This is a genomic window from Kineococcus sp. TRM81007 (assembly GCF_022669155.1).
Taxonomy (GTDB): Bacteria; Actinomycetota; Actinomycetes; order Actinomycetales; family Kineococcaceae; genus Kineococcus.
In genome coordinates, this window is record NZ_JALBVB010000056.1 from 335,128 (window position 1) to 378,919 (window position 43,792).

The window sequence follows — 43,792 nt, forward strand, 5'->3', positions numbered from 1 at the left end:
GGGCGGCCAGCGAGGCCTCCACGGGCTCCCACGCCGAGGCGGACAGGTCCATCGGGCGCGCACGCCGGCCGCGCGTCTCGATCGCCGTCAGGCACACGTTCGTGGCGATGCGGTACAGCCACGAGCGCAACGAGGAGCGGCCCTGGAAGCCGCCGGCGCCCTTCCAGGCGCGCAGCAGCGTCTCCTGCACCGCGTCCTCGGCGTCGAAGGCGGAGCCGAGCATCCGGTAGCAGTAGCCGGTCAGCTCGCGGCGGTGCTGCGCGAGGAGCGGTTCGAGGTCGGCGGCCGCGACCCCGGGAGCGTCGGTGCGGAGGGCGGCGACGGTGCGATCGGACGGAGCGGGGGCGGGGATCGTCACGCCGCACAGACAAGCACGGGGCACCGACACGTCGGGGGTGCGCTGTGAAGTCGATCACGAAACCCCCTCCCCGCCGGTGCTCGCACAGGATCGAGGTCTACGGTCTGCGAGCCGACCGAGCGCTCGGTCGGTCGGGTGACGCAGCCGTCGCCCGTGAGCTCGAGGAGGCGCTGTGGCCCTGTCGAACGAACCCCGCGTCCCGGTCGCACCGGGCACGCCGGCCGTCCCCGCCGCACCACCCGGAGGTGCGCGCGGCGCGCGCGGCCTCGTGGTCCGGCTGACCCTGGCCCAGTTCGGGCTCTTCGTGGCGCTCATGGCGCCCGTCATGGTGAGCCTGGCGCTCAAGGCCCAGCAGGTGCGTCCGGACGACCCCGCCTCCGTGGTCGGCACCGTCAGCGCCTGGGCGGCGTTCGGCGCGTTCATCGCCAACCCGCTGTTCGGGATGCTCAGCGACCGCACCCGCAGCCGCTTCGGCCGCCGCCGGCCGTGGATCCTCGGCGGGCTGGTCGTCTTCACCCTCGCGCTGGTGTGGGTGGCCTTCACCGACAGCGTGCTGCAGCTGGGCGTCGCCTGGGTGCTCGCCCAGATGGGCGCCAACGCCGTGCTCGCGTGCCTCGTCGCCGTCATCGCCGACCAGGTGCCCGCCGAGCAGCGCGCCGGCGTCTCCTCCTGGGTGGGCATCGCCCAGAACGTCGCCATCCTGCTCGCCACCCTGTGCGGCGCGCTGTTCCCCACGAGCATGCTGCCGCTGTTCCTGGTCCCGGCGGGCATCAGCTTCGTGCTCGTCGCCGCCTTCGCCCTCACCATGCGCGACGAGCCGCACCCCGAAGCCCGTGAGCCGCTCGACCTGAAGGCGTTCGCCCGCACCTTCTACACGAACCCGGTGGCGCACCCCGACTTCGCGCTCGCCTGGTGGTCGCGGTTCTTCATCGTCTTCGGCACCTTCATGTTCACCACCTACCGGCTGCTCTACCTGCAGCACCGCTTCGGCCTGGACGCCGCGGCGGCCGCCCGCGCCGTCCTGCTGGGCGTGCTCGTCTACACCGCGGCCCTCGTCGTCGCCGCGCGCGCGGCCGGGTGGGCCTCGGACCGCACCGGCCGGCGCAAGCCCTTCGTCTTCGCGTCCACCGCCCTGTTCGCCGCCGGGCTCGTCGTGCTCGCCCACGCCGGGTCGGTCGGTGCCTTCTACGTCGCCGAGGTCGTCCTCGGCGTCGCCTACGGCGTGTACGTCGCCGTGGACACCGCCCTCGTCATCGACGTCCTGCCGTCGGAGGCGCAGGCCGGCAAGGACCTCGGCGTCTTCAACATGGCCAACGCCCTGCCGCAGAGCCTGGCGCCTGCCGCGGCCCTCGTCCTGCTCGGCGTGGGCAGCGCGGCGAACCAGAACTACCAGCTCATGCTCTGGGGCGCGGGTGCGGTGACCGTGCTCGGCGCCGTCGCGATCCTCTTCGTCCGCAAGGTCCGGTGAGGGCCGTGGCGGTGCAGACTGCCCCCGTGAGCACCGCCGCGACCGCCCCGAGCACCGCAGCCGTCCCCGCCGCCCGCGAGCGCGCCCTCGACGTCGCGCTGGAGCTGTTCGGCGCGCGCGGCTACCGCGGCACCTCCATCGCCCTGGTGGCGCAGCGGGCCGGGCTGAGCCAGTCCGGCCTGCTGCACCACTTCCCGACCAAGGCGGCCCTGCTGACCGCCGCCCTCGCGCACCGCGACGCCCGCACCACCCCGGTGATCGTCGGACGGGAGGAGCCGGTCGGCTGGGCGGCGTTCGAGGGGCTGGAGCGCCTCGTGGTCGCCAACGCCCGCGACCGCGAGTGGGTGGAGCTGTTCGTGACGATCTCCGCGGAGGCCGTGGACCCCGCGCACCCCGCGCACGAGTGGGCCCGCGAGCACTACGCGGGCATCACCTCGTGGATCGCCGCGGCCCTGCGCGCCGGCGTGGACGCCGGGGAGGTCTCGCCCGAGGCCGACGTGGACGCGATCACGGCCGCCACCGTCGCCGTCCTGGACGGCCTGCAGGTGCAGTGGCTGCACTCCGGTGAGCCGGAGGGCACCGCGATGGTCGCCGGGTTCCGGGCGTTCAGCGAGTCGCTGCGGGCCCGCTGGGGCACCGCGGGCTGAACCGCCCCGCGCACGGCCCGCCCCTCGCCGGGGCGGGCCGTGCGCGCGTCAGCCCCCGGCGGCCGGCGCCACCGAGCCCATCGACGCGGGCAGGTCCTCGGCGTGCAGCACCAGCAGCCGCTGCGTCGCCCGGGTCAGCGCCACGTACAGGTCGTTCGCGCCCCGCGGGCGGCGCAGCACCGCCGCCGGCTCCACCAGCACCACCACGTCGAACTCCAGGCCCTTGGCCCGGTGCACGTCCAGGACGCTGACCTCGGCGTCCAGGTCGTCGGGGGAGGCGGCCACCGCCCCCGGCTCCAGCACCCGCGCCACCGCGGCGCGCAGCGCGTCCGAACCCAGCGGACCGCCCTCGTGCGCGGTCAGCACCGCCACCCGGCCCTCGTCCAGCTCACCCAGCACCCGCCGCACCTGCGCCACCACGCCCGCGGCGTCCTCCGGGCCGGCCAGGCGCACCGCCGCCGGGTCCACCTCCCCCTCGCGCACCGGCGTCGGCGGCTTCGCGTCGATCCCCGCGGCCAGCAGGACGTCCGCCGCCACCCGCGCGATCCTCGCGGGCGTGCGGTAGTTCACCGTCAGCTCCTCCAGCCGCCAGCGGTCGTCCACCACCGGCTTCAGGGCCTCCGCCCAGCTGCGCGCGCCCGCCGGGTTCGACGTCTGCGCCACGTCGCCCACCAGCGTCATCGAGCGCGCCGGGCAGCGCCGCTCCACCAACCGCCACGCCATCGCCGACAGCTCCTGCGCCTCGTCGACCACCACGTGCCCGTACGCCCACGTGCGGTCCGCGGCGGCCCGCTCGGCGACCGTGCCGCTCGGGCCGTCACTGGCGAACCGGTCGGCCAGCAGCTCCGGCGTCACCAGCGTGTCGCCCACCCCGGAGGCCTCGAAGGCCTCCAGCACCTCGCGGGCGTGCGCCAGCTGCTCCTCGCGCTCGGCCTCGCGCGCCCCCGCGGCGCGGTTCTCCTCCAGCGGGCCCAGCAGCTCGGCCAGCTCGTCCAGCAGCGGCACGTCCGCCTCGCTCCACGCCTGCGCGTCCTCGCGGTGCAGCGCCTCGCGGTCCGCGCGCGAGAGCTGCGGCGCCGCCCGGCGCAGCTGCTCCGGGTAGCGGTACAGCCCTGCCAGCACCTTCTGCGGCGTCAGCGGCATCCAGCACAGGTTCACCTCGCGGCGCACGTCCACCGACTCGCGCAGCTCGGCCAGCAGGTCGTCGCGCTCCTCGCCCAGGTCCACCCCGCGCGCCCGCGCCAGCTGCTGCACCAGCGTGTTCAGCACCTCGCGGACGAAGGTCACGCGCGCGGCGTTGTGCGGCTTGCGGCTGCGCCGGGCCCGGGTGCGCGCCGAGACGACCGCCTCGGGGCGCAGCAGCAGCGCGGTGCCGTCCAGGTCGAAGCGGACCGCCCGCTCCGGCACCCGCTGGCGCGCCGCGACCGCCGCGGCCAGCACGTCCACCATGACGGCCGAGCCCTTCACCCGCGCCGCGCGCGGGGAGTCCGCCCCGCGCGCCACGACGCCCGGGAACAGCTCACCCAGCGTCATCGTCACCACGCCCGTCTCGCCCAGCGCCGGCAGCACCTGCTCGACGTAGCGCAGGAACACCGGGCTGGGGCCCAGCAGCAGCACACCGCTGCGCGCCAGCCGGTCGCGGTGCGTGTAGAGCAGGTAGGCGGTGCGGTGCAGCGCCACGGCCGTCTTGCCGGTGCCCGGGCCGCCCTGCACGACGAGCACGCCGCGCTCGGAGGCGCGGATCACGCGGTCCTGCTCGGCCTGGATGGTGGCGACGATGTCGCCCATGCGCCCCGTGCGCGGCGCGGTCACCGCGGCCAGCAGCGCCGCGTCGCCGGTGGTCCGCTCGCCGTCCGCGGCCACCAGGACCTCGTCGTCGACGGCCGTGACGTGCCGGCCCTTCGTGAGCAGGTGCCGGCGGCGCACCACGTCGCGCGGGGCGGCCGCGGTGGCCTGGTAGAAGTCCTGCGCCGCGGGGGCGCGCCAGTCCACCAGCAGCTGCTCGCCGCGCTCGTCGGCCAGGCCCAGGCGGCCCACGTAGCGCCGCGGGTCCTCCGTGCCCTCCCGCAGGTCGAGGCGCCCGAAGCACAACCGGTTCTCCACCGACCACAGCTGCGAGAGGCGGTCCTCGTACAGGGTGGCGAACGCGTCGCGCTCGAAGCGGTTCTGGTGGGTGCCGGTGGCGCGGGTGCGGCGCACCTCGGCCAGCTGGACGGCCGTCTGCTCGCGCAGCTCGTCCAGGCGCGCGTACAGCCGCCCGACGTGGGCGTCCTCGCGCGCGACCTCCTCGGCCGCGCGCTCCTCGGCGCCGCTGCCGTTCGCTGCGCTGGTCCCGTGCCCGTCGGGGCGCTCGGTGGACTGGCTCACTCGGCGGTCTCTCCTGACGCGCGTGCCTCGTTCACGGACCCGGAGAGCCTAGGCCCGAGCCCGCCGCGACGGACACGCCGGTCACCCGCCCGCGCACCGCCCCCGCCGGGGTCAGCGGCGGCCGAGCACCCCGGCCACGAACGCCGCCTGCGCCGCGTGCTCCAGGTCGTCGTCCAGCACGCTCACCAGGCGGACCCCCAGCGTCACCGGCGGGTCGTGGGAGTCGTCGACCACGCGGTCGAGGTCCGCGTCCGTGAGGGTGCGCAGGTAGCGCTCGGTGCGCTCGTGCACCGCGTCGACGTACCCGCCGAGCAGCTCGGCGCTCGCCCGCACCCGCCCGACCTGCTCGGCGCTGAAGCCGTAGCCGGTCTCCTCGTCGCCGAAGGGCAGGTCGAAGCGCCGCGCCCACCCGTCCGCGGTCCACACCTGCTCGTGGCCGGCGACCTCGCTGACGTGGTCGTCCTGCACGCGCGCCAGGTGCCACAGCAGCCAGGCGATCGTGTTCGCGCCCCGGTCCAGCCGGGCCGTCAGGGCCGTGTGGTCGCAGCCGCCGAGGACGGCGTGCACGGCGGGCGGGATGCGGCCGAAGCCGTCGAGGAGGAGGTCCTTGGCGTCCACGCCCCCTGCCTAGCGCCCCGGCCGCCCGCCCGCACCCCGGCCGTCAGCGCAGCCAGCGCCGCAGCTTGCGCGAGGACGCGGCCTCCCAGGCGGCGTCCACGGCCTCACGGCTGGCGGCGGCGTGCCCGACCTCGGCGGCGAACAACCGCCCGCAGGTGAACGCCAGCGCCTGCGGGTCGCGGCCGGCGAGGCGGTGCAGCACCTCGCGCACCACGACGGAGTCCTGGTGCTCGCCCAGCACCTCCTGCAGGCCCTCCACCGCCTTCGCGTACGCCTTGGCCTCCTCGCCCCACAGCGGCACCAGCGACTCCCCGGCGTAGCGGGCCTCCTTGGCGCGCTTGCGGGCGTCGTGGAACAGCTCGTCGGCGTCGGCGGCGGGCACCGACGGGTCGGCGTCGGCGGCGTACGCGCTGCGCACGCGCTTGCGCAGCTTGCGGTCGGTGGCGCGCACCATCGCCGGCAGCACGTCCTTCGCCCGCTCCAGCGCCACCGGCGACCAGGGCCCGTCGTCCAGGGGCGCCTCGACCAGCTCGTCCAGCTGCTTCAGCAGCGCCGCGTACCGCTCGCCGTCCAGCGCGCGCAGCAGCTCCTCGTGCGCGGCCCGGTAGTCGGCCTCCATCACCTCGCGCAGCGCTGTCGCGGCCGCGGCCGGGTCCTCGCCCTCCACGGGCTCCAGCTCGCCCACGGCGGCCACCAGGCGGTCGCGCATGACCTCCGCGTCGCGGGCGCCGCCCAGCTCGTCGGCCAGCCAGGACAGCTCCTCGCGCAGCCGCTCGGGCACCCCCTCGGCGAACAGCGGCCGGTACGTCTTCAGCGCGCTGCGCAGCCGGCGCGTGGCCACGCGCGCCTTGTGGACGCTGTCGGGCACGTCCAGGCGCACCAGCGGGTCGTTCGAGGTGATCTGGTGCACCTGCGCGGCCAGGTGCGCGCGCACCACCTCACCGGCCGGCGAACTGCGCTTCAGCGCCGCCGGAGCCGGCGCCTCCGCACCGGTGCCCAGGGCGCGGGCCAGCTTCGAGCCGTGCGGGGCCTCGCTCAGGCCGTGCGCGCGCAGCTGCGCGTCCAGGGACCGCAGCAGGCCCGCACCGCCCTCGACCAGCTCCACCTCCAGCTCGCGCCAGGTGTCCGGCTCCGCGGCCGGGCCCTCGGCGAGCAGGCGGCGCGCCTGGACGCGGTCGTCGGCGACCTCCGCCATCACCCGCCCGCCGTCGTCCACGACGTGCCGCACCGTGCGCTCGGTGGTCAGCTGCGCCACCGGCACCAGCGGCTCACCGCGGGTGAGCGCCCGCACCGTGCCGGCCAGCTGGGCGGGCACCTTGCGGGTGGCGCGCCCCAGGGGCAAGCGGACCTCGCGGCGCGCACCCGCCACCGGCAGCTTCAGGTGCCAGCCGGCGTCGTCACCACCGGTGCGCCGGCGCAGCGTGACGCGGGCCGCCGCCAGGCGCTGCCCGGGGGTGTCGAAGTAGAGGGCCTCCAGCCGTGCCGTGCGGGCCTCGGCGTCGAGACCGTCCAGCTCGGGCAGCACGAAGTCCTCGTCGACCGCGTACTTCAGCTCGACCTCGTCGTGGGTGGTGGCGTCCCGGTGCTGTGCAGACATCCCGCTGATCCAACCGGACGCGGCGCCCGGACGCACCTCGAGGCCCCGCCCCGCCGCCCGCCCGCCCCCGTCCCGTTGGGCCGGTCGGGGGACACCGCGTTTCACCGCGGGCCCCTGCCGCGATGAGCAGCACGTGAACCCGACCGCAGCCCTCGAGCAGTGGTGGGCGTCCCTCGACGAGGGTCAGCGCCACCAGGCCCTCGCCATCGCCCCCGGCGACCCCCTCCCCGAGGTGGTCGCCCTGGAACTCATGCTGAACGGCGTGCACGTGCCGGACGTCACCGTCGTGCTGGACGTGGACGGCCTGCTCACGCGCACCACGGTGCACGTGCAGCCCGCCGCGCTGACCGAGTTCCTCGCTGGGGTGCGCGCCGTCCTCTGAGCGCCGGGCGGGGCACGGGGCTCACCCCGCCACGACGTCTCACCCCGCTACGACGTCTCACCCCGCCACGACGTACAGCAGCCGGTCCCCGGCCCGCAGCGTCGCCACGTCCGGGTCGCCGTACCGGTACGGGCGCCCGTCGCGCACGACGGCCAGCACCGGCACGTCGAAGGACTCCGGGGAGCGGCCCACCTCGCCGGCGTGCACCTCCCGCTCGGCCAGGTCCAGGCCGGTGCCGAAGGAGACCAGGTCCTCCACCACGTCCACCGCGGCGGGGCTGTCGGTGGCCATGCCGAGCAGGCGCCCGGCCGTCTCGGAGGAGACCACCACCGAGCTCGCCCCGCTCTCGCGCAGCAGCTCGGCGTGCTCGGCCTCGCGGGCGGCGGCCACCACCGTCACGCGCGGGTTCAGGCGGCGCACCGCCAGGGTGGCGAGGATCGCGGCGTCGTCGCGGTCCAGGGCCACCACGACCCGCGCCGCCCGGTCGATGAGCGCGGCGCGGAAGGTGGCCGAGCGGGTGGCGTCGCCGGTGACGGAGACGTACCCCTCCTGGGCGGCGTCCGCGGTCGCCCGGGGGTCGCTGTCGACCACCACCACCCGGCCCTTCGGGTGGCCGTGCATGCACAGCTGCCGCACCGCGCTGCGGCCCTTCGTGCCGTAGCCGAGGACGATGACGTGCTCACGCATGCGGGACCTCCAGCGGGCGAGGCGGATCTCGGTGCGGGAGCGCTCGGTGAGCGCCTGGATGGTGGTGCCGACGAGCACGATGACGAAGAGGATCCGCATCGGCGTCACCACGAAGGTGTTCAGCAGCCGGGCGCTCGTCGTGACCGGGACGATGTCGCCGTAGCCGGTCGTCGTCAGCGTGACGGTCGTGTAGTAGAGCGCGTCGAGGACGGAGACCTCGCCGTCGAGGCTGTCGGAGTAGTCGCCGCGCTCGAACACCACCATGCCCCACGCCACGAGCACGAGGGCCAGCGCGATGCCCAGGCGGCGGGCGATGGCGCGCAGCGGCGACGTCGACCGCCCCCGCGGCAGGCGCGTCCTCACATCGGGTTGGTGCACGACCCCTGCCTACCGCGCGGCGACCCCGACCGCCCCCTCGGCTCGCCGGTGCACCCCGGTGAGCGGCGCGGCGGGGCCCGGTGACGGGCGGTACCCGGGAGCGCGGGGGCCGCCTCAGGGCTGGCGGCGCTCGAGGCGCCAGGCCGCCGGGTCGTCCAGGGCCGCGGGGGCGCCGTCGCGGCTGAGCAGGACGAGGCGGTCGTGCAGGCGCGAGGTGCGGCCCTGCCAGAACTCCACCTCGTGCGCCCGCACGAGGTAGCCGCCCCAGTGCGGCGGCGCCGGCACGTCGTCCGGCGAGCCGGTGTCGGGGAAGCGCCGGCGCAGCTCCTCCTCGCGCGCGCGCAGCTCGGCGGAGGAGGCGATCGGCCGGGACTGCTCGCTGGCCCACGCCCCGATGCGTGAGCCGTGGGGGCGCGAGGCGAAGTACGCCTCCGTCTCGGTGCGCGGGACGGCCTCCGCCCTCCCGCGCACGGCGACCTGCCGGTGGGGCCCGTGCCAGGTGAACAGCAGGGCCACGCGCGGGTCGTGGGCGATCGCCAGCGCCTTGCGGGAGCGCTGGTTGGTGTAGAAGACGAAGCCGCGCCCGTCGACGCCCTTGAGCAGCACGGTGCGGGCGGAGGGACCGTCCGGTCCGGCGGTGGCCAGCGTCACGGCGTTCGGCTCGGGGACCGCGGCCTCGACGGCCTCGGAGTACCACCGCTGGAACTGCGCCAGCGGGTGCCCGGCCAGGTCGTCCGGCTCGAACGAGCGCGCGCCGTAGTCGACGCGCCGCTGCGCGGGGTCCTCCACCCCGCCCACCCTAGGGCCGGCCCCGCCCCACCCCCCCCGGTGATCAAGGAAGTCGCAACTCGCATGATCACCGGGGAGGGAGAGGGTGCCGAGGTGCCGCCCGGGGGTGGTCGCCGTAGCGTGACGGCCGGTGCAGCAACGACCGCAACAGGCGCCCGCCGCACGGCGGGCAGGACGGAGCGGAACGTGGACGTGACGCAGAAGGCGCGGGAGGTCGTCTCCTCCGCCGTGGGGGCCGCCTCCCGGGTGCTGCCCGGGAACCGGGGCGGCGCGGGTGCGGCCCGGCAGACCCTGACGATCTCCCGGTCCGCCGAGGACGTGCTGGCCGCCTGGCGCGACCCGCTGGTGGTCTCCCGGCTGCTCGGCGACCTCGGTCGCGCCGAGGCCGACGGCGAGCGGTGGACCTTCACCCTCACCGCGGGGCAGGGAGCCACCGTCGAGGCGGAACCCGTCAGCACCACCGCGGGCGTGGAGTTCCGCCGCCCGGGCCCGGGTGCCGGGCAGGGGCAGGCGCGCGACGCCGAGGACGACACCGAGGGCGGGCGCACCGGGCCCGAGGGCTCCGGTGGGGCGGTCCTGCTGCGGGTGGGCACGCGTCCCGCCCCCCGCGACCTGGGCACCGAGGTGACCTGCGAGGTGGCGCCCGAGTTCAGCGCCGGCGTGGGCGCGGTGCCGTTCACGCTGCTGTACCGGCTGCGCGCCCTGCTGCTCACGGGGGAGATCCCCACCCTGCGACCCAACCCCTCGGCCCGGGAGGAGGAGCGCTGATGCGCGCGCTGGTGTGGAACGGCGTCAACGACCTGGCGGTCGAGACCGTCCGCGACCCCTCGATCGTCAACCCGCACGACGTGGTCCTGGACGTGACGCTCACCGTCACGTGCGGTTCGGACCTGCACTTCATCGACGGGTACCTGCCCGGGATGCGTCGCGGCGACGTGTTCGGCCACGAGTTCATGGGTGTCGTGGTGGAGGCCGGCCCCGAGGTGCGGAACGTCCGCGTGGGCGACCGCGTCGTGGTGCCCTCGTTCATCGGGTGCGGCGAGTGCTTCTACTGCCGCAACGACATGTGGTCGCTGTGCGACACGACCAACCCGAACGCGCCGCTGCAGCAGCCGGTGCTGGGTTTCCCCAGCGGCGGCATCTACGGGTACACCCACCCCTTCGGCGGCTACGCGGGGTCGCACGCGGAGTTCATCCGGGTCCCGTTCGCCGACGTGAACTGCTTCCCGGTCCCCGAGGGGATCTCGGACGCGCAGGCCCTCTTCACCTCGGACGCCGCCCCGACGGGATTCATGGGTGCGGACTTCTGCGACATCACCCCCGGTGACACGGTCGCGGTGTTCGGTGCCGGCGCCGTCGGGCTGATGGCGGCCGCCGGGGCGAAGCTCATGGGTGCCGAGCGCGTGATCGTGGTGGACCGCCTGGACGAGCGGCTCGAGCTGGCGCGCACGCACCTGGGCGCGGAGACGATCGACTACTCCGACACCGACAGCGTCCAGGAGGCGCTGCGCGAGTCCACCGGAGGGCGCGGCCCGGACGCGGTCGTCGAGGCCGTCGGCATGGAGGGGCACGGCACCGGCGTGCAGGAGGTGTACGACCGGGCCAAGCAGGCCCTGCGGATGGAGACCGACCGGGCCACGCCCCTGCGTGAGGCGATCCTGGCCTGCCGCAAGGGCGGTGTCGTGTCGGTGCTCGGCGTCTACGGCCTCACCGACAAGTTCCCCACGGGGGTCGTCCTGAACAAGGGCCTGACGATCCGCTCGGCGCAGCAGCACGGTCAGCGGTACGTGCCGAAGCTGCTGCAGCACATCGCCGACGGCGAGCTCGACACCGGTTTCCTCGCCACGCACGAGATGCCGCTGGAGGACGCCGTGCGCGGGTACGAGATGTTCAAGGAGAAGCAGGACGGTTGCCTGCGGGCGGTCTTCCGCCCCTGAGCCCCGCCCCGAGGACCCGACCCCCGAGGAGAGGAACACCATGAGCACCCAGCCCAGCCAGGAACCCGGCAGCGCCGAGGCGGCCGAGGCGCCCACCGAGCCCGGCTACGGCAACGACACCGGGTTCGCGCAGGAGGCCGAGGAGGCCGACGAGGGCACCGGCGACGACGCGGGTGGCGAGCAGCGCTCCGGCGAGCACGGCGGCTGACCCGTCCGGCGACCGCCGCGCCCCGGTCCGCCGCGCCCTGCGCGCGGCGGGCCGGGGCGTTCGTCGTCGAGGGGGCGTTGACCGGTGGTCGGGGGTGTGGCACGCTGCCGGGAAAGCGTATTCCAGCCCGCGAAGGAGCGAGCCCGTGGACCCCCGGCGCCTCAGCCTCAACCAGATCACCGTCAACTCCTGGTCCCTGGAGCAGGCCGTCGCCGGGTGCGAGCGGCACGAGATCGGCGCCATCGCCCTCTGGCGCGACAAGATCGCCGACGCGGGCCTGCCGCGCGCCGCGAAGCTGGTGCGCGACGCCGGTCTGCACGTCAGCTCGGTGTGCCGCGGCGGCATGTTCACCGACCCGTCCGCTGACCCGGGCGCCGTCCTCGACGACAACCGCCGCGCCGTGGAGGAGGCGGCCGAGCTCGGCGCGGACGCCCTCGTCCTCGTCTGCGGTCCGCTGGTGGACGGGGACCTGCCCGCCGCCCGCGCCCGCGTGCGCGACGGCATCGCCGCCCTGCTGCCGCACGCCGCCGCCGCCGGCGTCACGCTCGGCATCGAACCGCTGCACCCCATGATGATCAGCGCCCGCTCCGTGGTCGTCTCCCTCGCCCAGGCCCTCGACCTCGTCGAGGAGCTGGAACCGGCGCACCCCGGCCACCTCGGTGTGGTCGTCGACGCCTACCACGTGTGGTGGGACCCGGCCCTGGAGCAGCAGCTGGCGCGGGCCACCGGCAAGGTCCTCGGCTACCACGTCTCCGACTGGCTGCCCCGGACCTCCGACCTGCTGCTGGACCGCGGGATGATGGGCGACGGGTTGATGGACCTGCCCCGCTTGTCCGCCCAGGTCGCCGCCACCGGCTTCGACGGGCCCGTCGAGGTGGAGATCCTCTCCTCCCACTGGTGGGCACAGGACCCCGACGACGTGCTGCGCCTGGTGCGCAAGCGGTTCGAGGAGTCCGTCTGAGCGGTGCGCGCACCCGCCGCCGCCCCGCCGGGACCCGGACGTCGCGCACGGCCCGCGACCTTCGGGTGACCGCCCGCCGGCCCGCGAACGACCTCCGGCGGTAGCCGTGCGCGGGCCGTGCGCGGGAGGTTCGTGCCCTCAGCCGGTCCACAGGAGGGCACGACGATGACCCAGACCCCGTCCCGCACCGCCCGCACCAGCCACCGCCGTCGCGCCGCCGCGGTGCTGACGTGCGCGGCGCTGCTCACCGCTCCCGCGCTCAGCGCGGCCGCGGCCCCGCCGGTCACGGCTCACGCCCGCGTCGTCGACCGCGGCGTCGACCGCGCGGTCGCCCAGCGGGCGCTGGACGAGCTGGCCGCCACCGGCGCGCAGGGCGCGCAGGCCCGGATCACCGACGGCCGCCACCGGGCAGTCCTGACCAGCGGCAGCGCCCACCACGAGCGCAGCACGCCCGTGCCGCGGAACGGCCGGTTCCGCGCCGGCAGCATCACCAAGACGTTCGTCGCCACGGTGGTGCTCCAGCTCGTCGCCGAGGGGGGCGTCGGGCTCGACGAACCCGTGTCCCGGTACCTCCCCGGTCTGCTGCCCGACGGGGACCGGATCACCGTGCGGATGCTGCTGCAGCACACCAGCGGCCTGGCGAACTACACCGAGCTGATCCCCACGGACCCGCAGGCGGTGCCCACGCCCGCCGCCTACGAGCAGGTGCGCTACCAGCACCACGAGGCCCGGGACCTCATCGCCCTCGCGACCGACCGCCCGCTGGACTTCGAACCCGGCACGAGCTGGAGCTACTCCAACACGGGGTACCTGGTGCTGGGCCTGCTCGTCGAGGAGGTCACCGGCGAGCCGTACGCCCGCGCCGTCGAACGGCGCGTCCTCGACCCCCTCGGCCTGCGCCGGACGTCCCTGCCCGGCGACCGGGTGGCCCTGCCCCCGCCGCACGCCCACGGGTACGCGCGCATCGGCGGGCAGGTCGTCAACGTCACCCGCCTGAACCCCTCGGTCGCCGGGGCCGCGGGGGAGCTGGTGTCCACCACGGCCGACCTGGACCGGTTCCTCGACGCGCTGCTGGACGGCCGGCTGCTGCCCCCGGAGCTGCTGGCGGAGATGAAGCGGACCACGGAGGTCTCCCCGGCGTACGGGCTGGGTCTCACCGTGGCACCGCTGGCGTGCGGTGACACCGTCACGACCGTGTACGGCCACGACGGCGGCATCCCCGGCTACCTCAGCACCGCGCTGAGCACGGAGGACACCGGGCGGCGCCTCGTGGTCTCCCTCACCACCGCCCCGGACCCGGGGGAGTTCCGCGGTCAGGCGGAACTGCTGGCCGAGGCGTTCTGCGGCTGATCCGCTGGACCCGGGGCGGCGGGTGCGCCGCCGCCCCGGCGGCTCACCCGCCGGTGGGCGCCACGATCTCCCGCACGCTGGCGTCCCGGTAGACCAGGCCCCCCTCGTGCACCCCGTCGCTGCGGAAGTACACGCTCAGGTTGGGCTTGCCCGACTCCGAGCCGGGCCGGTCCGGTGAAGCGGTCAGGGGCATCGCAGGGTCGATGCCCTCCGCGCAGGCCTCGTCGCCGAAGACCTCACCGTCGTCCACCAGTTCGTTCACCAGGCGCCAGTCGCCCCCGTCCTCCCCGCCGGACGTGTCGAGCCACAGCTCCAGCTTGACGTTCCCGTCCGGGAGGTCGTGCACGACGAACTTGTAGCCGAACCAGACGTCCGTGGGCATGCCGTCGGGCCACAGGACCTCGCTGGCCGCCGCTTCGTTGGCGGGGTGGGCCGTCTCCTTCTCGAAGTCCACCAGCCCGTCGTAGCGCATGCGAGCCCCGTAGCCCCGGCTGTCGCAGAGGTCCTCCTCCACGGGACCGGTCACCCCGTGGTTCGAGCGGGCGACCGCGGTCATGCCCGCGTAGGGGACCCCCTCGTCCGAACGGCGCATGAAGTACGTGGTGATCTCCACGTCCCGCCACTGCTCCTGCAGGGACGGGTCGCGCACGTACATGCGGGGGGCCCTGCCGCTGACGGCGAGCTCACCACCGGAGGCCGCGTAGGACCCCGAGCCGTCCGTGGCGAACCAGGGGTCCTGCGGGTCCTCGCTGCCGAAGCTGCGCGGCTCGTCCCACGCGGACTCCCAGTGCATGCCGCCGGGACGAGTGGGGTGGATCTCCCGGACGCCGCTGTCGGGAGCCCACGCCACCGCGCCGCCGGCCACCAGGAGCGCAGCGGCCCCGGCGACCAGGACCGCCCGGAGACCACGCACGCCCCACCGTACCGCGGGCGTGGTCCCCCGGGCGGCGGGGAACTACTGCTTCGGGACGGCCAGGGTGGCGCCGACCTTCGCGTTCGCCTCCAGCCACCGGCGGGCCTCGCCGTGACCGCTGAGCACGATCGAACCCGACGGCACCCGGATCCCCGGCTTGCTCCTCGAGACGCTCACCACGCGGCCGCTGCGGACGACGACCTCGGTCCCGTACTGGTTGGTCCCCGTGCTGGAGCCCGCCTTCGTGTACGCCACCAGCGCGTCAGCCGTCCGCGAGACGTTGAAGCCCTTCAGCGGGAACGTGGAGCCGGTGCCGGAGCGGACGACCCGGGCACCGCTCGTCGACGAGGTCGCCGGACCTACGGGCGCCACCGGGGCGACGGGAGCCACCGAGGTGGAACCGGACTCCGGCAGGTTGCGCGCGTCGTAGATCCTCTTCAGCTCGGCCTGCGTCAGCTTCCGGTCGAAGAACGCCACGCGCCGCAGGCGGCCCACCAGGAAACCGGTGGACATGTCGCGGGTGCCCAGGCGCACCGGTGCACCGCCGTTGCCCGGCTTGATGCTGTACCCGGACATCGGGTCGGAGTCGCGCTGCTGGCCGTTCTTCCACATGGAGATGGTGCTCATGTCGGCCATGCCGGTGACCATGCGCTCGGTGCCGGCGGCGTCCGCGTCCTGGAAGTAGGAGCCGGCGCCGAGGCCGCCGGAGGTGTTGAAGTGGTAGAAGCTGGTCCGGTACTGGCGGCTGCTCGCCTCACCGGTGCCGCCCTTGACGTAGTGGCGGAAGACCCACTCGTGCGAGCCCGCCGCCCCCTTGCCCATCCAGTGCACGTACTCGGAGGCGCCGGCGCCCCTCCAGTCGTCGATCGTGTTGAAGGCGACGATCGTCAGGGCGCCCCTGGTGACCACGGAGAAGTCGCTGTGGTCGGGGATCTCGATGTAGCTCTTGCCGTCGAAGCGCGCGTGGGTGTCGAAGGCGACGTTCCCGTGCGCGGTGCCGTGGGTCCCGCCGACCACGTCGCGCGCCTGGCTGGCGCGGTCCAGCGGGTAGTAGTGCTTCAGACCGGGGATGTTCGTGATGACGTCGCGGAAGGTCACGGTGGCTGCGTTCGCGGAGGGCGTGCAGGTCAGCGACGCGGTCGCCGCCGCACCGAGCCCCAGGAAGGTCAGGAAGCCGCGGCGCGACACGCTGGAGGAAGTCGAGGAAACATGGCCCGAAGTAGTCATGGACTACGTGTCGGGGCGCCCGTACCCCACCTTGAGCGGTGTCGCGGGCGTCACGCCGGACTGCCGGTGATCGCCCGGTGCGATCGGTCAGGGCCCTGCGCGGCCCCCGTCCGGCGGGATCACGGGGCCGGGGTGCCCGTGGCCGGGGCGGCCACGGCGGCCGGGACGGCCTCCGCGGCGGGCAGGATCACCTCGCGGGTGTGCCAGCTCGTGGAGCGGAGCTTGGTGAGCGCGGCGTAGGCGGCCGGCCGGAGGATCACCAGCCCGAAGACGGGGTAGACGGGGGAGAGCGCCCACTGCTGCAGGCGCTCGGCGAGGGTGAAGCCGGGCCGGTAGACGGCGTAGACGGCCGTCTGCGTGATCGCGCACACCACCCAGTAGAGGATCCCGTACCCCAGCGCGAGACTGCCGTAGCGGACGGAGAGCGTGATCAGCACGGCGACCGCGAGGGGCCACAGCAGGGCGAAGACCAGCGGGAACGTGTAGAAGACCACCACGAGCCAGCGCAGGTTCGTCCACACGAAGCCCGTGCCGAGCCACGCCGACTTCGACCACCGCATGCGCTGCCGGAAGGCCCCGTCCCAGGTGGTCGGCAGCTGCGTCGCCACGACCGCCTCGCTGACGCCCACGACCTGGCCGCGCAGCAGCGCGTAGAACGACAGGCGCCTGTCGTCGCCCGCCGTGCCCGAGGTGACGTAGTCCTCCAGGTTGTCGTAGATCACCGCGGAGCGGTACAGGGCCAGGGCCCCGCTCGTCGGCGACACGATCCCGAGCCACGAGCGGACCATGCGGAAGAGGAGGCAGCTGGTGACCACGTTGATGTCGGTGAGCCGGGTCAGGAGGTTCACGTTCCAGTTCCGCATGAGGATCATCCCGGTGCACGCCTGCACCCGGTCGTCGCTCATCGCCTCCAGCATGCGTTCCAGCGCGTCGTCGTCGAGTACGGAGTCCGAGTCCACCGTCAGCACGAAGTCGAACTCGCGGGCGGAGAACATCCGCAGCACGTGCGCCTGCGCGTGGCGCTTGCCGGAGTTGGCGATCCGGTGCCAGCGCACGAGCGGGTCGTCGAAGGTCCCCACGGGGACGACCGACCCGTCGTCGACCACGTGGATCTCGTCCGGCAGGATCGTCTGCCGCAGCAGGGCGCGCACGGCGGCGTGCACGAGGTGGTCCTCCTCGTTGTACACGGGGACGATGCACAGGACCCTGCCGTGCGCGGGGTTCAGGTGCGAGAAGGAGCGCCAGAACGTCCCGGACACCAGGAAGCAGGTCACCAGGACCGCGTTGACCCCGAAGAAGGTGATGAGGAAGGCCACGTCCGTCGACGCCCAGCCGAAGTAGCTCCACAGCACGTACCCCAGGAACAGCGCGGGGGCGAGGAGGGCGAGCGCCCGGCGGCGACCCCGCAGCGGCCGGCTCCTGCCGACGTCCCGGGCGCCGGGCACACGGCTGCTCCGCACGACGTCGCGAGCGGTGTGCCTGGCGGCCGGGTCACCGGACCGGCGGGGAGAGGCCCCCGGTGGTCTGCCCGGGCCTGCGGTGCGGGTGCGGACGTGCTTACCCCGTGCGGCGCGCATAGCGCTTGCTCCTCGTCCCGTAGCGGTACGCGACCATCGCGGCGACGGCCACCAGCAGCCCCGACGCGATCACGTTCGACTGGCTGATCCCGATCCCGGCCACCGTGAACGCCACCGTGCGGTTCCGCGCGTCGTCGGCCGCCGGGACGAGCCGTTCCAGCGGTGTGCCGACCACGGGCCGCGGCGAACCCCCGGCGACCTCGGACACCGTCGCGACGCGCGTGGCGGGCCCCCTGGCCGCCAGCCACTCCACGAACGCCGCGAAGTCGTGCGGGGAGATCGCCGCGCTGCCCTCCTCCGGGCAGGTGCAGACGTGGTGGAAGACCAGGGGTACCCAGCCGCCGCCCGAGCGCTCCGCCTGCAGGACCCGCTCGCGCAGCAGTTCCGGTGCCACGTCCGTCCCGCTGGTGCGGATCCGCCAGCTGTCCGTGGCCGCCGGGTCCTCGGCGGGCGGGCAGGAGTCGCACTCCGTCGGTGAGGCGTAGAGGCCGGACGAGGCCCGGGCGCTGCTGTAGCCGCACTCCTGCACCACGCGCCGCACCTCGGGGCTCGTGGCGCCGTAGGGGTACGCGAAGCTGCGCGGGTCGAAGCCGAGCGCGGCGAGGGTCGCCCGGTCGTCGCAGACCTGCGTCCTGGCGGTCGCGAGGGGCACCTCGGGGAGGGACTCGTGGTCGAGACCGTGGCCGCCGATCTCGTGCCCCGCGGCGGCCAGGCCCCGCAACTGCTCCACCGTGAGGTTGGCCGGGTAGCCGATGGACGAGGAGTTGACGTAGAAGGTCCCCGCCATCCCCCTGTCGGCGAGCACCTGGGCGGCGACCTCCTGGCTCTTCAGCCCGTCGTCGAACGTCAGGGACACCACCGTGCCCCCGGCGGGGAGCGTCAGCGGTTCGCGGCCCGGTCCGCCCGCCGGGGCGCCGTGGGCCGCGGCGGGCGGGCCCACGACGGCTGCCGCGAGCGCGATGGTGAGGACGGTCGCGCGGTCGCGGAGCCTCACAGCCGGACGACGTTGCTCGACGCCGGGACGGCGTGCCGGCAGTCGAGCACCAGGCGGGCCTCCGAGGCGATCTTCTCGTAGTCGAAGTCGTCGTGGTCCGTGACGAGCACCACGAGGTCGAAGCTCGGCAGCGAGGGGATCATCTCCTCCAGGGAGAGCACCGGGCTCAGCGTCCAGCGGTCGACGTGGGGGTCCACCACCGTCACGTCGAGCGCGCGGGCCTGCATCTGGCGGACCACCTCGACGGCGGGGCTCTCGCGGACGTCGCCGACGTTCGGCTTGTACGCGGTGCCCAGCACCAGGACGCTCCTGCCGCCGGCGTTCTCGACCAGTTCCGCGGCGCGTTCCGCCACCAGGACGGGTCGCTCCTCGTTGACCTGCTGCGCCAGTTCCGCGAACCGGAACGGCCGGCCGAGCTCCTCGCGGGCGAGCCACGCCAGGTAGATGGGGTCGATGGGCAGGCAGTGCCCGCCCACGCCGGGACCGGGGGTCCAGCGGGCCATGGAGTGCCCCTTCGTCATCGAGGCCTCCACAACCTCCCAGACGTCGATGCCGAGCAGCCTGCAGAGCTCGGCCATCTCGTTGACGAGGGCGATGTTCGTGTTGGCCTGGATGTTCTCGAAGAGCTTGGTGATCTCGGCCGTCCGGGGGTTGCTCACCGGGACGGTCCGCTCCACGACGGTGTCGTAGAACGCCTGGACGGCGGCCAGCCCCGTCGGGGTGGTGGCGGACACGAGCTTGGGCGTGTTCACCAGCGTGTTCACCTTGTTCCCCGGGTCGATGCGCTCGGGGGAGAAACCGAGGTGGAAGTCGTGGCCGGCTTTCAGCCCGCTCTCCTCCTCCAGCACCTCCGCCAGCAGGCCCTCCGTCGTCCCCGGGTACGTCGTGCTCTCCAGGACGACGGTGCTGCCCCGGCGGAGGAACCGCCCCAGCGTGCGCCCCGCCGCTTCGACGCAGGAGAGGTCCGGTTCGCCGTCGCGCAGGGGAGTGGGGACCACGATGATCCCCACGTCGAAGTGCAGCATGTCCGGTGCCGGGTTCGCCGAGACGTGGAACGCGCCGTCCGCCAGCACGTCCTGCAGCTCCTGGCTGGAGACGTCCTCCACGTACGTGCGCCCGGCCTGCAGCGCCTCGATCTTCGCGGGGTCCAGGTCGAGGCCGAAGACCCGGTGGCCGGCCTGCGCCGCCCGCACGGCCAGCGGCAACCCCACGTAGCCCAGGCCCACCACCACGACGCGGCTCACGCCGTCGCTCCTTCGCGCTCGGGGAGGACGACTTCTCCCGGTGCCCCCTCGGACCCGGGCAGGACGATCTCCGCCGGCGTCACCTCGCGCTCGGCGAGGACGATCTCCATCGGGTCGTCGTAGTCCATGAGGACGGACAGGATCGAGTCTCCCGTCACGGGTTCGTGCGGGGACCAGATCACGGGGATCCCGGCCTCGTCGAACTCGCGGCAGTCACCCATGTAGGCGCGCGCGCCGGTCCCCGACAGGTACGTGGGCTCGCCGTAGGTCTTCAGGACGCTCACCAGGCCCACGCTGCCGCCCCCTTCCGTCGCCACGCTGACCGACAGCGGCGTGCGGATGCCGAGGACGTCCCGCACCAGGAGGATGAGTTCCGTGTTGAAGTGCCAGAGCCGGTCCGTGTGGATGGAGAGGATGCTGTCCACGAGCATGGGGCCGTACTTGTCCCAGTTCCTCGACCCGCAGTAGCGGCCGCGGATCACCTGGGCCAGAGCCCTCGGGGACTCCACGGGGTCGATGCGCACCTCGCAGATGGGTGCGTACTTGTGCTTGCCCGTCACGGGCAGCGATGCCCAGGTGCCGCGCATCTTCACGCGGCGCTGGTAGCCGCGGTCGACGAACTGGTCGAAGATCTTCAGGTCGAACAAGTCGGCCTTGGCCATCTTGTACCAGAAACCGGAGTAGGGCAGGAGGTCTGCCTGGTGGCTTGCGACGATCACTGTTCCCCCGTGGGTGTCACTGTGGAGCGCGCGCTGGTGCGCGCCGGTACGCGCAGCGCGACGGTCGCGCTGCCGTGGCGGGTCGTCCGGCGAGGACGGGGTGCCCCCGCGCCCCCTCGCCTGCGTCAGACCCGGGTGTCGGTCACCGGATGGTCCGCACCAGGGCGTACTGCTCGGCGAACGCGGTCTGGCGCTGGCTCCCGAGGGAGCGCGCGGTGGCCTTCAGTTCGTTGCACGCGTGCGGTCCGGAGGCCACCTGCGACTGGTAGCAGGCGAACGCCTCGGCCTTGCGGTCCACCTGGTCCTCCGTCAGCGACTCGAAGTGGTTCCAGCGCAGGTTCGACGGGTACAGCGTCAGGTCGTAGGCGGCCACGTCGTAGACCATCACCGTCGGTGTGAACCAGTGGCGTGTCCCCATCGCCATGCGCGATGCCCTCATGCCCGCCTCGTAGGCGGCCACGTGGTCCTGGTGCAGGGAGGGGAACGGCAGGTAGATCTCCTCGGGCCGGCAGGTGTCGATGACGTGGTCGATCATCCCGACGAGAACCGTCATGTCGGCGCCCACGGCTCCGTCGGTGAGGTTCAGGAGCCAGGACCGGGAGTACCCGAGGCATTCCCGTGCCTCCTCGAACTCCTTGTGGCGCAGCGGGTCGGGGCGGGCGAGCACCACGACGCCGCACTCGGGGGCGTACTTGGCGAGCAGCCCCCCGCACCCGAGCACTTCGTCGTCGCAGTGCGGGGCCACCACGAGCCTGCGGATCGAGCTTCCCTGGTCAGAGGTCATTGCGAGGGTTTCCGTTTCTCTTCGGGTGGAACCGCCGCTCGGCGACGGCCCCCCTCGACGGTCCCGGGGTCGACGTGCCCGCGCAGCCGGGCGGTGTCCGTGCGGCGTGGTGCGGGTGGAGGTGCGGTGCAGCCCGCAGGAGCTCTCGTGCGGGGTTCAGGTGGCCGGTGCTGCGGTGCTGGGCGGGCGTGCGCGATCGTCGCGGTTCCCTGCCGGTGGACGGCGGCGCACGTCGCTGTGGTGTCTCATCGGGGAGCCTGTCTGTGGGTCTTCCGTGAGGTGGCTACGCCTTGCTACCACGCGCAACCGCACCGTGGGGAGGGGAAGACGGAACCCGAAGTGCTCGACCAGAGGTTTCCCACGCTGAGTAGCTCCATTGCTACTCAGCGTTGCTGGAATGGGTCCCCTTCGGGGGGACGCCACGTGCGGCGGGGAGGGTGGTCCAGCGTCAGCCGAGCCGGTCCTGCGTCAGCCCGTCCCGCTCGCCGCCGAAGAACCGCTCCAGCACCGCGTCGAACGTCGGCTCCTCCGGGTCGGTGGCCGCGAACAGCGTCATGCAGGAGCGCAGCTTCGCCGCGTCCGTCTCCCCGAAGACCGCCACCGGGTCGTCGCCGGGCAGGTCCAGCAGCACGCGCGCGCACTCGCGCAGCCGCTGGCCCAGCACCGGGTGGGCCAGGTAGACCTGCGCCTCCGGCAGTCCGGAGACCGCGTACCGCTGCGAGGTGGCGCTCCGGCCGAGCCCGGCGACCTGCGGGAACACCCACCACATCCAGTGCGAGGTCTTGCGCCCGGCGCCGATCTCGGCCAGGGCGCGCTCGTAGGTGCCCTCCTGGGCGTCGACGAAGCGCTGCAGGTCGAAGGGGTCGTCCACGCCCCCACCCTGCACCGGGCCGGCGCCTCGCACCTCCCGGACCCACCTCCCGGGCGGGCGGACCTCGCCGGTGCGGGAGGATCGTCCCGTGAGCGACGCGCCCGACATCCGCATCCCCACCGAGCTGCTGCCCGCCGACGGGCGCTTCGGGTCCGGTCCCAGCAAGGTCCGCCCCGAGCAGGTCGAGGCGCTGCTGCGCGCCGGACGGGACGTGCTGGGCACCTCCCACCGGCAGGCGCCGGTGAAGTCCCTCGTGCGGCGCGTGCGCGAAGGGCTGGCCCGGCTGTTCTCCCTGCCGCCGGGGTACGAGGTCGTCCTCGGCAACGGCGGAAGCACCACCTTCTGGGACGTCGCCGCCTCCTGCCTGGTGCGCGAGCGCGCCCAGCACCTGGTGCTGGGGGAGTTCTCCGCCAAGTTCGCCGCCGTCACCGCCGGGGCGCCCTTCCTCGCCGAGCCGGTCGTCGTGCGCGGCGAGCCGGGCACGCTGCCGCCGCTGGGGGAGGTCGCCGACGGCGTCGACGTCGTGGCCTGGCCGCACAACGAGACCTCCACCGGCGTCGTGGCCCCCGTGCGGCGCCCGTCCGGCCGCGCCCCGGCCGACGGCGGACCGCTGGTGCTGGTGGACGCCACCTCCGGCGCCGGGGGCCTGGCCGTGGACGTCTCGCAGGCGGACGCCTACTACTTCGCCCCGCAGAAGTCGTTCGGCTCCGACGGCGGGCTGTGGATCGCGCTGCTGTCACCGGCCGCCCTGGAGCGCGCCGAGGAGCTGGCCGCCGGTGGGCGGTGGGTGCCGCCGTCGCTGGACCTGCGCACCGCGGTGGAGAACTCCCGCAAGGACCAGACGTACAACACCCCCGCGGTGGCGACGCTGGTGATGCTGGCCGAGCAGGTGGAGTGGCTGCTGGCGAACGGTGGGCTCGCCTGGGCCGCGCAGCGCACCGCGGAATCGGCCGCGATCGTCTACGGCTGGGCCTCCGGGCGGGAGTGGGCCACCCCGTTCGTGGCCGAGCCCGCCGCCCGCAGCAACGTCGTGGCCACCATCGACCTCGACCCCTCCGTCGACAGCGTCCAGGTGCAGGACGTCCTGCGCCGCAACGGGATCGTCGACGTCTTCCCCTACCGCAGCCTGGGTCGCAACCAGTTGCGCATCGGGCTGTTCCCGGCCGTGGAGCCCGAGGACGTGCGGGCGCTGACCGCGTGCGTGGATTTCGTCGCCGAGCGGGTCAGGAAAGCCTGACCTTCCTATTCCCTCGGCGAAGGAATGCCTTACCTACGCATTCCCCGAAAGGCGCAGGAAAGGCGTTCCTTCGTGGCGGGGAGGGCTTTTCGCCGTTATGGTCGAAGGCATGGCGACCGTGAAGCTGGACCTGACCCCCATCCACCAGTGCTCCGTCAGCGGGTGCACCTTCAACGCGGACGTGAGCTGCCACGCCCCCACCATCACCGTCGGTGACCACGGGGCGAACCACTGCGGCACGTTCCTGGGCCTGCCCACCAAGCACAAGACCGCGCCGGACGGCCACGTCGGCGCCTGCCAGCTGGGCGACTGCAAGCACAACTCCGAGCTGACCTGCACCGCGTCCGCCATCGACGTCGGCACCGCCGACTCCGGCGAGACGAAGTGCCTCACCTACAGCGCGGCCTGAGCCTCCCGGTCGCCCGCCTCCCGGTCGCCCGCCGGCCGGCCGGCGAGGGCTGAGCGCACCGCGTCCAGCTCCGCCGCCAGCTCGGCGGCCAGGGCGGGCTGCACGCCCCACTCGCGGCACAGCCCGTCGAACTCCGCCAGGTGCTCCGCGCGCGGTGCGGACCCCGTCCGCACCGCGCGCAGCATCGCGTTGCGCGGCGTGTGGGCGGAGTCGATGAACTCCACCACCTCCACCCGGTAGCCCAGCAGCTGCAGCACCAGCGCGCGCAGCGCGTCGGTCAGCACGTCGGCGAACCGCTCGCGCAGGATCGCGTGGCGCACCACCGGCCCGCGCTCCCCGGCGGCCACGATCTGCCGCTGCACGTCCCGGTGGCAGCACGGTGCCGCCAGCACCAGCGGCGCGCCCCAGCGCACCGCCCGCGCCAGCGCCTCGTCGGTCGCGGTGTCGCACGCGTGCAGCGCCAGCACCACGTCCGGCCGCTCGCCCTCCTCGAACGGCTCCGCCCCGGCGATGCTGCCGCGCGCGAACCCCAGACCCGCCAGGCCCGCCTCGCGCGCCGCCCCGCGGCCGTTCTCCAGCACGTCCTCGCGCACGTCGACGCCGACGGTGCGCAGCTCCTTCTCGCGCCCGCCCGCCTCCCGCGCCAGCCAGCGGTGCGCCGCGAACGTCAGGTAGGCGTTGCCGCAGCCGAGGTCCACCGCCCGCACCACCGGGCCCGCCTGCTCCAGCACGGCCGGGGCCAGCGGCGCGAGCTGGCGCACGAACGCCTCCACCTGCCGGCGCTTGTCCCCGCCGGCGCCCAGCACCCGGAACACCGGGTCGTCGGGGTCCACCAGGCGCTGCTTGACGCGGTCGTGCGCCTGCGGCCCGGCCGGGGCGGTGCCCTCGCGCGCGGCGCGGTGCACCTGCGCGTCGCCCTTCTTCGTCACCCGCAGCTGGAGCGTCTCGCCGGCCGTCTCCACGTGCCAGTTGCCGTGGGGCAGGGCCAGCAGCTCGTCCACCACCGCTGCGGCCTCGGCGGCGGGCACGTTGCGGGTGCTGACCACCGGGCCGCTGCGGAAGAGCACCTGCAGGTGCGGGCCCGAGCGCAGCGCGACCGGGCGCACCTCCACCCGCTCGTGCTCGGGCGGCTGCACCCCGCGCCGGCGGCCCGCCGCGACCGCCCGCACGAGGTGCTGCTCGTCCAGCAGCAGCGCGCGGACGTCGGCCAGGGCGGAGGCGAGGTCGGTGGTGGGCACTGCACCATTGTCCGCCGTGGCGGCGGGTGCCCCGGACCGTCAGGCCGCGGCGACGTCGCGCTCGTCGCCGTCGGGGGAGCGCGCCGGCACCACGCGCAGGTGCGGGGTGGTGCGGAACGAGTACGCCAGGCGCACCCGCGCCCGGCGCAGCACGAACACCGCCACCACCACGGCCGTCAGCCCCGAGGGGATCGAACCGGCGAGCACCGACCACTCCGCTCCGAAGCGGGTGCCGATCCAGCCCACGAGCGGGCCACCGACCACGGTGCCGCCCTGCATGAGCGACATGTACAGCGCCATGACCCGCCCCCGCAGTCGCGGCTCGGTGCTCATCTGCACCGTCGCGTTGGCCGCCGTCAGCAGCGTCAGCGAGGACAGGCCCAGCAGCGGCAGCACCACCAGGTACAGCCAGTAGTTCGGCATCACGGCGGACACCGAGGCGGTCACGGAGAAGGCGACCGCCGCGCCGATCACCAGGCGCCAGCGGGGCCGCTCGCGCCGCGCGGCGATCAGGGCGCCCAGCAGGGAGCCGACGGCCAGCACAGTGCCGGCGACGCCGAACGCGGCGGCGTCCCGGCCGAACTTTACGCTGGTGATGAGCGCGGAGGTGAGCTGGAAGTTCAGCCCGAAGGTGCCCACGACGCCCACCAGGGCGAAGATCGCCATGAGGTCCGGGCGGGCGCGCACGTACCGCAGTCCCTCGCGCACGCCCCCGGAGCCCTTCGCGGGGCGCTCGCGGCGCACCGGCTGGGCCGGGCGCATCAGGTGCAGGGTGGTCAGCGGCCCGAGGAACGACAGCGCGTTGATCAGGAACACCGGCCCGGTGCCGAAGGCGGCGATGAGCAGCCCCGCCAGGCCGGGGCCGATCAGGCGCGCGGAGTTGAAGGACGCGGAGTTCAGCCCGATGGCGTTGGGCAGGTCCTCCGGCGGCACCAGCTGCCCGACGAACGTCTGCCGCACGGGGCCGTCGACCGCCGAGACGCAGCCCAGCAGGGTCGCCAGGACGTACACGTGCCACAGCCGCACGGCGCCGGTGAGGACCAGGGCGGCCATCACCAGGCCCAGCAGCATCATCGCCGCCTGGGTGGCCATCAGCGTGCGCCGCTGCGGGAACCGGTCGGCGACCCAGCCGGCGAGCGGCGCCAGCAGCAGGATGGGACCGAACTGCAGGCCGGTGGTGATGCCGCCGGCGGTGCCGGAGCCGTTCGTGAGCACCTGGATGACGAGCCAGTCCTGAGCGACCCGCTGCATCCAGGTGCCGGTGTTGGACACGATCGCGCCGGTGGCCCACAGGCGGTAGTCGCGGTGCCGCAGGGAGCGGAAGGTCCGGTTCACTCCTGGACCACCGCGCGCAGCAGGCGGGCCGCGGCGGCCAGGGTGGCGCGCTCGTCGTCGTCGAGGCGGGCGAGGCGCTCGCGCAGCCACGCGGAGCGGCGCGCGCGGGTCTCCTCCACGGCGGCGGCGCCGGCGGCCGTGAGCAGGACGAGGACCTGGCGGCCGTCGTCGGGGTGGCCGGTGCGCTGGACCCAGCCGGCGCCCTCGAGGGCGGCCACGGTGCGGGTCATGGACGGCGGGCGCACGTGCTCGGCCTCGGCGAGCTCGCCGGGGGTGCGCGGTCCGTGGACGTGCAGGTGGGCCAGGACGGAGAACTGGGCGTCGGTGAGGTCGTCGACGCTCTTCTGCGAGCGCAGGCGGCGTGCGGTGCGGAGCAGGGCGATGCGCAGCTCGACGGCGAGGTCGCCCGTCGGGTCGTCGGGGGCCGCGTCACCGTGCGCTGCGCCCGCCGGGAACGGTGTGGGGGTGGCGCCGGTCACGCCGGCAGGCTACTCCTTAGCCTCGCTAATTACCAACGGCAACGATCGAGTTCAGGTGTTCGGTTCCCCCTTGCCTCTACGGGGCGTTACAGTCCATGACGTTGAGTAGTCTCACAGCACCGGGCGGGACGGCCTGCTCGAGGACGGGAGCGGACGAGTGACTGGTTCTCCGGCGGCCTCGGCCTGCTCCGCCGCCGAAACCGCCCCCCGGACCGCGGCCCGGCCCCCCCGGGCGTCGGACCCCGGCACCCCCCGCGACGACGTCACGGCCACCGGCGCCGAGGCCACCGCCGCCCTGCTGCGCGCCCAGCGCCGCTTCACCGACTGCACCGACCCGTCCGCCCTCGCCGAGGAGGTGGCCGACGAGGTGCAGCGCGCCGGGTTCTGCGGCGTCCTGCTGCTGGCGCCGGTCGCCCGCTCGCGCCACCGCGAGCTGGACGTCCTCGCCACCCGCGGCTGCGCGACCCCGCAGCCGGGCCGGAGCACCACCGGTGCCGACCTCGCCCGCAGCGCGCCCGCCGCCGTCGTCGAGCTCGTCCCCGGCGACCCCACCGCGCCCCGGCTGGCCGTGTGGGGCGCCCCCGGCGCGGACGGCGCGCCCCTGGAGCTGCTGGCCGCCGCCGCCGGCACCGCCTGGCGCGCCGCGCGCGCCGCCCGCGAGGCCCAGCTGGCCACCGCCGAGCTCGCCGGCGCCCGGCAGCTGCTCGCCGGCGCCGTGCGCCTGGCCGGCCTCGGCTCCTGGTCCTGGGACCCCGACACCGACCGCGTCACCCTCGACGACCGGCTGCGCGACCTGCTGGGCGTGGCCCCCACCGACCCGGACCCGGACCTGGCCACCTGGCGCGAGCGCGTCCACCCCGACGACCGCGGCCCCTTCACGGGCGTGGACGACCCCGCCGCCCGCACCGGCTCGCCGGTGCCCTACCCGTTCCGGGTGCGCACCGCCGACGGCACCGAGCGCACCCTGCTGGGCACCAGCGTCCCGCTGCGCCCCGGCCGCCCCGGCATCGTGCAGGGTCTCGTGCTCGACCTGGCTCCCGGCGACAGGTCCACCGGCGAACTGGTCCGCCTGGCGCAGTGCGACTCCCTGACCGGCCTGGCCAACCGCTCCGTGCTCGACGTGCGGCTGGAGGAGGCGCTGCGCACCGCCACCCCCACCTCCGCCGTCGCCCTCGTCCTGCTCGACCTGGACCGCTTCAAGCTCGTCAACGACACCCTCGGTCACCAGATCGGCGACGCCCTGCTGCGGCAGATCGCCGCGCGCCTGCAGCAGGCCGCCCCCGCCGGCTCCACCCTGGCCCGCCTGGGTGGCGACGAGTTCGTGCTCATGGTCCCCGGCGTGGACCGTCCCGAGTCGGCGGCCGCCATGGCGCACAACATCATCCGGCGGCTGCGCGTGCCGGTCCTGCTGCCCGGGCTGCCCGAGCCGTTCGTGTGCACCTGCAGCGCCGGCGTCGCCGTCGGTCACGAGGGCAGCGGCGACGAGCTGTTCCGCAACGCCGACATGGCCCTCTACCGGGCCAAGGACGCCGGCCGCGACCGCGTGGCCGCCTTCGACTCCGCCATGCGCGAGGACGCCGAGGCGCGCCGCGAGGCCGAGCACAAGGTCCGCCGCGCCCTGCGCACCGACGGGCTGCGCGTCGTCTGGCAGCCGATCGTCGACCTGCGCGACGAGCGCCTCGTGGCCGCAGAGGCCCTCGTGCGCCTGCAGGACCCCGTCGAGGGGCTGCTGGAGCCCAAGCGGTTCGTCGACACCGCCGAGGACACCGGCCTCATCGTCGACGTCGACACCTGGGTGCTGGGGGAGGTGCTGCGCCAGCTGGGCGAGTGGCGCAGCGCCGGTGCCGGCCTGCAGGTCTCCTTCAACGTCTCCGGCAAGACCCTGGAGCACCCCGCGTTCGCGCACCGCCTCGCGCACAGCGTCGAGAGCAGCGGCGCCGCCGGGTCGAGCCTGCTCGCCGAGGTCACCGAGCGCACCCTCATCGACCTGTCGACCTCCACCCGGGCCAGCCTCGGCGAGCTGCGCAGCGTCGGCGCCCGCGTCGGCCTCGACGACTTCGGGACCGGGTACTCCTCGCTGTCCTACCTGGACCGCTTCCCGCTGAGCTTCCTGAAGATCGACATGAGCTTCGTGCGGCCGCTGGGCACCTCCGAGCGGGCCGCGGCCGTCGTGCGCGCGCTCATCGGCCTGGCCCACGCGCACGGCATGGTCGTCACCGCCGAGGGCGTGGAGACCCGCGAGCAGGCGACGCTGCTGCGCGAGATGGGCTGCGACCGCGCCCAGGGCTGGCTGTTCGGGCGCCCGGTGGAGGCGCGCCGGCTGAACACCGCCGGCTGAACACCGCCGGCTGAACACCGCCGGCTGAACACCGCCGGCTGAGCACCCGCCGGGGCGCTCCGGCCCCCGCCGTCAGGAGGGGCGGCGGTGCACGTGCGCCGCGTCCGCCTGCTGCACCGGCCGCACCACGACCCGGTCCAGGTCCACGTGCGGCGGGCGCGTGACCGCGAAGGCGACGACCTCCGCGACGTCCTGCGCGCTCAGCGGCGTCAGGCCCTCGTAGACCTTCGCGGCCGCCCCGGCGTCGCCCAGGCGCACCAGCGAGAACTCCGTCTCCACCATGCCCGGCGCGACCTCGGTGACCCGCACCGGCTCGCCCACCATCTCCTGGCGCATCGTGCGGCACAGCGCGTTCACGGCGTGCTTGACGGCCGTGTAGCCCCCGCCGCCGGGGTAGGTCTCGAACCCGGCGATGGAGCCGAGGACCACCACGTGCGCGTCGCCGCCGCGCCGCATCGCCGGCAGCAGCGCCCGGTGCACCCGCAGGACCCCCAGGACGTTCACGTCGTACATGCGCCGCCAGCCCTCGACGTCGCCGTCCTCGACCCGGTCGGTGCCCAGCGCACCCCCCGCGGAGTGCACCACGACGTCCACCTCCGGCAGCGCGTCCACGAGCGCCGCCACCGAGGCGTCGTCGGTGACGTCCAGGGCCACGGCCCGCCCGCCCACCTCGCGCGCCAGCTCCTCGCAGCGCTCCACCCGGCGCGCGGCCGCGACCGTGTCGAAGCCCGCCGCGGCCAGCGCCCGCACCGTCGCGGCGCCGATGCCGCTGCTGGCGCCGGTCACCAGCGCGGTGCGCCGGCGCGGCGACGGGTCGGTCAGCGCCACGGCGGGCTGCTGGACGGGGCTCTGCGCGGGTTCCTGGTCGGGCACGGGCCCATCCCAGCAGACGCGCCCGCCCGGCACACTGGGGGTGTGCGCCTGTACCTGCCGCCGTCGAAGGCCAAGCCCGCGCCGCCCCCGCTGCGCACCGACGACCGCCGCGCCGTCCTGGTGGGCCTCGCCGTGTGGGGCGTGCTGCTCGTCGTCGCCCTCGCCGTGCCCGAGGTGCGCGACACCGGCGAGGGGCGCTGGCTCGGCTCGTGCGTCGCCGGCCTGGCGCTGGGTCTGGTCGGGCTCGCGCACGTGCACCGCCGCGAGCGGCGCGCGGCCCGGCGCAGGGAGGACGGGCCCGCCGGGGCGGGCGACCCGCGACCGCACGAGCGCCCCGGTCCCTGACCCGCTCGAACCCCTGACCCGCTCGAACCCCTGACCCGCTCGCACGCGTGGGCCCCGGCGTGCAACGCGGCGCACCGCCCCGGCGTCCCCCCTGCAGGAGCGGGGACCGGCCCCGCACCGTCAGGACGAGGAGACGCGCCGTGCGAGACCACACCGAGCCCCACACCGAGCACACCGAGCACACCGCCGGGCGCCGTGCGGGCAGCACCCGCACCGCCGGCCGCGGGCCGTCCACGCACCGGCGGCGCGCCGGGGCCGCCGCTGCCGCCGCGCTGGCGATCGCCGGGGCCGCCGCGGCCGCGACCTCGTCCTCCGCCGCCACCCCGGCTCCGCCCGCGCCCACCCGGGCCTCGGTCGTCGCGTCCGGGGAGGACGCGCACGCCGTCGACGCCCTCGCCGCCGGCCCGCTGGCCTCCGTGCTGGGCACCGGGGTCCTGCTGACCGCCGCCGACGCCCTCCCTGCCGCCACCGCCGACCAGCTTCGGGAGCGCGACCCGGGCCTGGTGTACGTCGTCGGCGGGGCGGGCGCCGTCTCCGAGCAGGTCGTCGACCAGATCGACGCCCTGCTGGGCGCGGACACGGTGGTGCGGCTGGACGGCAGCGACCGCTGGGCCACCGCCGCGCGCGTCACGGCGGCCACCGAGGGCTTCGTGGAGGCCCCCCTGGAGTGAGGTCCGGCGGCGGCGCCGTCAGGACCGGCGCCGCCGCCGCGGGTGCGCTAGCCGGGCAGCTCCTCGGCCAGCAGGCGGGCGCGCCGCCCGGCTTCCGCGCCCAGCAGGTCGGCCACCACCCGGCGCAGCGCCCAGCGGCCCGCCGCCAGCGCCAGCCCCGCCGCGGCGCCCGGCGGGTCCACCGCGAGCACCCGGCCCACCGGGCCGGGTGCACCGGGAGGACCGGGAGGACCGGTCCAGAACGCCACCGGCCGCCCGTCCACGCGCAGGCCCGGCGCCTCTTCCCACGTCGGCGGGCAGCCCGGCAGCAGCGCCCGCACCTCCGCGGGGACGTCGCGGTGCCGCACCGGGCCGGTGTCCACCCGCCCGTCGGCCCGGTCGGAGGCCAGGTCCAGCTCCAGCAGGTCGGCCACCGCCGCGGCGTGCCGGGACGGCACCAGCAACCGCGGGCCCAGGTCGGTGCGCTGCGCCCAGCACGGGTCGTCGGCCACCACGACGTCGTCGGCCGCCGCCCGCACCACCCGCCCCGCCCCGTCCAGCGCAGACAGCTCCTCCGGCGCCCCGCCGGGCGGCAGGTCGGCGGCGTGCCCGGCCAGCAGCACCCACACCCGCAGCAGGTCCGCCACCGGCACCGCCGCCGGGTCCGCGGCGGCCGCGTCCAGCAGCGCACGGGCGTCGGCCGGTCCCGCCGCGGTCAGCTCGTCCAGCACGCCCAGCGCCGCGCGCACCGCCGCCGGCAGCCCGCCCGTCCAGCCCGGGGCGGGCGGCAGCCAGGCGGGGGCGGTGCCGCCGGCGGCCCGGCTGACCGCGGGCAGCGGCCCGCGCGTGCGCAGCCACCAGGCCGCCGGACCCGGGCGGTGCCGGCCCGCCACCGACCACGGGCGGGTCAGGGCCGTCGCCCCCGCCGGTGCGGCGGCCAGCTCGCCCAGCACGTCCGGCCACCGGTCCACCACGAGGTCCAGGTCGGGCACGGCCCAGGCGTCCTCCACGACGGTGCCCGCCGGCCCCGCCGGGCCCTCGTCCAGCAGGTCGCCCCAGACCTCCTCGGCGTACTCGTCGAGCCCCGCCAGCCCCCGCTCGACGGCGTCGCCGACCTCGTCCGGGTCGGCCAGGTCCAGGGCGTGCACGGGGACCGCCGCGAGGGCGCTGAGCACCCCGGCGGCCCGCAGCACCCCCGGCCCCCACGCCGCGAGCAGGTCCGGGTCCACCTCGGCCACCGCGTCCGGGTCCAGCGCACCGGCGGCGAGCGTGCCGGACAGCACCAGCGCGCTCGCGGGGGCGAGCTCGCCGTCCGCGTCGCGCAGCGCCAGGTCGCGCAGCACCGGCACGTCGTGCGCCGCCCGGACCACCGCGCCCTCGTCGACCGCGTCCTCGTCGTCGGCGCCGCCGGTCACCGCGGCCTCCACGACCGCGAGCACCGCATCCGCGACGGCGTCGGGGTCCTCGGCGTCGGGGGAGCCCGCCACCGCTGCCGCCAGCGCCGGGTCCGTCAGCAGCGCCCACGCCCCGCCCTCGCGCGCGCCCAGGCGCACCAGCAGCTCACCCGCCGGGCCGGCCACCGCGTCCGGGTGGGCCACCCGCAGCCCGTGCCCGGCCAGCAGCCGCGCGGCGTCCGCGTCCAGGGCCGCCGCGCTCGCCGCGTCCGGGACGACGACGCCGCGAGCGCCGTGCACGGTGCGCCCGTCCAGCAGCGGCACCGGCAGCCCCGACATCGCCTCGCGCGCCGGGCCGTCGCCCGCCAGCGGCAGCAGCGCCGCGAACAGCTCCCGCGCCGTGCCCGGCGAGCCGCCACCGGGCAGCAGCTCCAGCGCGTCGGCCAGCCCGAGGCGCAGAACCCCCAGGTCGGTGAGCAGGCGGTCCACGGCGCGCGGGGCCGCCACCAGACCCGCCAGCGACGGCGCCAGCGCCGCCAGCAGGCGCCGGTCGTCCGACCCCGCCCCGCGCAGCGCGACCGCCGACGCCGGGCGCAGCAGCAGCCGGCCGGCGTCCTGCCCGGCGTCCTCCGGGGCGCCTTCCACGGCCGGCAGCAGCGGGACCTCGCGGGCGCGCCGCAGGACCCGCTCGCGCAGCTCCGCGTCCAGCCGCCCGGCGGGCACCCCGTGCGGCAGCAGCGGCAGGGCGTCACCGCCGTCGGCGGCCACCTCCACCAGCAGGTCGCAGTACGCCCCGGCGGCCGCGTCCAGCACCGCGTCCGCGGCCGGGCCCGGCACCACCCGGCGGCGATCCGGGCCCAGTGGCAGGGTCGCCACCAGCAGCGCCGGCCACGGCAGGTCCTCGTCGGTGGGGGTGGGCGCGCACAGCACCCCGGGCCCGGCGACGGGGGAGGCCCCGGCGGCGGGGGAGAGGAGGTCGGTGGCCGGGGTCGCGGCGGGCGCCGTGCGCGGCAGCGCCCACGCCAGGTGCCACGCCGGACGCTCACGCTCCTCCACGCCGCGCCCGGCCAGCGCGGCGGCCCCGTGCCGGCCGGAGCGGTGCAGCACCCGCCAGCGCTCCGCGACGTCGCGCAGCACGCGCCGCGGCTCTCCCGGCACCTCCACCACGACCTCGTCGAGCGCCGGCAGCGCCAGCAGCAGCACGTCGTCCACCCCGGCCAGCAGCGCGGCGGCCAGCTCCCGGGCCGCGGCGTCGCGCAGCGGCAGCTCCACCGCGGTGTCGTACCCGGCGGGTGGCGGCTCGGCCGCGACGGCGAACGGCAGCCGCAGGACGGGGACGTGCCCGCCGCGCCGCTCCACCTCCGCCCGCAACCCCTCCCCGCCCGGGGCCCGCGCCGCCACGTCCACCAGGTCGGCGCTCGCGGTGCGGGAGAAGCCCACCGCCCCGGTGGTGGAGGTGACCACCGGGGCGTCGGTGACGGCGAGCACGGCGGAGAAGCCCACGCCGAAGCGGCCCACCAGGTCGCTGCCCGCACCGCGCTTGGCGGAAGCGCGCAGCGTCGCCAGCCCCTGCACGCCGGCCGCGTCCAGCGGGGCGCCGGTGTTGGCGGCCAGCAGCCGCCCCGCCCCACCGGCGGGGTCACCGGCCCGGTCACCGGCCCGGTCGCCCGCCGGGTCGTCGGTCAGGCGCAGCAGGAGGCGTCCGGGCACCCCGGCGGCCGCGGCGGCGTCGGCGGCGTTCTGCGCCAGCTCCACCACCAGCCGGTCGCGGTAGGCGCCGAGGGCGGCGTCCTCCTCGGCGTTGGCGTCCTCCCGCAGCCGCGCCGGGGAGGCCGTCCAGGCGTCCAGGACGTTCCGGCGCAGCCGCGCGGTGCCGAACGGGTCGCCGGCGGCCGCGCCCGCGGGCCGGCTCAGGGCGCCGGTGCGGGCTCGGCCTGCTCCGCCGCCGCCTCCGGCCCGTCCGCCGGTTCCGCCGCGGGGTCGACCAGCTCCAGCTCGTCCGCCGTCAGGTCGTCCACCAGCGGCGCGCTCGGCGTCTCCGGCTCGGCCTCCACGTCCGTCTCGCTGTGCGCGCCGCACCCGTGGTCGGCGCTGACGACGCGACCGTCCTCGGGCGACCACTCGTTGGCGCACACCCCGAACACCTGGCGCAGCGAGCCGGCCAGCAGCAGGAAGTACCCGCACGTGGAGCACGGCGCCTTCGCGTGCTCGGCGACCTCGGAGGCGGGACCGCGGTCGCCCTCGTACCAGCGTCGCGCGGCCTCGTCCCGGCCCAGCGCCGACACGACGCGCTCGCGGCCCAGGCCCAGCTCGAACAGCGCCAGCTCGTCGGCCTCGGTCTCACCGGTCGCCTGGTAGCCCTGCTCCAGGTACGGGTCGTCCGCCCTGCGCGGCAGCGTGTCCTTCGGGCCGACGTCACCGGGCGCGATGCGCTCGGCCCACGGCAGCCACTCCGGGGGGCGCAGCGCGTCCTCGCCCGGCAGCAGGCACACCTCGTTGACGGTGACGTTGCGGGCGCGGGAGGCGCGCGTGAGCGTCACCGTCCAGCGCCAACCCCGGTACCCCGGCAGCAGGCACGCGAAGGTGTGGCTGACGAGGCGGTCGCCCTCGGCGACGGCACCCAGGTGCTCGCCGACGGCGCCCTCCTCGGCGATCTCCTCGGCCGCGGAGCGGGCCAGGTCCACGGCCGCGGCGGCCGCCGCGTCCAGGGCGGGCCTGCGGGTGCGGCGCGGCCTGGCCGCGGTGCTCTCGGCCACCCTCACGCCTCGAGGTCGTCGGCGACGGCGCGCAGCACGGTGGCGACCTTCCGGGCGCCGCCCTTCTCGGGGTAGCGGCCCCGGCGCAGCGACGCGGAGACGCCGTCGAGCAGCTTGATGAGGTCCTCCACGATGACGACCATGTCCTCCGGCTTCTTGCGGGTGGCGCGCGCCACCGAGTGCGCCGGCTCCAGCAGGCGCACCGACAGCGCCTGGGCGCCGCGCTGGCCCTGCACCACGCCGAACTCCACGCGCGCGCCCTTGGCGAGCGTCGTGGTGCCCGCGGGCAGCGCCGAGGTGTGCACGAACACCTCCCCGCCGTCCTCGGCGGCGAGGAAGCCGAAACCCTTGTCGGTGTCGAACCACTTGACCTTGCCAGTCGGCACGGGAACCTTCTCGTCTGAGCGTCGGTCGCGGCGCGGAGCCGCGGCCCGGGTGATCGTCGGTCGTCTGCGGGCCGTCGCGCCGCCCGGAGGGTCGCGACGGTCCCCCAAGGTTAACGGGGCGCGGGTGCGCCGCCTTCCCCTCCGTCCGCGGACGCCGCCGCCAGGGCGGCGGCGTGCGAGGCCAGCCAGGCGGGGAAGGCGTCCAGCCCGTCCAGCACCACGTCGGCGCCCGCCTCGCGCAGCGCCGCCGCGTCGTGCGCGCCGGTCGTCACGCCCACGGCCACCGCACCGGCCACCCGCGCGGCCCGCACGTCGCCGGGGTGGTCGCCGACGTAGGCGGTCGCGCCCGCCTCGGCCAGCCGCTCGCCCTTGCGCTCGGCGAAGAGGTCCCCGGCGACGTCCTCGGGACGCACCGCGCCGTCCAGCCCCGCGGACGCCAGCACCCGGTGCACGTTCGGGGTGTGCTTGGCGCTGACGACGACGCTGCGCCCGCCGTGCGCGGCCGGCGCCGCCAGGGCGGCCGCCGCCCCCGGGTAGGCCCGCACGCCCGGCACGCCCAGCGACGGGTACAGCTCCCGGTAGCGCGCGGCCAGCTGCTCCACCCGCTCCGGGGAGGTGCCCGGGGCCAGGCCGGCGACGATGAGCTCCAGCGGCATCCCCGCGTACGGCCACACGTCCGCGGCGCCCACGTGCACCCCCGCCTCCGCGAGCGTCGCGCGCAGCGTCGCGGCGATGCCCTCGCTGGAGTCCACCAGCGTCATGTCCAGGTCGAAGCCGACGACGGGCGCCGCGGGGGCGGGCGGCGTGGGCGCGGGGCGGTCGGTCTCGGCCGGGGAGGTCACGCGGACAACAGTGCCAGGCGCCACCGACACCCCGTCCACGGCGGCGTGATCACCAGGTGGGATGCTGGCCGCGGCCGGTTGCGCGGCCCGGTGGGCTGCGCGAAGGTCGAGCGCGCGGGTGCCCCGCAGCCCGGGGACCCCCGGGGCCGTCCGCCCCGCGCGAGGACCCACGTGAAGGACGAGGAGACGACGAGACGACATGGCTGACTACGCGCTGCCGGACCTTCCGTACGACTACTCCGCGCTCGAGCCCCACATCTCGGGGACGATCATGGAGCTGCACCACGACAAGCACCACCAGGCGTACGTGACGGGTGCCAACACGGCCCTGGAGAAGCTGGCCGCGGCGCGCGACGCCGACGACCTGGCGACCGTGAACCTCCACGAGAAGAACCTGGCCTTCAACCTGGGTGGGCACGTGAACCACTCGGCGTTCTGGCCGAACCTGTCCCCCGAGGGCGGTGACAAGCCGACCGGTGAGCTGGCCGCCGCCATCGACGAGCAGTTCGGCTCGTTCGACAAGTTCCGCGCGCACTTCGCGGCCGTGGCCGCCGGCGTGCAGGGTTCCGGCTGGGCGATCCTCGCCTGGGACTCGGTGGGGCAGAAGCTCATCAACGTGCAGCTGTACGACCAGCAGGGCAACATCGCGCTCGGCCTGGTGCCGATCGTGCTGCTGGACGTGTGGGAGCACGCGTACTACCTGGACTACAAGAACGTCCGCGCCGACTACGTCAAGGCGTGGTGGAACGTCGTGAACTGGGCCGACGCCGCCCAGCGCTTCGAGAAGGCGCGCACGCAGACGGCGGGCCTCATCGTCCCCTGATCGTGCGGTGACGGTGCGCCGAGGCGCGGCGTCGGGCGAGGGGCGGTCCCCGGTGGGGGCCGCCCCTCGTCGCGTCCGCACCGGTGCGGCCACCGGTGCGCTCAAGCCGGCAGGTGCGCGGCGAGCAGCGCGAGGAACGCCCGCGCCGCCGCGGACGACCCGGCTCCCGCGTGCACGGCGCACACCCGGCGCACGGGCGCGTCGGCCACCGCCACGGCCCGCACCCCGCCGGCGGTGCGCGCGGCCGCGGCGGGCAGCAGGGCGACGCCCACGCCGGCGCGCACGAGGTCCAGCAGGAACGGCGCGGAGGAGCTCTCGACGGCGACGTCGCGCGCCAGGCCGGCCGCGGCGAACGCCTCGTCGCTCTGCCGGCGGCCGCTGGTGCCGGCGGGGAAGTCCACCCCCGGGCGCCTCGCCACTTCCCGCAGCCGCAGCCGGTGCCGCCGGGCCCACGGGTCGTCCTCGGCGACGACCGCCACCAGGGGCTCGGTGGTGATCACCTGCGTCTGCACGCCCACCGGCGGCTCGCTGAGCGCGGTGCCGGTGAACCCGACGTCGAGGGTGCCGGCGACGACGTCGGCCACGGTCCGCGCGGAGGTCTGCTCCACGACGGTGGCGCGCACGCCGGGGTGCTGCTCGCGCAGCCGCGCCAGCAGGCCCGCCAGGTCCACGTCCGCCAGCGTCGGGATGGTGCCGATGCGCAGCGGTCCCTCGACGGCCCCGGTGGCCGCGGCGACGTCGGTGCGCAGCCGGTCCAGCTCGGCCAGCACGGCGCGGGCGCGCGGCAGCAGCGCCTCGCCGGCGGAGGTGAGCCGCACGCTGCGGCTGGTGCGCTCGAACAGCGCCGTGCCGAGCTCGTCCTCCAGCCGGGCGACGTGGGCGCTGAGGGCGGACTGGGCGATGCCGACCTCGTGCGCGGCGCGGGTGAAGTGCAGCGTCCCGGCGACGGCCAGGGCGCACCGCAGCTGCAGCGGGGTCACGGGCGCGAGGCTAGGCCCTGCCGGTCGAGCCCGGCGGGTGGCGCCCGGGACGGCCCCCGCGCGGTGTGGCGGGCAGGGGTGGTGGTCGGCATGATCGAGCCGGGAACCCGCACCGCTGGGCGCGATGGCGACGAGCGGACCGGGGACGACGAGCAGATCCAGGAAGTGGGCAGGACATGGCCGACGACCCGGCCGTCAGCGACGAGCAGGTCGCGCGCGCCTTGAGCGTCTACGCCGCGATGGTCGAGCACGTCCTGAGCGACCCGCAGCGCTGGCTCGGTCTGGACGACGACCCGCCGCCCACCGCCTCGTTCCCGGCGCGGGCCTTCGACGCCCTGCGTGATCGTGCCCTGGGAGAGGTCACCCCCGCCTCGCCGCAGTGGGGCAGCCGACCGCAGCGGCAGCGGGTGGACTGGTGGGTGACCCGGATCGGGATCAGCGCCGGGCTGGCTGCGGCCACGCCCCGCTTCGCCGGTGCCCTGGCCGACCGGATCCCGCTGCAGGCGGCCCTCGGGGCCTCCGCGGCCGGGTTGGCGGTGTGCGCCACCGCCCGTGAGCACGGCCGCAGCGCCCCTGCGGACTGGGTGCCGCTGCTGGCGAAGGTGCTCTTCGACCGCGACCTGGACGCCGCCGCCGCGGCTCTGCCCGCCGCGGAGGAGGCCGAGCACCGCCTGGACACCGACACCGACGCCGGCCCCAGCGGTGAGGGTGAGGGCGGTGGCGGTGAGGGCGGCGGCGGTGAGGGCGGCGGCGGTGAGGGCAGTGGCCGTGCTGCGGCGCTGGGCCGTGGTGCTCAGCGGGCCGCTCGCACCGTGTGGCGCCTGGCTCGCGCCTTCCTGGAGGTGCAGCAGATGCTGGAGGAGCGCCCTCGCGGCAACCTGCTGACCCGAGCGATCGGCAAGCTGCCGGTCGTCGGTGTGGCCGGGGGCTGGTTGGACGAGCGGGCCGGCATCCGGGAAGCAGCCCGCCAGACCGCCGGCCTCCTGGAGCCACCCTCGTCGCCGGCACCTCGCAGGGGACCGCCGCGCAGGTAGGCAGCACCCGGTCGTGCAGCGGTCCCCGGGAACCCCTCGATCCTCGACACCCGGGTCCGCCCCGGGGCCGGTCGCGGTGGTGCTGGCCGGGTCGTGGCGCGCGTCCTCCTGGGCGGGGCGGCTCGGAGCCTGCCGCCGGGTGGTCGCCGCGGGCGGACCCATCGCGTTCCGCGATCGGTTCCTCCCGTCCGATCGCTTGGACGCGGGGTGCCGCCCGGGAGCACCCTGAGCCCGTGCTGACCCGCCCCCTGCTGCTCCTCATGGCCGTCGCGACCGGCCTGACCGTCGGCGGCAACTACGTCAACCAGCCCCTGCTGGACACCATCGCCGCCGACCTCGCGGTGCGGCAGGGCACCGCCGCCACCCTGGTCACCACCGCGCAGGTCTCCTACGGCCTCGGCCTGCTGCTCGTGGTGCCGCTGGGCGACCTGCTGGAGCGCCGCCGGCTGCTCACCGTCCTGGCGCTGCTGGCCGCCGCCGGGCACGCGCTGTGCGCGCTGGCGCCCTCCTTCGCGGTGCTCGCGGTCGGCACCGCGGTGGCCGGGCTGTTCTCGGTGGCCGCCCAGGTCCTCGTGCCGTTCGCGGCGGAGCTGGCCGAACCCGGCCGCGCCGGCCGGGCGGTGGGCACCGTGATGAGCGGGCTGCTCGTGGGCGCGCTGCTGGCGCGCAGCGTCTCCGGCCTGCTGGCCGACGTCGCCGGCTGGCGCGCCCCGTACGCGGTGGTGGCCGCCGCCCTGGTGGTCCTCGCCCTGGTGCTGCACCGCCGCCTGCCGGTGAGCGTTCCCGAGCGCGTCGGCGGCTACGCGGCCACGCTGGCCTCCACCGCCGCCCTGGTGCGCTCCGAGCCGCGGCTGCGCACCCGCGCGCTGCTGGGCGCGGCGGGGTTCGCGGGCGTCTCGGTGCTCTTCAGCACGATGACGTTCCTGCTGGCGGGGGAGCGGTTCGGGCTCGGCGAGGCGCAGATCGGGCTGATCGGCCTGGCGGGGGCGGGTGCCGCCGCGGCGGCGTCGGTGACGGGCCGGCTGGCCGACGCCGGGCGGGGCCAGCTCGCCACCGGCGCCGGGGCGCTGCTGTTCGCGCTCGCGTGGGGCGCGCTGGGGCTGTCCGCCTCCGGGGCGGTGACGTCGCTGGTGCTGTTCGTCGTCGGGTACGCGCTGGTGGACCTGGCGCTGCAGGTGGTCCACGTCTCCAACCAGAACGTGATCTACCCGCTGCGCCCGGACGCCCGCGCCCGCCTGAACTCCGCCTACATGACGACGTACTTCGCCGGGGGCGCGCTCGGCTCGGCGGTCGGCTCCGCCGCCTGGATCGCGGGCGGGTGGGGCGCGGTCACCCTCGCCGGCGCGGTCCTCACCGCCGCGACGCTGGCGCTGTGGCTGGTGGACGTGCGGGTGGAGCGGCGCGCGCGCCCGGCCGCTCGCCGGGTCAGCCCCGCCGGCGCCGGCGCGCGATGACCACCGCGAGGCCCACGGCCAGCGCGACCACCGCGAGCACCGCGGCGGCGACCACGCCGGTGCTCACCCCCTCGCCCTCCGCGGCGGCGTCCCCCGGGGCGTCCACGACCGGGTCCGCCTCCCCGTCGGGGGCGGGGGAGGTCTCCGCGGTGGTGGAACCGTCCGCGGGGGAGGAGGTGACCACCTCGGGCGTCGGCGCGGTGGTCGCGGCCGCCGCGCCGGCGGCCGCCGTCTCCGCGGTGAACGTGAAGGAACCCGAGATCGGGTGCCCGTCGGAGGACGTCACCCGCCACTGCACCTCGTAGGTGCCGGCGGGCCGCTCCGCGGCCAGCGCCTGCGTGACCTCCTCGTCGACCACCTGCGGCTCACCGGTGGACACCACGCCCGTCGGACCGGTGACCTCCACCTGCGTGCCCAGGGCCACCGGGGGAGCCGACATCGTCAGCACCACCTGCTCCGGCGCCTGCTCCAGCACGGCGTCCGCGGCCGGGTCGGTGGACAGCAGCCGGTCGTGCGCCCAGGCCCCGGGGGCCGCGGCGAGCGAGGCGCCGAGGGCCAGCGCCACGGCGGTGGCGCCGCGAGCGGCGCGGCGGTGGGTGGGGCGGTGGGTGGTCAGGCAGGCGGGCACCCGCCCACCCTACGAACCGGTGCCCGCGCGGGGTGGCGGCCCCCGCCCACCGGCTGCTGGCACAGTGGGCGCGTGGCCCAGCGCAAGAAGCCCCGCCCCCGACCGGCGCCGCCGGCGCCCCCGCCCGTCGAGGTCGCGCAGCCCTCGTCCACGGCGGCGGTCGCCGCCACCGTCGCGGCCGGGTTGTCCCTGCTGTGCTCGCTGGTGTTCTTCCCGCTGGCCGTGGTGATGGCGCTCGTGGTGCTCGTGCTGTCGGTGCGGGCCCTGGCGCGCCGCGCCCCGTACCGCGGCTGGTGGGCGACCGCGACCGCGGTGAGCGCGTTCTCCCTGGTGACGTCCGCGCTGGGGATCGCCCTGCTGCTCGCGGCCCGGTGAGCGCACCGGGCGCGGGTCCGGCCCCGCTGGTGCTCGCCCTCGCCCTGGACGACGCCGACCAGCGGCACCTGGACGAGCTGCGCCGCCGGCACTTCCCGCCGGAGCGCCTGCGCGTCGGCGCGCACGTCACCCTCTTCCACGCCCTGCCCGGCGAGGAGCTGCCCGCTGTGCTGGACGCGGTGCGCGAGGCGTGCCGCCGCCCGGGCTTCGCCGTCGAGGTCGCCGGGGCCCGGTCCCTGGGCCGCGGCACGGCCCTGGTGCTGCGCTCTGCGGAGCTGGACGCGCTGCGCGCCGACCTGGCCGGGCGGTTCACCCCCTGGCTGACCCGGCAGGACGCGCAGCGCTTCTCCGCGCACGTGACCGTGCAGAACTTCGTGAGCCCCGCCGAGGCGCGCGAGCTGCTCGCGCGCCTGTCGGCGGGGTTCGTCCCGTGGACGGTGCGCGCCACGGGCGTGCAGGTGCACCGCTACCTCGGCGGCCCGTGGGAGGCCGTCGAGACCGTCCCCCTCGGCCGGGCCCCCGGCGAGCCCGTCAGCCGAACGTGACGCGCCCGGCCGCGTACGGCTCCAGCGGACGTCCGTGGGCGTCCACGGCCAGCCAGCCGTCGTCGCTGCCGGTGTCGTCGAAGAGCACCGGGACGGCGCAGTCGGCCGCGGCGCTCGCCAGCCGGAACGTCACGACCCCGTGCAGGGCCCCGGTGGTGACCGCGTCGGCGTCCACGACGTCCTGGCCGTTGACGACGGCGATCGAAGCGGAACCCGTCGAGGTGGTCGCGTCGCGGTCGGCCAGCCCGTCGCCGTCGTCGTCGGTGAAGGTCCAGGCGCCGTCCTGCTCGCGCACCGCGTCGCACGGGAACAGCACGAGGTCCAGCTCGAAGGGCAGCGCCGGCCCGTCCGGCAGCGCGCTCGCGGTGACGTCGGCGACCTCACCGGCCGGCACGGCCACCTCGCCGGGCGTGAACGACCAGGTCGGCGGCACGGGGGTCGTGGGCCCGCTCTCGGCGGCCGACACCGCCTCGTCCAGCAGCGCGGTGCTCAGGACGCCCTCGCCGCCCACCGCGCGCACGGCCTCGACCGGGGCGGACGGGGCGCGCAGGTACCCGCGGGCGGCGTCGCCGAGCTCGTCGGCCGACACCGTCAGCAGGACGGGACCGCCGGTGGCGGCGGCGGTGGCCCCCGCGACGAGCGCGTCGGGGTGGGAACCGCCGTGGGCGAGGGTGACGGTGCCGCCGTCGAGCACCGGGGTGGTGGCGAACTCGCGGGCCAGCTCGACGGCCGTCCCCCACCGGTCGGCGCCGGCGATGCGCGCGCTGCCGGTGCGCGCGCCGGTCAGCGCGTCCTGCACCGCGGGCGCGACGGCGTCCTCACCGCCGACGATCCACACGTGCTCGGTGCCCAGGTCGCGCAGCGCCTGCTCGCTGGCCGCCGGCAGTTCGCCCTGCCGGGTCAGCAGCACGGGCACCGGGGTGCCGGCGGCCGCCGGGGCGCCGGTGGCGAGGGCGTCGGGGAAGTCCTCGCCGCTGACGAGGAACGCCGCCGGGTACCCCTGGAACTCCCGGACGTCCCCGCGCCGCGCGACCTCGCGGGCCACGAGCGCGGCGGTCTCGTAGCGGTCGGCGCCGCCGAGGCGGGTGACCTCGCGGGTGCCCTCGGCGTACGCGGCGACGACGTCCGCGCTGACGGCGGACTCCGCGCCCAGCACGATCAGCTCCTGCACGCCCAGCTCGTCCAGGGCGCGCGCGGTGGCCTCGTGCGGGTGGTCCGAGGGGGTCAGCAGCAGGGCGGCGCCGGCCTGCCCGGCCAGCGGGGCGGCGGTCACCGCGTCGGGGAAGGCCTCACCGGTGACGATCACGGCCGTGCCGGTGCCGGTGGGGTGGGTGACCTCGGTGGCGGCCACGGCGGCGGTGGCGTAGCGGTCGGCGCCGGCCGCCCGGGCGGGCGTCACCTCGGCGGCGGCGCCCACCGTGCCGGCGGTGGTGCCGGTGGTGGCGGGCGCGGCGCTCGCCGCGCTCGCCGCGACGGTCCCGCCGGCGGCCAGGGCCAGGGCGGTGACGGCGGTCAGCGCCGTGCGGCGCCCGGTGCGGTTCCCGTCCTGCGGGGTGGTTCCCACGGTCCTTCTCCTCCCGTGTCGCCTCGCGGGC

43 protein-coding genes (1 of these 43 cut by a window edge) are annotated in these 43,792 nt (G+C 76.0%); 18 read left to right on the plus strand and 25 right to left on the minus strand.

Going from position 1 to position 43,792, the window contains the following annotated elements; translation table 11 throughout:
- Window positions 1-358, minus strand: the 5' end (the start) of a protein-coding gene (locus MN205_RS15765) for a sigma-70 family RNA polymerase sigma factor (protein WP_242128961.1). The gene continues 722 nt to the left of window position 1, outside the view; only the first 358 of its 1,080 coding nucleotides appear in the window; the start codon lies at window positions 356-358; the stop codon falls past the left edge of the window.
- Window positions 359-530: 172 nt separating this feature from the next.
- Here MN205_RS15765 and MN205_RS15770 point away from each other — a divergent pair, with 172 nt between their 5' ends.
- Together MN205_RS15770 and MN205_RS15775 are read left to right on the plus strand one after the other, a co-directional pair.
- On the plus strand, window positions 531-1,826 hold the full coding sequence (locus tag MN205_RS15770) for an MFS transporter (RefSeq protein WP_242128966.1): 1,296 nt from the start codon (window positions 531-533) through the stop codon (window positions 1,824-1,826).
- Window positions 1,827-1,852: 26 nt separating this feature from the next.
- Complete coding sequence (locus MN205_RS15775; protein ID WP_242128970.1) at window positions 1,853-2,473, plus strand: TetR/AcrR family transcriptional regulator; 621 nt, start codon at window positions 1,853-1,855, stop codon at window positions 2,471-2,473.
- Window positions 2,474-2,521: 48 nt separating this feature from the next.
- Here MN205_RS15775 and MN205_RS22020 read toward each other — a convergent pair whose 3' ends face one another.
- From MN205_RS22020 to MN205_RS15790, 3 genes are all read right to left on the minus strand, one after another.
- The gene (locus MN205_RS22020) at window positions 2,522-4,840 is read right to left on the minus strand and encodes an ATP-binding domain-containing protein (RefSeq protein ID WP_242128972.1); all 2,319 of its coding nucleotides are present in this window, start codon (window positions 4,838-4,840) and stop codon (window positions 2,522-2,524) included.
- Between the two features lie 111 nt (window positions 4,841-4,951).
- The gene (locus MN205_RS15785; RefSeq protein WP_242128974.1) at window positions 4,952-5,458 is read right to left on the minus strand and encodes a DinB family protein; all 507 of its coding nucleotides are present in this window, start codon (window positions 5,456-5,458) and stop codon (window positions 4,952-4,954) included.
- Between the two features lie 43 nt (window positions 5,459-5,501).
- Entirely contained in the window at window positions 5,502-7,055 is a 1,554-nt protein-coding gene (locus MN205_RS15790; RefSeq protein ID WP_242128976.1) for a CYTH and CHAD domain-containing protein, read from the minus strand.
- 133 nt (window positions 7,056-7,188) lie between these two features.
- On the opposite strand from MN205_RS15790, the gene MN205_RS15795 reads away from it, so the two are divergent.
- Window positions 7,189-7,437, plus strand: coding sequence for a hypothetical protein (locus MN205_RS15795; protein ID WP_242128978.1), 249 nt, complete (start codon window positions 7,189-7,191; stop codon window positions 7,435-7,437).
- Between the two features lie 57 nt (window positions 7,438-7,494).
- Here MN205_RS15795 and MN205_RS15800 read toward each other — a convergent pair whose 3' ends face one another.
- Window positions 7,495-8,487 carry a TrkA family potassium uptake protein gene (locus tag MN205_RS15800; RefSeq protein ID WP_242128980.1) on the minus strand — a complete coding sequence of 331 codons (993 nt, stop codon included), beginning with the start codon at window positions 8,485-8,487 and terminating at the stop codon, window positions 7,495-7,497.
- A gap of 129 nt (window positions 8,488-8,616) precedes the next feature.
- Window positions 8,617-9,291, minus strand: coding sequence for a pyridoxamine 5'-phosphate oxidase (gene pdxH, locus MN205_RS15805; RefSeq protein WP_242128982.1), 675 nt, complete (start codon window positions 9,289-9,291; stop codon window positions 8,617-8,619).
- 186 nt (window positions 9,292-9,477) lie between these two features.
- On the opposite strand from pdxH, the gene MN205_RS15810 reads away from it, so the two are divergent.
- The 5 genes from MN205_RS15810 (at window position 9,478) to MN205_RS15830 (ending at window position 13,747) form a co-directional block, all read left to right on the plus strand.
- A complete protein-coding gene (locus MN205_RS15810; protein ID WP_242128984.1) occupies window positions 9,478-10,059 on the plus strand; it encodes a hypothetical protein in 582 nt (193 codons plus the stop codon).
- Complete coding sequence (locus MN205_RS15815; RefSeq protein ID WP_242128986.1) at window positions 10,059-11,228, plus strand: zinc-dependent alcohol dehydrogenase; 1,170 nt, start codon at window positions 10,059-10,061, stop codon at window positions 11,226-11,228. The genes MN205_RS15810 and MN205_RS15815 overlap by 1 nt, the downstream gene beginning before the upstream one ends.
- Window positions 11,229-11,268: 40 nt before the next feature.
- Window positions 11,269-11,436 carry a hypothetical protein gene (locus MN205_RS15820; protein WP_242128988.1) on the plus strand — a complete coding sequence of 56 codons (168 nt, stop codon included), beginning with the start codon at window positions 11,269-11,271 and terminating at the stop codon, window positions 11,434-11,436.
- Window positions 11,437-11,581: 145 nt separating this feature from the next.
- Window positions 11,582-12,397 (plus strand): sugar phosphate isomerase/epimerase, encoded by an 816-nt coding sequence (locus MN205_RS15825; RefSeq protein ID WP_242128990.1) that lies wholly within the window; start codon window positions 11,582-11,584, stop codon window positions 12,395-12,397.
- 165 nt (window positions 12,398-12,562) lie between these two features.
- On the plus strand, window positions 12,563-13,747 hold the full coding sequence (locus MN205_RS15830) for a serine hydrolase (RefSeq protein WP_242128992.1): 1,185 nt from the start codon (window positions 12,563-12,565) through the stop codon (window positions 13,745-13,747).
- A gap of 43 nt (window positions 13,748-13,790) precedes the next feature.
- On the opposite strand, the gene MN205_RS15835 is transcribed toward MN205_RS15830, so the two are convergent.
- The 8 genes from MN205_RS15835 to MN205_RS15870 all read right to left on the minus strand — a co-directional run bounded on the left by MN205_RS15835 (window position 13,791) and on the right by MN205_RS15870 (window position 22,076).
- Complete coding sequence (locus MN205_RS15835; protein ID WP_242128993.1) at window positions 13,791-14,660, minus strand: hypothetical protein; 870 nt, start codon at window positions 14,658-14,660, stop codon at window positions 13,791-13,793.
- Window positions 14,661-14,702: 42 nt separating this feature from the next.
- Window positions 14,703-15,848 carry a LamG domain-containing protein gene (locus tag MN205_RS15840; protein WP_242128994.1) on the minus strand — a complete coding sequence of 382 codons (1,146 nt, stop codon included), beginning with the start codon at window positions 15,846-15,848 and terminating at the stop codon, window positions 14,703-14,705.
- A 158-nt stretch (window positions 15,849-16,006) separates the two neighbouring features.
- A complete protein-coding gene (locus tag MN205_RS15845; RefSeq protein WP_242128996.1) occupies window positions 16,007-17,332 on the minus strand; it encodes a glycosyltransferase in 1,326 nt (441 codons plus the stop codon).
- 112 nt (window positions 17,333-17,444) lie between these two features.
- Complete coding sequence (locus MN205_RS15850; RefSeq protein ID WP_242128998.1) at window positions 17,445-18,458, minus strand: polysaccharide deacetylase family protein; 1,014 nt, start codon at window positions 18,456-18,458, stop codon at window positions 17,445-17,447.
- Window positions 18,455-19,702, minus strand: a complete 1,248-nt coding sequence (locus tag MN205_RS15855) for a nucleotide sugar dehydrogenase (protein ID WP_242129000.1) — start codon at window positions 19,700-19,702, stop codon at window positions 18,455-18,457. The genes MN205_RS15850 and MN205_RS15855 overlap by 4 nt, the downstream gene beginning before the upstream one ends.
- On the minus strand, window positions 19,699-20,421 hold the full coding sequence (locus MN205_RS15860) for a WbqC family protein (protein WP_242129002.1): 723 nt from the start codon (window positions 20,419-20,421) through the stop codon (window positions 19,699-19,701). The genes MN205_RS15855 and MN205_RS15860 overlap by 4 nt, the downstream gene beginning before the upstream one ends.
- Before the next feature lie 142 nt (window positions 20,422-20,563).
- Window positions 20,564-21,205: a PIG-L deacetylase family protein gene (locus MN205_RS15865; RefSeq protein WP_242129004.1), complete on the minus strand. Its 642-nt coding sequence runs from the start codon at window positions 21,203-21,205 to the stop codon at window positions 20,564-20,566.
- 448 nt (window positions 21,206-21,653) lie between these two features.
- Window positions 21,654-22,076 carry a DUF1810 domain-containing protein gene (locus MN205_RS15870; RefSeq protein WP_242129007.1) on the minus strand — a complete coding sequence of 141 codons (423 nt, stop codon included), beginning with the start codon at window positions 22,074-22,076 and terminating at the stop codon, window positions 21,654-21,656.
- 88 nt (window positions 22,077-22,164) lie between these two features.
- Here MN205_RS15870 and serC point away from each other — a divergent pair, with 88 nt between their 5' ends.
- Together serC and MN205_RS15880 are read left to right on the plus strand one after the other, a co-directional pair.
- Window positions 22,165-23,313: a phosphoserine transaminase gene (serC, locus tag MN205_RS15875; RefSeq protein ID WP_242129009.1), complete on the plus strand. Its 1,149-nt coding sequence runs from the start codon at window positions 22,165-22,167 to the stop codon at window positions 23,311-23,313.
- Window positions 23,314-23,422: 109 nt separating this feature from the next.
- On the plus strand, window positions 23,423-23,722 hold the full coding sequence (locus tag MN205_RS15880; RefSeq protein WP_242129011.1) for a DUF1540 domain-containing protein: 300 nt from the start codon (window positions 23,423-23,425) through the stop codon (window positions 23,720-23,722).
- Here MN205_RS15880 and MN205_RS15885 read toward each other — a convergent pair.
- From MN205_RS15885 to MN205_RS15895, 3 genes are read right to left on the minus strand one after another with little or no spacing between them, the layout of a single operon-like run.
- The gene (locus MN205_RS15885; RefSeq protein ID WP_242129013.1) at window positions 23,707-24,960 is read right to left on the minus strand and encodes an SAM-dependent methyltransferase; all 1,254 of its coding nucleotides are present in this window, start codon (window positions 24,958-24,960) and stop codon (window positions 23,707-23,709) included. The two genes, MN205_RS15880 and MN205_RS15885, sit on opposite strands and share 16 nt — an antisense overlap.
- Window positions 24,961-24,999: 39 nt before the next feature.
- On the minus strand, window positions 25,000-26,295 hold the full coding sequence (locus MN205_RS15890; protein WP_242129015.1) for an MFS transporter: 1,296 nt from the start codon (window positions 26,293-26,295) through the stop codon (window positions 25,000-25,002).
- Complete coding sequence (locus MN205_RS15895; RefSeq protein ID WP_242129017.1) at window positions 26,292-26,774, minus strand: MarR family winged helix-turn-helix transcriptional regulator; 483 nt, start codon at window positions 26,772-26,774, stop codon at window positions 26,292-26,294. Before MN205_RS15895 ends, MN205_RS15890 begins: the two co-directional genes overlap by 4 nt.
- Before the next feature lie 157 nt (window positions 26,775-26,931).
- On the opposite strand from MN205_RS15895, the gene MN205_RS15900 reads away from it, so the two are divergent.
- Window positions 26,932-29,112 carry a bifunctional diguanylate cyclase/phosphodiesterase gene (locus tag MN205_RS15900; protein WP_242129019.1) on the plus strand — a complete coding sequence of 727 codons (2,181 nt, stop codon included), beginning with the start codon at window positions 26,932-26,934 and terminating at the stop codon, window positions 29,110-29,112.
- Between the two features lie 72 nt (window positions 29,113-29,184).
- On the opposite strand, the gene MN205_RS15905 is transcribed toward MN205_RS15900, so the two are convergent.
- Window positions 29,185-29,934: an SDR family NAD(P)-dependent oxidoreductase gene (locus MN205_RS15905; RefSeq protein WP_255820323.1), complete on the minus strand. Its 750-nt coding sequence runs from the start codon at window positions 29,932-29,934 to the stop codon at window positions 29,185-29,187.
- A 93-nt stretch (window positions 29,935-30,027) separates the two neighbouring features.
- Between MN205_RS15905 and MN205_RS15910 the strand changes: the two genes are divergently transcribed.
- Together MN205_RS15910 and MN205_RS15915 are read left to right on the plus strand one after the other, a co-directional pair.
- The gene (locus MN205_RS15910; RefSeq protein WP_242129024.1) at window positions 30,028-30,330 is read left to right on the plus strand and encodes a DUF2530 domain-containing protein; all 303 of its coding nucleotides are present in this window, start codon (window positions 30,028-30,030) and stop codon (window positions 30,328-30,330) included.
- 140 nt (window positions 30,331-30,470) lie between these two features.
- A complete protein-coding gene (locus tag MN205_RS15915) occupies window positions 30,471-31,001 on the plus strand; it encodes a cell wall-binding repeat-containing protein (protein ID WP_242129026.1) in 531 nt (176 codons plus the stop codon).
- Window positions 31,002-31,048: 47 nt separating this feature from the next.
- On the opposite strand, the gene MN205_RS15920 is transcribed toward MN205_RS15915, so the two are convergent.
- The 4 genes from MN205_RS15920 to MN205_RS15935 all read right to left on the minus strand — a co-directional run bounded on the left by MN205_RS15920 (window position 31,049) and on the right by MN205_RS15935 (window position 36,358).
- On the minus strand, window positions 31,049-34,132 hold the full coding sequence (locus MN205_RS15920; protein WP_242129028.1) for a sacsin N-terminal ATP-binding-like domain-containing protein: 3,084 nt from the start codon (window positions 34,130-34,132) through the stop codon (window positions 31,049-31,051).
- Between the two features lie 152 nt (window positions 34,133-34,284).
- Complete coding sequence (locus MN205_RS15925) at window positions 34,285-35,130, minus strand: DUF3027 domain-containing protein (RefSeq protein WP_242129029.1); 846 nt, start codon at window positions 35,128-35,130, stop codon at window positions 34,285-34,287.
- Between the two features lie 2 nt (window positions 35,131-35,132).
- Window positions 35,133-35,516 carry a cold-shock protein gene (locus MN205_RS22355; protein ID WP_374115944.1) on the minus strand — a complete coding sequence of 128 codons (384 nt, stop codon included), beginning with the start codon at window positions 35,514-35,516 and terminating at the stop codon, window positions 35,133-35,135.
- A 110-nt stretch (window positions 35,517-35,626) separates the two neighbouring features.
- Window positions 35,627-36,358 carry an HAD family hydrolase gene (locus MN205_RS15935; protein ID WP_242129031.1) on the minus strand — a complete coding sequence of 244 codons (732 nt, stop codon included), beginning with the start codon at window positions 36,356-36,358 and terminating at the stop codon, window positions 35,627-35,629.
- A gap of 199 nt (window positions 36,359-36,557) precedes the next feature.
- Here MN205_RS15935 and MN205_RS15940 point away from each other — a divergent pair, with 199 nt between their 5' ends.
- Window positions 36,558-37,181 (plus strand): superoxide dismutase, encoded by a 624-nt coding sequence (locus MN205_RS15940; protein WP_242129033.1) that lies wholly within the window; start codon window positions 36,558-36,560, stop codon window positions 37,179-37,181.
- Window positions 37,182-37,282: 101 nt separating this feature from the next.
- Here MN205_RS15940 and MN205_RS15945 read toward each other — a convergent pair whose 3' ends face one another.
- Window positions 37,283-38,161 (minus strand): LysR family transcriptional regulator, encoded by an 879-nt coding sequence (locus MN205_RS15945; RefSeq protein ID WP_242129035.1) that lies wholly within the window; start codon window positions 38,159-38,161, stop codon window positions 37,283-37,285.
- Between the two features lie 176 nt (window positions 38,162-38,337).
- On the opposite strand from MN205_RS15945, the gene MN205_RS15950 reads away from it, so the two are divergent.
- Both MN205_RS15950 and MN205_RS15955 read left to right on the plus strand, forming a co-directional pair.
- Window positions 38,338-39,195 (plus strand): hypothetical protein, encoded by an 858-nt coding sequence (locus MN205_RS15950; protein WP_242129037.1) that lies wholly within the window; start codon window positions 38,338-38,340, stop codon window positions 39,193-39,195.
- A 233-nt stretch (window positions 39,196-39,428) separates the two neighbouring features.
- On the plus strand, window positions 39,429-40,649 hold the full coding sequence (locus tag MN205_RS15955; RefSeq protein ID WP_242129040.1) for an MFS transporter: 1,221 nt from the start codon (window positions 39,429-39,431) through the stop codon (window positions 40,647-40,649).
- On the opposite strand, the gene MN205_RS15960 is transcribed toward MN205_RS15955, so the two are convergent.
- Window positions 40,621-41,277 (minus strand): copper resistance CopC family protein, encoded by a 657-nt coding sequence (locus MN205_RS15960; RefSeq protein ID WP_242129042.1) that lies wholly within the window; start codon window positions 41,275-41,277, stop codon window positions 40,621-40,623. The genes MN205_RS15955 and MN205_RS15960 overlap by 29 nt on opposite strands.
- 72 nt (window positions 41,278-41,349) lie before the next feature.
- Here MN205_RS15960 and MN205_RS15965 point away from each other — a divergent pair, with 72 nt between their 5' ends.
- Both MN205_RS15965 and MN205_RS15970 read left to right on the plus strand, forming a co-directional pair.
- Entirely contained in the window at window positions 41,350-41,652 is a 303-nt protein-coding gene (locus MN205_RS15965) for a hypothetical protein (RefSeq protein ID WP_242129044.1), read from the plus strand.
- Complete coding sequence (locus MN205_RS15970; protein WP_242129046.1) at window positions 41,649-42,197, plus strand: 2'-5' RNA ligase family protein; 549 nt, start codon at window positions 41,649-41,651, stop codon at window positions 42,195-42,197. The genes MN205_RS15965 and MN205_RS15970 overlap by 4 nt, the downstream gene beginning before the upstream one ends.
- On the opposite strand, the gene MN205_RS15975 is transcribed toward MN205_RS15970, so the two are convergent.
- Window positions 42,184-43,761 carry a cell wall-binding repeat-containing protein gene (locus MN205_RS15975; RefSeq protein ID WP_242129048.1) on the minus strand — a complete coding sequence of 526 codons (1,578 nt, stop codon included), beginning with the start codon at window positions 43,759-43,761 and terminating at the stop codon, window positions 42,184-42,186. The two genes, MN205_RS15970 and MN205_RS15975, sit on opposite strands and share 14 nt — an antisense overlap.
- Between the last annotated feature and the right edge of the window lie 31 nt (window positions 43,762-43,792).

Bases quoted from the DNA above. Each gene is read 5' to 3' on its own strand.
- MN205_RS15790 (WP_242128976.1), bottom strand. From the start codon at position 7,055: ATGTCTGCACAGCACCGGGACGCCACCACCCACGACGAGGTCGAGCTG.
- MN205_RS15815 (WP_242128986.1), top strand. From the start codon at position 10,059: ATGCGCGCGCTGGTGTGGAACGGCGTCAACGACCTGGCGGTCGAGACC.
- MN205_RS15820 (WP_242128988.1), top strand. From the start codon at position 11,269: ATGAGCACCCAGCCCAGCCAGGAACCCGGCAGCGCCGAGGCGGCCGAG.
- MN205_RS15830 (WP_242128992.1), top strand. From the start codon at position 12,563: ATGACCCAGACCCCGTCCCGCACCGCCCGCACCAGCCACCGCCGTCGC.
- MN205_RS15865 (WP_242129004.1), bottom strand. From the start codon at position 21,205: ATGACCTCTGACCAGGGAAGCTCGATCCGCAGGCTCGTGGTGGCCCCG.
- MN205_RS15880 (WP_242129011.1), top strand. From the start codon at position 23,423: ATGGCGACCGTGAAGCTGGACCTGACCCCCATCCACCAGTGCTCCGTC.
- MN205_RS15940 (WP_242129033.1), top strand. From the start codon at position 36,558: ATGGCTGACTACGCGCTGCCGGACCTTCCGTACGACTACTCCGCGCTC.
- MN205_RS15950 (WP_242129037.1), top strand. From the start codon at position 38,338: ATGGCCGACGACCCGGCCGTCAGCGACGAGCAGGTCGCGCGCGCCTTG.